General features: G+C 58.0%; 50 protein-coding genes and 4 pseudogenes (1 of these 54 only partly in view). 32 read left to right on the top strand and 22 right to left on the bottom strand.

Features of this window, described 5'->3' with window-relative positions:
- The 7 genes and pseudogenes from HBR94_RS04005 to istB all read left to right on the top strand — a co-directional run.
- Positions 1–167, top strand: the 3' end of a protein-coding gene (locus HBR94_RS04005; RefSeq protein WP_170044198.1) for a LysR family transcriptional regulator. The gene continues 754 nt to the left of window position 1, outside the view; only the last 167 of its 921 coding nucleotides appear in the window; its start codon lies beyond the left edge, outside the window; it ends in the stop codon at positions 165–167.
- A 917-nt stretch (positions 168–1,084) separates the two neighbouring features.
- Positions 1,085–1,795 (top strand): DUF1120 domain-containing protein, encoded by a 711-nt coding sequence (locus tag HBR94_RS04000; protein ID WP_170044197.1) that lies wholly within the window; start codon positions 1,085–1,087, stop codon positions 1,793–1,795.
- 103 nt (positions 1,796–1,898) lie between these two features.
- Positions 1,899–2,600, top strand: coding sequence for a fimbria/pilus chaperone family protein (locus HBR94_RS03995; protein ID WP_262383349.1), 702 nt, complete (start codon positions 1,899–1,901; stop codon positions 2,598–2,600).
- A gap of 9 nt (positions 2,601–2,609) precedes the next feature.
- Entirely contained in the window at positions 2,610–5,036 is a 2,427-nt protein-coding gene (locus HBR94_RS03990; RefSeq protein WP_178112780.1) for a fimbria/pilus outer membrane usher protein, read from the top strand.
- Between the two features lie 12 nt (positions 5,037–5,048).
- Positions 5,049–5,645 carry a hypothetical protein gene (locus tag HBR94_RS03985; RefSeq protein WP_170044195.1) on the top strand — a complete coding sequence of 199 codons (597 nt, stop codon included), beginning with the start codon at positions 5,049–5,051 and terminating at the stop codon, positions 5,643–5,645.
- 126 nt (positions 5,646–5,771) lie between these two features.
- Positions 5,772–6,212 (top strand): annotated as a pseudogene (locus HBR94_RS03980) (IS21 family transposase); the annotation flags it as partial.
- 32 nt (positions 6,213–6,244) lie between these two features.
- Positions 6,245–7,000: an IS21-like element helper ATPase IstB gene (gene istB, locus HBR94_RS03975; protein ID WP_222931997.1), complete on the top strand. Its 756-nt coding sequence runs from the start codon at positions 6,245–6,247 to the stop codon at positions 6,998–7,000.
- A gap of 152 nt (positions 7,001–7,152) precedes the next feature.
- Here istB and HBR94_RS03970 read toward each other — a convergent pair whose 3' ends face one another.
- Positions 7,153–9,237 carry an autotransporter domain-containing protein gene (locus HBR94_RS03970; RefSeq protein ID WP_170044194.1) on the bottom strand — a complete coding sequence of 695 codons (2,085 nt, stop codon included), beginning with the start codon at positions 9,235–9,237 and terminating at the stop codon, positions 7,153–7,155.
- A 394-nt stretch (positions 9,238–9,631) separates the two neighbouring features.
- On the opposite strand from HBR94_RS03970, the pseudogene HBR94_RS03965 reads away from it, so the two are divergent.
- Positions 9,632–10,497: pseudogene (locus tag HBR94_RS03965) on the top strand (IS3 family transposase); the annotation flags it as partial.
- Between the two features lie 7 nt (positions 10,498–10,504).
- Here HBR94_RS03965 and HBR94_RS03960 read toward each other — a convergent pair.
- Positions 10,505–11,881 (bottom strand): IS30 family transposase, encoded by a 1,377-nt coding sequence (locus HBR94_RS03960; RefSeq protein WP_170044298.1) that lies wholly within the window; start codon positions 11,879–11,881, stop codon positions 10,505–10,507.
- Between the two features lie 61 nt (positions 11,882–11,942).
- Between HBR94_RS03960 and HBR94_RS03955 the strand changes: the two are divergent.
- Together HBR94_RS03955 and HBR94_RS03950 are read left to right on the top strand one after the other, a co-directional pair.
- Positions 11,943–12,233 (top strand): annotated as a pseudogene (locus tag HBR94_RS03955) (IS3 family transposase); the annotation flags it as partial.
- Between the two features lie 163 nt (positions 12,234–12,396).
- A complete protein-coding gene (locus HBR94_RS03950) occupies positions 12,397–14,550 on the top strand; it encodes a WG repeat-containing protein (RefSeq protein ID WP_170044193.1) in 2,154 nt (717 codons plus the stop codon).
- 268 nt (positions 14,551–14,818) lie between these two features.
- On the opposite strand, the pseudogene HBR94_RS03945 reads toward HBR94_RS03950, so the two are convergent.
- Together HBR94_RS03945 and HBR94_RS03940 are read right to left on the bottom strand one after the other, a co-directional pair.
- Positions 14,819–15,325, bottom strand: a pseudogene (locus HBR94_RS03945) (IS5 family transposase); the annotation flags it as partial.
- 232 nt (positions 15,326–15,557) lie between these two features.
- The gene (locus HBR94_RS03940; RefSeq protein WP_057440882.1) at positions 15,558–16,475 is read right to left on the bottom strand and encodes a LysR family transcriptional regulator; all 918 of its coding nucleotides are present in this window, start codon (positions 16,473–16,475) and stop codon (positions 15,558–15,560) included.
- A gap of 126 nt (positions 16,476–16,601) precedes the next feature.
- On the opposite strand from HBR94_RS03940, the gene HBR94_RS03935 reads away from it, so the two are divergent.
- The 6 genes from HBR94_RS03935 to HBR94_RS03910 all read left to right on the top strand — a co-directional run bounded on the left by HBR94_RS03935 (position 16,602) and on the right by HBR94_RS03910 (position 22,359).
- On the top strand, positions 16,602–17,360 hold the full coding sequence (locus HBR94_RS03935) for a 5-oxoprolinase subunit PxpA (RefSeq protein WP_170044192.1): 759 nt from the start codon (positions 16,602–16,604) through the stop codon (positions 17,358–17,360).
- Positions 17,361–17,455: 95 nt separating this feature from the next.
- Positions 17,456–17,701 carry an acetyl-CoA carboxylase gene (locus HBR94_RS03930; protein ID WP_057440886.1) on the top strand — a complete coding sequence of 82 codons (246 nt, stop codon included), beginning with the start codon at positions 17,456–17,458 and terminating at the stop codon, positions 17,699–17,701.
- Between the two features lie 10 nt (positions 17,702–17,711).
- Positions 17,712–19,085, top strand: coding sequence for an acetyl-CoA carboxylase biotin carboxylase subunit (locus HBR94_RS03925; protein WP_170044191.1), 1,374 nt, complete (start codon positions 17,712–17,714; stop codon positions 19,083–19,085).
- Entirely contained in the window at positions 19,082–19,954 is an 873-nt protein-coding gene (locus tag HBR94_RS03920; RefSeq protein ID WP_170044190.1) for an allophanate hydrolase subunit 1, read from the top strand. The genes HBR94_RS03925 and HBR94_RS03920 overlap by 4 nt, the downstream gene beginning before the upstream one ends.
- Positions 19,951–20,925 (top strand): biotin-dependent carboxyltransferase family protein, encoded by a 975-nt coding sequence (locus tag HBR94_RS03915; protein ID WP_057440889.1) that lies wholly within the window; start codon positions 19,951–19,953, stop codon positions 20,923–20,925. Before HBR94_RS03920 ends, HBR94_RS03915 begins: the two co-directional genes overlap by 4 nt.
- A gap of 111 nt (positions 20,926–21,036) precedes the next feature.
- Positions 21,037–22,359 (top strand): allantoin permease, encoded by a 1,323-nt coding sequence (locus HBR94_RS03910; RefSeq protein ID WP_170044189.1) that lies wholly within the window; start codon positions 21,037–21,039, stop codon positions 22,357–22,359.
- A 287-nt stretch (positions 22,360–22,646) separates the two neighbouring features.
- On the opposite strand, the gene HBR94_RS03905 is transcribed toward HBR94_RS03910, so the two are convergent.
- Positions 22,647–22,874 carry a helix-turn-helix transcriptional regulator gene (locus HBR94_RS03905; RefSeq protein WP_081044215.1) on the bottom strand — a complete coding sequence of 76 codons (228 nt, stop codon included), beginning with the start codon at positions 22,872–22,874 and terminating at the stop codon, positions 22,647–22,649.
- A gap of 10 nt (positions 22,875–22,884) precedes the next feature.
- Positions 22,885–23,445: a DUF2975 domain-containing protein gene (locus HBR94_RS03900; RefSeq protein WP_120733385.1), complete on the bottom strand. Its 561-nt coding sequence runs from the start codon at positions 23,443–23,445 to the stop codon at positions 22,885–22,887.
- Between the two features lie 150 nt (positions 23,446–23,595).
- Between HBR94_RS03900 and HBR94_RS03895 the strand changes: the two genes are divergently transcribed.
- From HBR94_RS03895 to HBR94_RS28520, 3 genes are all read left to right on the top strand, one after another.
- A complete protein-coding gene (locus HBR94_RS03895; protein WP_170044188.1) occupies positions 23,596–23,934 on the top strand; it encodes a hypothetical protein in 339 nt (112 codons plus the stop codon).
- Positions 23,935–24,188: 254 nt separating this feature from the next.
- Positions 24,189–24,686: a hypothetical protein gene (locus HBR94_RS28525; protein WP_262383347.1), complete on the top strand. Its 498-nt coding sequence runs from the start codon at positions 24,189–24,191 to the stop codon at positions 24,684–24,686.
- 57 nt (positions 24,687–24,743) lie between these two features.
- Positions 24,744–25,700: a hypothetical protein gene (locus HBR94_RS28520; protein WP_262383346.1), complete on the top strand. Its 957-nt coding sequence runs from the start codon at positions 24,744–24,746 to the stop codon at positions 25,698–25,700.
- 76 nt (positions 25,701–25,776) lie between these two features.
- Here the strand turns inward: HBR94_RS28520 and HBR94_RS03885 are convergent, their stop codons facing one another.
- Positions 25,777–26,295 carry a GNAT family N-acetyltransferase gene (locus HBR94_RS03885; protein ID WP_057440897.1) on the bottom strand — a complete coding sequence of 173 codons (519 nt, stop codon included), beginning with the start codon at positions 26,293–26,295 and terminating at the stop codon, positions 25,777–25,779.
- A gap of 311 nt (positions 26,296–26,606) precedes the next feature.
- Here HBR94_RS03885 and HBR94_RS03880 point away from each other — a divergent pair, with 311 nt between their 5' ends.
- From HBR94_RS03880 to HBR94_RS03855, 6 genes are all read left to right on the top strand, one after another.
- Positions 26,607–29,180: a heavy metal translocating P-type ATPase gene (locus HBR94_RS03880; RefSeq protein ID WP_170044187.1), complete on the top strand. Its 2,574-nt coding sequence runs from the start codon at positions 26,607–26,609 to the stop codon at positions 29,178–29,180.
- 165 nt (positions 29,181–29,345) lie between these two features.
- Positions 29,346–29,846: a Cu(I)-responsive transcriptional regulator gene (cueR, locus tag HBR94_RS03875; protein ID WP_170044186.1), complete on the top strand. Its 501-nt coding sequence runs from the start codon at positions 29,346–29,348 to the stop codon at positions 29,844–29,846.
- A 50-nt stretch (positions 29,847–29,896) separates the two neighbouring features.
- Positions 29,897–30,112 (top strand): heavy-metal-associated domain-containing protein, encoded by a 216-nt coding sequence (locus HBR94_RS03870; RefSeq protein ID WP_057959277.1) that lies wholly within the window; start codon positions 29,897–29,899, stop codon positions 30,110–30,112.
- A gap of 361 nt (positions 30,113–30,473) precedes the next feature.
- On the top strand, positions 30,474–32,192 hold the full coding sequence (locus tag HBR94_RS03865) for a hydrogenase maturation protein (protein WP_170044185.1): 1,719 nt from the start codon (positions 30,474–30,476) through the stop codon (positions 32,190–32,192).
- Positions 32,193–32,294: 102 nt separating this feature from the next.
- Entirely contained in the window at positions 32,295–34,712 is a 2,418-nt protein-coding gene (locus HBR94_RS03860) for a DUF3772 domain-containing protein (protein WP_057959279.1), read from the top strand.
- A gap of 89 nt (positions 34,713–34,801) precedes the next feature.
- Positions 34,802–35,770 carry a DUF2931 family protein gene (locus HBR94_RS03855; protein WP_222931996.1) on the top strand — a complete coding sequence of 323 codons (969 nt, stop codon included), beginning with the start codon at positions 34,802–34,804 and terminating at the stop codon, positions 35,768–35,770.
- 36 nt (positions 35,771–35,806) lie between these two features.
- Here HBR94_RS03855 and HBR94_RS03850 read toward each other — a convergent pair whose 3' ends face one another.
- The 4 genes from HBR94_RS03850 to HBR94_RS03835 all read right to left on the bottom strand — a co-directional run bounded on the left by HBR94_RS03850 (position 35,807) and on the right by HBR94_RS03835 (position 40,425).
- Positions 35,807–37,033, bottom strand: a complete 1,227-nt coding sequence (locus HBR94_RS03850) for an MFS transporter (protein WP_170044183.1) — start codon at positions 37,031–37,033, stop codon at positions 35,807–35,809.
- 163 nt (positions 37,034–37,196) lie between these two features.
- Positions 37,197–38,369: an MFS transporter gene (locus tag HBR94_RS03845; RefSeq protein ID WP_169960628.1), complete on the bottom strand. Its 1,173-nt coding sequence runs from the start codon at positions 38,367–38,369 to the stop codon at positions 37,197–37,199.
- Positions 38,370–38,478: 109 nt separating this feature from the next.
- Positions 38,479–39,402, bottom strand: coding sequence for a LysR family transcriptional regulator (locus tag HBR94_RS03840; RefSeq protein ID WP_170044182.1), 924 nt, complete (start codon positions 39,400–39,402; stop codon positions 38,479–38,481).
- Positions 39,403–39,489: 87 nt separating this feature from the next.
- Positions 39,490–40,425, bottom strand: a complete 936-nt coding sequence (locus tag HBR94_RS03835) for a LysR substrate-binding domain-containing protein (protein ID WP_262383345.1) — start codon at positions 40,423–40,425, stop codon at positions 39,490–39,492.
- Between the two features lie 104 nt (positions 40,426–40,529).
- On the opposite strand from HBR94_RS03835, the gene HBR94_RS03830 reads away from it, so the two are divergent.
- The 3 genes from HBR94_RS03830 to HBR94_RS03820 all read left to right on the top strand — a co-directional run bounded on the left by HBR94_RS03830 (position 40,530) and on the right by HBR94_RS03820 (position 43,991).
- A complete protein-coding gene (locus HBR94_RS03830) occupies positions 40,530–41,759 on the top strand; it encodes a CaiB/BaiF CoA-transferase family protein (RefSeq protein WP_120733371.1) in 1,230 nt (409 codons plus the stop codon).
- A complete protein-coding gene (gene scpB, locus HBR94_RS03825) occupies positions 41,756–42,550 on the top strand; it encodes a methylmalonyl-CoA decarboxylase (protein ID WP_170044181.1) in 795 nt (264 codons plus the stop codon). Before HBR94_RS03830 ends, scpB begins: the two co-directional genes overlap by 4 nt.
- 88 nt (positions 42,551–42,638) lie before the next feature.
- Positions 42,639–43,991 carry an SLC13 family permease gene (locus HBR94_RS03820; protein ID WP_057440912.1) on the top strand — a complete coding sequence of 451 codons (1,353 nt, stop codon included), beginning with the start codon at positions 42,639–42,641 and terminating at the stop codon, positions 43,989–43,991.
- Positions 43,992–43,994: 3 nt separating this feature from the next.
- Here the strand turns inward: HBR94_RS03820 and HBR94_RS03815 are convergent, their stop codons facing one another.
- On the bottom strand, positions 43,995–44,615 hold the full coding sequence (locus HBR94_RS03815) for an NAD(P)H-dependent oxidoreductase (RefSeq protein ID WP_170044180.1): 621 nt from the start codon (positions 44,613–44,615) through the stop codon (positions 43,995–43,997).
- Positions 44,612–45,058, bottom strand: a complete 447-nt coding sequence (locus tag HBR94_RS03810; RefSeq protein WP_128592953.1) for a GNAT family N-acetyltransferase — start codon at positions 45,056–45,058, stop codon at positions 44,612–44,614. Before HBR94_RS03810 ends, HBR94_RS03815 begins: the two co-directional genes overlap by 4 nt.
- Positions 45,059–45,145: 87 nt before the next feature.
- On the opposite strand from HBR94_RS03810, the gene HBR94_RS03805 reads away from it, so the two are divergent.
- Positions 45,146–46,549 carry a PLP-dependent aminotransferase family protein gene (locus tag HBR94_RS03805; RefSeq protein ID WP_170044179.1) on the top strand — a complete coding sequence of 468 codons (1,404 nt, stop codon included), beginning with the start codon at positions 45,146–45,148 and terminating at the stop codon, positions 46,547–46,549.
- A 112-nt stretch (positions 46,550–46,661) separates the two neighbouring features.
- On the top strand, positions 46,662–47,156 hold the full coding sequence (locus HBR94_RS03800) for a DUF2165 domain-containing protein (RefSeq protein WP_057959289.1): 495 nt from the start codon (positions 46,662–46,664) through the stop codon (positions 47,154–47,156).
- A gap of 148 nt (positions 47,157–47,304) precedes the next feature.
- Here the strand turns inward: HBR94_RS03800 and HBR94_RS03795 are convergent, their stop codons facing one another.
- Positions 47,305–47,829 (bottom strand): ClbS/DfsB family four-helix bundle protein, encoded by a 525-nt coding sequence (locus tag HBR94_RS03795; protein ID WP_057440921.1) that lies wholly within the window; start codon positions 47,827–47,829, stop codon positions 47,305–47,307.
- Positions 47,826–48,797, bottom strand: a complete 972-nt coding sequence (locus HBR94_RS03790) for a LysR substrate-binding domain-containing protein (RefSeq protein ID WP_170044178.1) — start codon at positions 48,795–48,797, stop codon at positions 47,826–47,828. The genes HBR94_RS03795 and HBR94_RS03790 overlap by 4 nt, the downstream gene beginning before the upstream one ends.
- Before the next feature lie 249 nt (positions 48,798–49,046).
- Between HBR94_RS03790 and ycaC the strand changes: the two genes are divergently transcribed.
- Positions 49,047–49,673 carry an isochorismate family cysteine hydrolase YcaC gene (gene ycaC, locus HBR94_RS03785; RefSeq protein ID WP_032861405.1) on the top strand — a complete coding sequence of 209 codons (627 nt, stop codon included), beginning with the start codon at positions 49,047–49,049 and terminating at the stop codon, positions 49,671–49,673.
- A 41-nt stretch (positions 49,674–49,714) separates the two neighbouring features.
- On the opposite strand, the gene HBR94_RS28515 is transcribed toward ycaC, so the two are convergent.
- From HBR94_RS28515 to tatA, 6 genes are all read right to left on the bottom strand, one after another.
- On the bottom strand, positions 49,715–49,837 hold the full coding sequence (locus HBR94_RS28515) for a hypothetical protein (protein ID WP_258558627.1): 123 nt from the start codon (positions 49,835–49,837) through the stop codon (positions 49,715–49,717).
- Positions 49,821–50,591 carry a hypothetical protein gene (locus HBR94_RS03780; protein WP_170044177.1) on the bottom strand — a complete coding sequence of 257 codons (771 nt, stop codon included), beginning with the start codon at positions 50,589–50,591 and terminating at the stop codon, positions 49,821–49,823. Before HBR94_RS03780 ends, HBR94_RS28515 begins: the two co-directional genes overlap by 17 nt.
- A gap of 76 nt (positions 50,592–50,667) precedes the next feature.
- Positions 50,668–51,180, bottom strand: coding sequence for a MarR family transcriptional regulator (locus HBR94_RS03775; RefSeq protein ID WP_115128394.1), 513 nt, complete (start codon positions 51,178–51,180; stop codon positions 50,668–50,670).
- Between the two features lie 73 nt (positions 51,181–51,253).
- Positions 51,254–51,991 (bottom strand): twin-arginine translocase subunit TatC, encoded by a 738-nt coding sequence (gene tatC / locus HBR94_RS03770; RefSeq protein WP_115128393.1) that lies wholly within the window; start codon positions 51,989–51,991, stop codon positions 51,254–51,256.
- Positions 51,988–52,281, bottom strand: a complete 294-nt coding sequence (gene tatB, locus HBR94_RS03765; protein WP_057440939.1) for a Sec-independent protein translocase protein TatB — start codon at positions 52,279–52,281, stop codon at positions 51,988–51,990. The genes tatC and tatB overlap by 4 nt, the downstream gene beginning before the upstream one ends.
- The gene (gene tatA, locus HBR94_RS03760; protein ID WP_115128392.1) at positions 52,281–52,496 is read right to left on the bottom strand and encodes a twin-arginine translocase TatA/TatE family subunit; all 216 of its coding nucleotides are present in this window, start codon (positions 52,494–52,496) and stop codon (positions 52,281–52,283) included. The genes tatB and tatA overlap by 1 nt, the downstream gene beginning before the upstream one ends.
- 161 nt (positions 52,497–52,657) lie before the next feature.
- Between tatA and gspK the strand changes: the two genes are divergently transcribed.
- Positions 52,658–53,623, top strand: a complete 966-nt coding sequence (gspK, locus tag HBR94_RS03755) for a type II secretion system minor pseudopilin GspK (protein ID WP_057440944.1) — start codon at positions 52,658–52,660, stop codon at positions 53,621–53,623.
- A 459-nt stretch (positions 53,624–54,082) separates the two neighbouring features.
- Here gspK and HBR94_RS03750 read toward each other — a convergent pair whose 3' ends face one another.
- Positions 54,083–56,113: a PhoX family phosphatase gene (locus tag HBR94_RS03750; RefSeq protein WP_170044176.1), complete on the bottom strand. Its 2,031-nt coding sequence runs from the start codon at positions 56,111–56,113 to the stop codon at positions 54,083–54,085.
- Between the last annotated feature and the right edge of the window lie 101 nt (positions 56,114–56,214).

The following is a 56,214-nucleotide window of genomic DNA, read 5'->3' as shown; positions in this document are numbered from 1 at the left end:
TCGAATCCGGGGCGCTGCTTTCCGTGCTGGACGACCAGGCAGGCGATGGCGTACCGATCCATGCAATCTGGATCAAGACCCGGTACATCCAGCCGAAATTGCGTGTGGTTATTGACGAACTTCTTCGTTTGGCACAGGCACCTGGCAGCAGGTTTCGGGCGGGTTGAGGTTGTGGGTATCGTAAAGCGATGAAGCGCTTCGCGCAGCAGCCAGAAACCGATTGGCAGTCCACGCTCTCAAGATCGAAGCGGCCATACCAGCAAGGGGGGCTGAATGTTCGTGTCTTGTAACCCTGGATAGCCTTCGTCAAGTGCAACAATAAAAACGTTCATGTTTGTATGTTGTTCGTGGGATGGCTTGGGATTTGGCTTCGGTATGTAATCGAGAGTCTGTCTGTGCATGTTCGCGGCTATCTGGGAATTGAGAGAGGGCTTATGGGGGGGATTATAAGTTCGCACGACTTGTTATGTGCGTTCGCTGTCAATGAGTTCTCTGAGAAACTTATGCTTGTGGACAATATAGTCGCTCATGGCATTGGGAAATATGACGTAATCCAGATTGGATGCACAGCTGCAGGTGCGCCGACTTTTTGACTCGGTCTGAACTCGTATGGTGCCGGTCACATTGAATAGGTTGTCTCGCCTAGCGCTTCCCGGAAGCGCTTTTCACTATAGCTGTGCGCGTGACAGCTGCATTGTAAATAAAGAAATTTTTACATGGTGCCTTGTTGTTTTTACCTTCACCAAAAAGTGTCTTACCGGTTTTTTGGGGGGGGGTATTTTTGTTGATGGTTAGCAACGTTGGTGTCGATACGAGTGTTCGAGACTTATTGTTCTGGCTGAATATTTATCGGTTTTAACAAAAAGCTATTGGTGTTTATGTATTGTTCGTGGTATGGCATGCGGTGGTTTAAGTTGCAGGTGTAATCGTATGCCTGACTTTGCCTGCCCATGGTGCATTGGGGGGATTGAGACAGGTCTTATTGCTGGCAGGGGTGGGTTGGTCTATAAATTCTACAACTTATTTTCTGCTTCCCGCAGTTGATGGGTTAACTGAATATCCAACAGATGTAGTAGAGGTAGTTATGCTAAAGACAAAAGCACAGCGTGTTTTGTGCGGTTTGACAGTTTTATCTGCGGTCTCATTTTCCGGTCTGGTGTCGGCTTCTACAGTCAATATTGCTGTTAGAGGAACCATCAGTCCGGTTGCCTGTTTGCCTGTACTCACCGGTGGGGGCATTATTGACTACGGCACCATCCACCCTACTACCTTGCACGCAACCGATTTCACAGTATTGCCCGAGCTGTCGGTAGATCTGGCCATCACTTGTGACGCGCCTGCGAAAGTCGCCTTGCGGTCATCCAACCAACGCCTCGGCACCATGGCAGGTGTTACAGAAAGTGGTAACGGCGTAGCAATGATGCCAGTAACCGTCTTTGGCGCCGCTGATGTGGGTGGTGTTGGCCTTGGTCTGTCGGGTGAGAAAAAAGTCGGTGGCGTTGCCTTTACGATAGATGAAGCCAGCGTTCTTTTGGATGGTGCTGCCGGTCATGTCATCGGGAAGACATACGGCGACCCAGTCTGGATTGACACCCCAAGGCACGCTGATCTTTTTGACAAGCAATGGACTCGTATGGTGAGTTTTGCCGATACCGGCGACACTACTCCAGCGGAGTTCACGGTCGCAACGGCAACCGTGAAAGCACAGGCATATCTCAATAAAAAATCCGAGTTGGATCTTACGGGCCCAGTTGCATTGAACGGGCTGGTTCGCCTGGAATTGGTTTATCTTTAATTATGGCGATTGCTGTTTAATTTGAAAGCCAAACTATGCACTTGAGTATTGAGTGAGCATCTTGATGCTCAAGTGTTAAGCTTTTCAGTTCTAGATGTGGCATATGATGAGATACCTAAATTTTGCGTTAGCGCCGCTGGTGCTAGCGTGCACCCTTGCGAATGTTCATGCGGCGGGCATGCAGCCTCAAGCTTCTGTTGTAGTTATTGAAGAAGCCGACGGGGAGGGTTCTGTAGATATCAAGAATACCGACCCACATACGTCGATTCTATTGACAGCTATTGAAAACATACCGGAGGATACTGACGACTTGCTGGCGATTCTACCTCCCATGGCGAGAGTTGATGCCGGGAAAACACAAAGAATACGGTTTGTTTTAACAAGTAAAACGCCCCTCACAACAGAGCGCCTTAAGCGTGTCACATTTGAAGGAGTACCGCCAAAGTCGGCGGACGACTCAAAAGTCAGAGTGACTTTTATTCAGAATCTGCCCCTGATTATCCGCCCGGCAGGGCTGGAGAAAGATCTGACTCCATGGAAAAATCTGAAGTGGACGCTGGGTCAGAACGGACTTGAGGTCAAGAACCCTTCGCCGTATGTCGTGCGCTTGGGGCAGGGCGTTCAAACTATTCCAGATAACACCAGTTGGCTGCTGCCTAAAGCGTATATTTTGCCAGGCGAAAGTATAAAGGTAGCGCTTAAAGATAAAAGCAACAGCGGCGAGCGAAAATACGTGCGTATCTCTCCTGCTACAACCTGGGGATTTACCGTAGATAGCTATGACGCCCCTGTAACTGCCCAATAGGTGTGTAAATTGTCAGCTGTTCATAGTCCGTTTACTTTGGCTTTTATTTTGGCAACTTTAACCGGTAGTTTGCTTTCTGCTGCCAAAATACAAGCAGCGGAAACGGAGTTAAGTTCAAACGGGATTGAGTTTGATCCGGAGCCACTAAGAATGCGTGGGTTAGATCCTGCATTGGCTGAGTTTTTTCGCCATGCGCCTCGTTTTATGCCGGGTGAATCCAATGTGGAGTTGTCTGTAAATGGCGTCAAACGCGGCCAGGTGAAAGTGCGCTTCGATGCCAGCGGTGATTTGTGCGCCGATCAGGGTTTTCTGAAAGCGGCTGGGCTGCTTGTCGAGGCTGGTAAGCGCGATGAAAGTTCCTGCTTCGATCTGACAGATGCCTGGGCACAAACCGAAGTGCTACTGCACCCCGCTGAACAACGGGTCGACCTGGTCGTTCCGGCAGAAGCTGTTGATAAATCGATTTCATCTTCCACTGACTGGAAGCATGGTGGCGTTGCCGGCATGCTTAATTATGACGCGCAATATCTGGACTCTTCAGGCGCTTCTGCAGGCGTCACGTTTATGCAGGTCAGCAGCGAAGGCGGGCTGAATGTCGACGATTGGATTCTGCGCAGCCGACAAACATTCTCGCGTTTCAATGGTGTCGATACGCTAAGGCATCAAGCTGCGTATGCCCAACGTAGCTTTACAGGTACCAAGCAGGTTTTTCAGGCTGGCCAGATCAATCTTTCAAACTCGATGTTCAGCACCGGCCAGGTCATGGGGCTACAGGTGTTCCCGGAAGCAGCATTGCAAAGCGACCTTGGCGGCCCGGCTTTGGTCGAGGGTGTTGCCGACAGCCAGTCGGTAGTTGAAGTGCGTCAAGCCGGGGTGCTTGTATACAGCACTACAGTACCGGCTGGACCGTTCAAGCTCAGTGGCTTGTCGCTACTCAATACGCGTATGGATCTAGAGGTCACACTGACTGCCAGCAATGGTGAAAAACGCCAATTTATCGTACCTGCATCGGCATTGCTTCGACGGGGGCACACCGTGGCTCCTGGATTGTCATTTGGATTGGGAAAACTGGAGCAGGAAGGCAGCAGCCTCGAACCTTTGGTTGCGACCGTGGCGAAAGGATGGGTGCTGAATCCCCGTAATGTCTTGCAGGCGGGTGTACTGAAATCATCTACCTACCAGGCCGGTGGCGTTGCATTGGACTCTCAGATATGGGATCGCAGCATACTTTCCCTGCAAGGAATCGTTGCGCAGGATTTAACTCATGACAGTAAGGGGGGGACAGTCAACGCGGCCCTGAGCTATCGAATGAGCGAACGATTGGGTTTCAGTATAAATGCCAGCCAGCAAAGTGCCGGTTTCCGGGAGCTTAGCGATAGCTTGCAGCGCGATAGCGTGTATGCCGGATTGAGCCGTAGCAGCACACAACTCGGTGCCGGTGTGGATTGGTCGACACAGGATTTCGGTAACTTCTCGCTCTCCCGGTCTCAATCGCGTGAGGCCGATGGTTATGACACCGTCTATGTTCGTGGATCATGGAGCAAGCAGTTTGGGCGAGTATATCTAAGCGCAAGTCTTGAGCAGGACAGTGGTACTTCAATCAGCCCGGAAGATAAACGTTTTTATTTAACGCTTAACTTTCCTCTGGGCAACGACGCAAACGTCAATAGTTATTTCAATCATGGTACCAGTAACAGTCGCGCGGGTGTCCGTTACAGTGATCGCTCAGGCCGAGACCGTGGCTGGAGTCTGTCTAGCGATCGGGACTTTCATAACGATATCGTCTCCAATAGCGGTAGTCTTGATATGCTGACACCTATTAGCCAACTGAGCGGCAGCCTGACTCAGGACTCCAATAACTACACCAGTTGGTCTGCGCGCAGCAGCGGCTCATTAGTTGCCCATGATGGTGGCCTATCTTTTGCGCCATACCGGGTTGGCGATACCTTTGGTGTGGCCAGGGTTGGTGAAGAGGCTGGTGTCAAACTGGAAACGCCATCTGGCCCTACTTGGACAGATAAAAATGGATACGCAGTATTGCCGTCGCTGAATGGCTTCAGGCGGTCTATTGTGCAAGTGGACACTCGAAGCCTGTCGCGCAATGTCGATATCGGAAACGCCTGGTATGAGGCGGAGCCAGCTCGCGGCTCTGTCAACTACGTCGAATTCGATGTATTGCGTACTCGCCGTGTATTGGTCGATCTCCAGGACTCTAAGGGCCAGCCTATGCAAAAAGGGGCCGCAGTATTCGATCGTGACGGTAATTTCATCACCGTTGTGGGTGAGAAGGGGCGAGTTTTCATTCCAGACGCCAGCACCGCCTTGAGCTTCGATGTTCAGGACTCCAGCAAGAAATTTTGCTCATTTACGCTCAAGCTCGCAGAGAAAGCAGACAGTGATGAGATCTATGAAACTACAAGTGCACACTGTCGCTAGAAGGACACACAAATGAAAACTCTAGTCGTTGTGCTTGCAACAGTATTGGGCGCTCATCAAGTGGCGCAGGCTCAGTCCGTTCTTCCCGGAGGAACAAAGGATTTTCCTACACTGCCAGTGGATTCACGTTGTAATTTGTCAGTTGGGAGCAGCGTTGTCGACTATGGCAGCAGGTCTCGTGCGCAGTTGCAACGCTCGGTGTTGACCCCCGGCGATCTGGCTTTCGAGAAACGCACGATCACACTCAATGTCACTTGCCCCTACACGCAGCCTATACGCTTGACCCTTAGAGGCGAGCGAAGCAAGAACGGTACCACGCGTTTTGGAGACCATGGAGGTGTGGCCATTCGTTTATTTGATGCGCAAATGGACGGCCAGAGTGTTCTTCTTACTAAATCAAAAACAGAAGGCGTTTCACGTGCAGGGGTTGCAGATTCCTTGATGCTTCAGCCCGGCGATACTTTTTCCGGATTCACCGAAGGTTCTTGGGCGGAAGGCAAGGCCTTTACTGTAAATCTGGAAATCGAACCGGCGCTACCCGAGGAGGAGACCCGTGTTTCCGCAATGCGGACGAGTAAAGCTACAATTACAATGGACCTGGTGAACTAGACCTGTTCCTTTACTCCCCCAACCCCGATCTCGACGGGCTCAGAATCACCAGCCGGAGTGGCTCACAATCACTGGAATGGGTGGTTCACAACCGGTGAATGAGTGGTCACTGTCACTGGACTACACATAATCATCGCCGATGAAACGATGATTGCCAGTCACTTGCGCCTCTTTGATCGAGGTCAGGTCAGTTTTGACTGGCAGCTTTACATCCCGCTCATCGAACGCAAGCCGGGAGCGCTTCGCAGTGGCGCTCTGTTTGCGTATCTGCCGAAGCCGTTGCTGCTTCTCAAGCGCGGCCTGAGACGTCACAGCAATGGTGACTGAGTCATGACGCAGGTACTGGCTGCTGTTCCCATCGCCGGGCTCGATGCCGTGTTGGTGGCGGTGGTACTTGAATCAGGCAGCTTGAGCGCCGACCACATCCTGAATGTTCTGGCTCGACTGACATCGACAGCAGCCCCTCCGTCCGCTGAAACTAGCCTTCAACTCAAGATAGCACCTGTCGCCAATACGGCACGCTACGACCGGCTCCTTACCACCGATGAGGAGACTCGCAATGCGTGATCTTATGGCGAAACTCAAAGAACTGCGTCTGCATGGCCAGCGCCTGGGAAGGACTGGCTTCGCAAGGAGAATCCTCAACGACCTCGTCGAAATGGCTGCTTGAGCATCTTTTCCAACAAGAACATGCGGATCGGGCGGTGCGTTCAGTGAACCACCAGATGAACATGGCCAAACTCCCCATGCATCGTGATTTGGCCGGCTTCGATTTCAGCGCTTCTAGCGCAGACGCCCGTCTGGTCAAGGATCTGTCCAACCAGTTCACAAATACCGCGCAGAATGTCGTGTTCATCGGCGGGCCTGGAACAGGCAAAACACACCTGGCCACCGCCTTGGCCGTGTCCGGGATCACGACGCATAACAAGCGGGTGCGCTTCTACTCCACGGTGGGTCTGGTCAATTTTTTGGAACGTGAAAAATACGACTGCAAGACGGGCCGAATCGCTCAAGGGCTACTTTGGACAGACCAGGTGATACTTGATGAGCTGGTGTATTTACCCTTCAGCCAGAGCGGTGGTGCCCTGCTATTTCACCTGTTGTCCAAGCAGTACGAGCACATCAGCGCGGTCATCACCACCAACCTTAGTCTCTCGGAATGGTCGAGTGTGTTTGGCTACGCCAAGACGACCACTGCATTGCTGGATCGGCTGACGCACCACTGCCGCATCGTCGAAATGGGCAACGAGTCCTACCGCTTGCAACAAAGCAGCCTGGCCGCCCTGACAAAGATTAAATCACGTGAACGAAAGCGCAAGGACGATGATGGTACAGAGGACGATGAGACATTCTGATCTTAACCGGAAAAACCCTGCCGCATGCCTGCATGCGGCGGGGCTTAATGCATCTGTCACCGGGACACAATTGCTGATGTAAAAGTCAGCAATCCGCCCTGGGTCAGTTTTCAATCAGCACCAACAGACGTTATTACTTACTGAACCATTGACTAGAAGCGCACGCCATAGCTGATCCCGATGCTGGTTTCCGCACTGTTACCGAAAGCACTTTGACCAGTGCGCAGGGACCCGGAGAGGGTTTGGTTGCCCCCTAAATCATGTGCGTATCCAAGCGTCGCAAAGCCTCGTGTCTCGTGTCGCTTCATCACGCTACCCATATCAAAAGTTTCGACACCTGGAAGATCGGACGTCCCACTTAACACTGCGCGGTCCGCATCAAAGTCACGCTCAATACCCGCTCCCAGGAACAACGTGCCTTGCCTGGAAATGTGACGTTCACCAATCACTTCCAGCGTGGCAGTTGTGCGTTTCATGGAAAGCTTGTCGTAATTGGCATTAAAATCCGATCCAGTCTCGCTGTAGGCACTACGGCTGGTACGGTAGTGAGCCAGCGTACCGTTTGGCGTGACAAGCCAGTCCTTGATCTGGAAACCATAGCCAAGGCTGACGTGTGCAAAAACTGTCTCCAAAGATGCATTGCCGGTGGCCAGCATGACATTATCCAGATCTCGGCCCCGAGCGATTTTACCGCTCGCTCGGCCTTTGCCGAGTGCGGCTTCGGCCTGCATTCCAGTACCTACCAAGCCGCTTTCACTGTACTCGGCCCAAACGCTAGCCGCCGTGTTTGTTCCCAAGTCAAAGCCACTGTTGTTCAAGTTTGTGGCACTGATGTTGAGCGTCCCACCAACGGTCGTTTTGCCATCAAGGCCATAGCCAAGAGTGACTTGCCCGCCGCCGCTGTTACGCGATCCGATATCGTCCGACGTTGCGCCCGCATTCGTCACAACACCGTCGATGCTAAGGCACTTTTGACCTTCTTCTGCCAGGCAGCTAGCCCTCATCAACTGATCGGCCACAGATTGCTGCTGGGCCACCGCAACTTCGCTGTCATTAGTCAGCGCAGGGAACGAGATCAGGAGGTTATCAAAGTCCTGCATTTTGGTGCGCCAGATGAAGGCACGAAATAAGCCATCATCGGTATAGGAGTTCCCAACGATGATGCTGCCATCGGCCGAGACACCAGTTGCTGTACTGGATCCGGAGTTGTCAGCTTTAAGCGTGCCAAGATCAAGCATGCCTTTGCCGTCATCAATCCAACGAAACGCGCGATTGGCTCCAGAATCATTTTCGGCAGTTCCGACAATGGTGCCACCATCGGCGGATACGGCTGCCGCGTCACTTGTGCCCAAGTTGTCGGCCCTCAGGGATCCGAGATCGAGCATGCCGGTGCCATCGTCAACCCAGCGGAACGCACGAGATAGTCCAGAGTCAACTTCGGCACTGCCTACGATAACCCCACCATCGGCCGAAACGGCGGTGGCCGCACTATAGCCTAAGTTGTCTGCTCTCAGGGACCCCAGGTCGAGCATGTCTGCCCCGTCATCCATCCAGCGAAAGGCACGGCGATTACCATCATCTGTATCAGAGTATCCTACGATTACGCTGCCGTCCGCGGAGACAGTCTCGGCAAAGCTTTGCCCTGAATTATCTGCTTTCAACGTCCCGAGATCGAGCAGGCCGGTGCCGTCATCGACCCATCGAAATGCGCGCAGGTTATAAAGGCCACCGTCGTCTTGGGCATATCCTACAATGGTGCTACCGTCAGCGGACACAGCAGTTGCGTAACTTTGCCCTGAATTATCTGCTTTGAGCGTTCCGAGATCGAGCATGCCGTTACCGTCATCAATCCAACGGAATGCACGATAATCCATACCCCAATCGGAATCAGCACTGCCTACAATCGTACTACCGTCCGAGGATATTGCTGTGGCATGGCTATATCCCGTGTTGTCGGTTCTCAAGGTACCGAGATCAAGCATGCCAGTGCCGTCGTCAATCCAGCGGAATGCACGGCTGGTGCCATCATCAGTATCAGAGCTTCCTACAATGGTGCTGCCATCGGCGGACGCGTGCCGAGCAACGCTGCTTCCCGAGTTGTCAGCTTTCAAGGTGCCAAGATCCAGCATTCCGCGGCCATCGCTGGTCCAGCGAAAGGCGTGAGCCTCACCCTCATCGTTTCCAGCTTGCCCCACGATAGTAGAGCCATCTTCGGATATAGCATAAGCGCCGCTCACAGATAATTCGCCAGTGGCGAGGGAGCCGATGTCACACATTCCGCCTGGATAGGGAGTAGTGCCAGGTGGACAGAATGGACGCTCTACATTCGCATACGCATTACCATAAAAGGTAAAGCTTGCACTAACAGTTGCTATTACTAAAGTAGTCGGCTTAAGTATTGAGAGATATCGCATATGCGCAGCGCCAAGAGTTAGAATTAATCAACGACAGTAGTCATAGCTCTGAAGCTGTTCTATGAGAAATGTCTCAAATCTTTTGAGCGTGCAGTTTTGGGCTTTCTTGAGGGCATATCGCAGGCAGTGCTATGGGGACGTGACGCAGGTCGATCTGAATCGCCCCGGGTTTCGTAGACACCTCTTTGCCTTAAACTGAGGCCAATTAGGAGGTGCCATGAGCAACCCGCGTTACCCCGAAGAATTCAAAATCCAAGCGGTCAATCAAGTGACCGAAAAGAAGCTGCCTGTCGCTGATGTAGCGGCTCGTCTCGGCGTGTCGACGCATAGCCTCTATGCCTGGATAAAGCGCTACAGCAAACCTCAACAAGAACGGCAGCAAGACGATGATCAGCACGCTGAACTGCGTCGTCTGCGAGCGGAACTCAAGCGGGTCACTGAAGAGCGAGACATCTTAAAAAAGGCCGCCGCGTACTTTGCCAAGGAGTGCGGTTGAAGTACGCCTTTATCAAGCAGCGAGCGGGCGACTATTCCATTCGACGGCTTTGCCTGACGCTGAAAGTCCATCCCAGCGGTTATTACGCCTGGCTGTCTGAGCCGCAATCTGTACGCGCCAAAGACGACCAGCGACTGCTGGGTTTGATCAAGCATTCCTGGCTGGAGAGCGGCGGCGTTTATGGCTATCGCAAAGTCCATGACGATCTGCGCGAAGTCGGTGAGGATTGTGGTCGGCATCGTGTGGCGAGGCTGATGCGTCTTGAAGGTCTGCGCTCTCAGACAGGGTATCGACGCCGCCCTGGCAAATACGGCGGTAAGCCAGCCGTCGCCTCACCCAATTTACTGAAGCGCCAGTTTGATGTCGTAGAACCCAACAAAGTTTGGGTCACCGACATCACTTACATTCGTACGTATGAAGGCTGGCTGTATTTGGCAGTGGTGCTGGATCTGTTTTCTCGTCAGGTCGTTGGCTGGTCAATGAAGTCGCAGATGACCAGTGATTTGGCCATTGATGCTTTATTGATGGCGGTTTGGAGGCGAAAACCGAAACAGGGGGTGATGGTTCACTCCGACCAAGGCAGCCAGGGCGGATTCAACCGGTCGTCGCAACACTGGATTGTTGTACAGACTTTAGATACTCATTCAGTGCTTCGGCAGGTGTTTTCCATCCGAGTGTTTTTCGAGGTCTAGTGTTAAGTACGTGAGCTACCGCCTGTATTTCTTGGGCACTCCAACGAGAGAGGTCAGTGCCTTTCGGGAAGTATTGCCGTAGAAGGCCGTTCGTATTTTCGTTTGTGCCGCGCTGCCATGGACTATGTGGGTCAGCAAAGAAAACCTTTACTCCGGATTCGATGGTAAATCGAGCGTGATCCGACAGCTCCTTTCCACGATCCCAGGTCAAAGATCGCCACAGCTCGATGGGAAGATCAGTCACCGTCTTCTTCAATGCATTGGCCATACTAACAGCCCCATAGCCAGCCAGCGCCGGGCCGTTCTTCGTGCGGGGAATTAGCCCATAACCTTTCTCGCGAGGCAGGTGGACGAGCATGGTAAATCGAGTTGAGCGCTCGACCAGAGTTCCAATCGCAGAGCGGTTCAGACCGATGATCAGGTCGCCCTCCCAATGCCCGGGTACAGCCCGATCTTCTACCTCAGCAGGGCGACTGGAGATCATGACGTCCTCGCTGACGTGTGCCCACACTTTGGCCTGCGCTCTGGCTCTCGGCACGCGCAATGCTCGTCCTGAGCGCAGGCAGCTCACCAGTTCGCGCTTGAGAGCTCCTCGCCCCTGAATGTAGAGCGCCTGATATATGGCTTCATGAGAGATACGCATGGACTCATCATCCGGAAAATCGATCTGGAGCCGGTTGGCAATCTGTTCAGGCGACCAGCCATTGACCCATTTACGGTCACTGCGATGCGGTTTATTTCGACCTTTGAAGGGCGCTTGCCGAGGCCCAGAAATCTCACGACCATCGGCGTCTTGAACCTTGCCCTCAAGGCGGTCGCGCACGTACTGGTGCAGTCGCGGGTTAGTGACCAGTTTCGCTGGTTTCGGCCTCTTGGCCACCAGTTCTGCCTTCCATTGCGCTACTGACGCTCGATATTCAAGCCGACCGCAACGGGTAGCAGCATTTCGTGTCAGCTCCCGTGAAATTGTCGATGGGCTTCGTCCAAGGCGACGGGCAATCTCACGAGCGCCAACACTTTGCGCTCGAAGCAGCCCAATCTCTTCTCGCTCTGCAAACGATAAGTATCGTCCTGATATGTGATTCGACATGAATAATGGCATCCCGCCTCGATGACGGAACCAGCGTGTACCTACCGCTGTTGATACGCCAACGGCATGTGCTGCCTTTTCGCTTGTGATGCCTGTTGCTATCTGCACCCAAAATAGCCGCTCGATCTCATTACGAAGTGAGGGTGCACCTGGAGAACGCATAGCTCCCCGGCCCGTCAATTTTTGCATCCATCCTGCGGGTCGTCCCATAAACACCTCGATCAAGGTGTTGCGACGACCGGTTGAATCCGCCCAGTACAGCAGCTCTGATTGGCGCAGTTTTTTGAAAGCGAACAATTTGGTTGCCAGTATGAGTCGCCGAGGCAACTGTCATGACAACGCCGTGGCCGAGAGCTTTTTCCAGCTTCTGAAACGGGAACGAATCAAGCGGAAAATCTACACCTCGCGGCAAGATGCTCGTAGTGATGTGTTTGTTTACATCGAGATGTTCTACAACGCAAAACGCCGCCATAGTTTCAACAATCAGCTGTCACCGGTAGAGTTTGAAAAGCGTTACGCAATGAGTTTGCAAGGTGTCTAAAGAATCCGGGGCGATTCACTGTCTCTTGTTTCAGCGTTGCACTTACTCTATTATTTCAGGATGCGAAAAAACGTGACAACTCACTCACACCATTTAAAACTTAAGTTGGCCGCAGCTACAGTGACGCGGTCGTATTAGAACTTTAGGACGCAGAGAGCCGCCCATGATCACCAATACCTTTAGATCCCCCATAAAATCCACGTATTTATGGCTGCCGCTAGGTGCACTCTGCTCTATTGTTTTGTTAATCATTTATCTTAAGGTTCAAGACACGAAGGCTCAACATGAGGCCCGGCAGGTCGCCAACCTAGCGATGAAGGAAAAACTGGAGAGTGAACTCGGGAATAAAACCCTAACGGAGATAAAAGAGCTGCTCAATGAGGAGATTGAATCACTGGATGACCGGTCCAACCGCACCCACCTCCGAACATCAGCGGCCACCTCGGATGACAGCGACCCCGAAGAGTTCGAATTCGAGCCCTTCAGCCCAACCAGCGCAGCAGATATGCAGGCCAAATTTGACCTGTATTTAAACTCGCTGATGTTTGGACAGAAAATTGTCGGTGGTTCTTCTTATGTGCAAACTGGCTTTCGCGAGACTCACCTAAACGCCTTAGTCCCTGACTATGTTAAGTACCAGTATCCTCCCGTACAAATCAAGACCACATTGGTTCACTTTAAAGATGGCACCTCGTTAAGCCCAACAACCAATAACAGTGACGATGTCACTTTCGTCAAAGATAATAAGCGTATTGTCGCCGTTGACGTGTCGGCCACTTATACGTTACCCGGCTCCGTCAAGCAACTGACCTTTGAAGTGAGATCCAACGCCCGCAAGGAGGGCATTTCGCTGCAAGCGGTAACAGATGGTGAGGTGAGCCTAACTATGCCGCTCAATGAATACGACAAAATATTGAACGTGCAAGCGTTTAATGCTCAGGGTAAATCCCTGATGTTGAAAGATCACTCGTCATACACCTCGAATGAGTACTACATTGAAAAATACCATGCCTTCCTGCTGACAGCCGTTAAACATATAGACAGCGGCAACTTTAACAATGTAAAACAATTGCTAAGTTACTTGGTTGATCACCGCCCCTCAAAAGAAGATATCGCCAAAGAACACCCACCTGAAACCCTCGCCATGTGGCAATTCAGCGGAACGCCCACCTCAGTCGTTGTTTTTCTTAAGCCCACGTCATATCAGCGCACGTACAGCTTCACAGTCACGGAGGCAGAAAAAAAATACTACAACGGGTTGACTACTGCTGCCGACGACCACGGTGTTTACGGCCTGATTGATGAACAAGGAAATTGGTTGATCAAGCCAACCTATCATCGCCTAGCTCATAAGGTTGATGATTACTACGGACTCACGAATGCCAAGGGCGATGACCAGATCTTTTTATTGGATCGCGTAGCAAAAACAATGACCCCGCAGCCTTTCTACATCATGGATTCCACCCTATATCAAAATCGCTACGTAGTGATCAACAAAGAATCGGCAAACAACAATGTACAAGGACTGGTCGACACGACTACCCATAAAGTCATCCTGCCGTTGAAATACGACAGCATTGACATTGAAAGCCCGTTCATAACCACGAGCCAGCACCGCGGACAAAACGGTCGCAACGCACGGCAGCGTGAAGTTTATCTACAAAGTAATGGAGAAATGATTATTGGTGGCGAGTTTGATGAGCTGGCGATTAACAACTCAATCATTATCACTCGCAGCGAAATTCGCACAAAAAAACAGCTAAAAGTCAGATCGGTGCAATCTAAAGATGGAGGCGGTAATTACATCTATAATAACTATGACATTTACAATGCTGAAGGTAAACGGCTCAACTTTGAGCCCTATAGCGATATTAGTGATCACTTTGGTCTAGATGATTTGCTGCTCGTAACCGATATAAAAAACAACACCTTTTACATTGATCGTGAGGCCCGAAAATCCAATATTGATTTAACTGATTTTCAACAGGTTAAGCCATTTTCCAACGGTTTCGCGGCCGTCCAGGGTAACAATGATAAGTTTGGCTATATCGACACTCAGGGAAAGCTGGTCATTCCGTTTTTGTACGACAAGGCAGGATTTTTTTCAGGAGGAACAGCGTTGACTGAAGAGGCTGGCATTTACCGACTGATTTCGCCTAACAACACGTCCATCGCCATACTTTACGGTGACCTGAAAATATCTTCAGCCGGGAAAGATGGCGAAACGGCTCGTTATACCTTTATGACCTCCGATGCAAGAGAGGTTGATGATGTCTATACCGTGTACGATCAACGCGGAGGGGTGATTCCAGACTGAATCGCGCCGGCCGAAATGGATGAAGTGCAAGTACCCAATATCTACCCCGCTGGGATTTGCTGGTCTTTTTACTTTATCATCCGGCCACTGGCACTGTCGCAAAACTCTAAGTTTTGCGACACCTAAGGATGGCCTGAAGTAGGCCGCTATTTTTCGACTGCTGAGCCATAGGTGCTTTCAAAAAACGGCAGCCGTTCAAAACCGATCAAGTCTGCCGCCTATTCCATCCATTTTTTCCGCTGAACGCTCCTCGCAGCAGCTTCCCTCATTACGGACGCACCTCTCCTTCGCTGGAGAGCAAATATCGACTCGCCATCCAAAGGTTCGACAGGGCGAACAGCGTCACCATCTGGGCAGTGTTTTTCACCAAACCTCGGAAACGCTCTTTCGTATAACCAAACTGACGCTTGATCACTCGAAATGGATGCTCAACCTTGGAGCGAACCTGGGCCTTGGCTTTCTCGATCTTGCGCATCGCTTTGTACAGCGCGCTGCGTTTACCGTGTTTTTTGTAGGTACTGCGCCGGGATGCAATCTGCCAGATGACGTGGCGTCCCGCATGCTCTTCGCGCTTCTCGACACCGGTATAGCCTGCATCGGCGCAGACCACGCTCTCAGCACCGTGTAGCAGTTTGTCGACTTGGGTTATGTCGGCGACGTTGGCAGCGGTGACCACCACGCTGCGCACCACCCCTGACTCATCGTCGACACCAATGTGAGCTTTGACACTGAAGTAATACTGGTTACCTTTCTTGGTTTGATGCATCTCAGGGTCGCTTTGCGTAGAGCCCACCTTGCGTGGCTCCCAGGTCATCCTTGATTAAAATCGCAAGTTTTTCAGTGCCGATGAGCCCCGTTTTTGCTTGGTTATATTCGCGTAACGGAGCCAAAATTTCTTGGTAGTCGACCTCTTGAGGCGCTTCATTTATCTCTATCCTTAAGTCCACAGCGTTCTCCCTTGAGTACCTAGTGATCAAACGGATGCCCAACGATAGGGTCGCAAGTTTTCAGCGTCGGGCGAAATGCTGTTGGGGCGTTAAAAATGTGTGGTGGAAATAATTTCGAAATGCGTGCATCGCCGAGCTGAATTCGCGTTCGCGATGCCACGCCAGGCCGACGCTCATGGGGGTCACCTGATCGGAGATGGTCAGGGTTTCAATGCGCTTTCCTTCCAGCGACCAGGGGCGGTGCACCAGGTCTGAGAGGATCGCAACGCCGTTACCATTGGCTACCATGCTGCGCACCGCCTCGACGGAACTGGTGCGCACTTTGACGTCCGGCTGAAAGTTTGCGAGTTCCCAGTAACGCATTGCACTTTGTTCGGCTTCGTCGACGGTCAGGAGAATGTAGGGCTCTTGCGCCACATCGGCGAGGCTCACGGCCGAGCGCTCGCAAAGGGCATGGCCGCTGGGCAGCCATAGCCGGCGCTCGGAGTTGAAGAGCGTCTCCGAGACGATGTCCGGGTGGGTCAGGTTCGCGGTGAGCACCACTGCCATGTCGAATCGACCTTCCAACAGACCCTGCTCGATGGCCGTGCGTTCTTGTTCGTGCACTTCGATGGCCACGTCCGGATGCCAATGCTCAAGCCGTTGCAGGTGGTGCGGCAAGAAGTAACCGATCACCGTGTAGCTTGCCGCCAAGCGCAATACACCACTGGCGCGGATGTCCGGCAACGGGCTGTTCAACGCATCATCGACGCTGCGCAAAATCACGTAGGCCCGATTCAAAAAGTGCCGCCCGGCGTCGGTCAGGCTCATGCCCTGGGCCGAGCGCTGGAACAACAGTGTACCGAGGATGCCTTCCAGCTCCTTGATCGCCGTGGTCACGGCCGATTGGGAAATATTTAACTGAATCGCCGCTTGAGAAATTTGCCCGATCTCGGCGGTGGCGACGAAATAGCGAATCTGGCGCAGGGTCAGTGACATAGGCTCTCCTGGTGAGCGCGTATCTGTTTTTCAGAAGACAGCCTATCTGATAATAGATCTTCCCAAGGGGGAGAGGAGGAATCTAACGTGGCCTGCAAGAAGTCACAAGCGTTGGGAGCAAGCGTCATGCAGGCAGTAGATTTCAACTCGGACATGGGCGAAGGGTTTGGCCCTTGGACCATCGGCGATGGCGTTGACAATGAGCTGATGGGCTTTATCAGTTCAGCCAACATCGCCACCGGTTTTCATGCTGGCGACCCCAGTACCATGCGACGTACCGTCGAGCATGCCAAGCGTTTGGGGGTGGCTATCGGCGCGCATCCGGGGTTTCGCGACCTGGTTGGTTTTGGCCGTCGGCACATCAATGCGCCGGCCCAGGAACTGGTCGATGACATGCTCTATCAGTTAGGCGCCTTGCGTGAGCTAGCTAGGGTTCAGGGCGTAGCCTTGCAACACATCAAGCCCCACGGCGCGCTCTACATGCACCTGGCCCGGGACGAAGAGGCTGCGCTTTTGCTGGTGGAGAACCTCCAGCGTCTGGAGCCGGAGTTGCTGCTGTATTGCATGCCCGGTTCCGTGATCTGGCGGATTGCCACGGACCTTGGCCAACCGGTGATTCGCGAGTTCTACGCCGACCGCGAATACGACCTCAGCGGCTCCATCGTCTTCACCCGCAACGTGCGGGCTTACGACCCGATCCAGGTCTCCGAGCGAGTGCTGCGTGCTTGCCAACTAGGCGTGGTGCGCACCGTCGAGGGCGAGGACCTAGCGATTGAATTCGATTCCATCTGTTTGCACAGCGATACGCCGGGCGCCCTGGCGTTGGTCGAAGCAACCCGTCGTGCCCTCGATGACGCGTGTATAGAGGTCCGATCACCGCGCTGAGACCGAATAAAAATACTTGGCACACACACGTCTGGGTTTGCCCACCCAGGTACTTTTTTGCCTGCCTTTCTACAACTAATCCAAGAGGAACAGACATGGCCGAACATAGTGTAATCACCCCGTTGCCGGGGTCCTTCTACCGCAAAGCGACTCCGGAATCGGCGAACTACGTCGAAGTGGGCGCTCAGGTCAGCGCCGATACGGTGATTGGCCTGATCGAGGTCATGAAGCAGTTCTCCGAACTGACCGCCGGGACGGCCGGTCGTCTCAGCGCATTCCTGGTAGAAGACGGTGATCCGGTGGAGCCGGGTCAAGTCATCGCAACACTCGACGTCGAGTGAGGGCGCGATCATGACCCGAGGTATTCATAAATTACTGATCGCCAACCGTGGCGAGATCGCGGTGCGGATTATTCGTGCCGCCAAGGCGCTCGGGATTCCCACCGTGGCGGCGTGCAGCGAGGCGGACGTCGACTCCCAGGCGGCGCGCATGGCCGATGAAGTGCACATTCTCGGCCCGGCCCGTGCTGACAAAAGTTACCTGAACGTAGAAGCCTTGCTCGGTGCCTTGAAATCCACGGGCGCCAACGCAGTGCATCCCGGTTATGGTTTTCTGTCGGAGAACGCCGATTTCGCCGAAGCAGTCGTGTCTGCCGGTGCCATTTTCGTCGGCCCGAGCGCGGAGACGATCCGGCGCATGGGTGATAAAGCCGAGGCTCGGCGCACGGCGCAAGCCGCTGGCGTACCGGTGGTGCCGGGTTCGCCGGGTGAACTGTTCGACGTTGAATCGGCGCTCAAGGCTGCCGAATCCGTTGGTTTCCCGCTGCTGATCAAAGCTTCGGCCGGTGGCGGCGGGCGCGGTATTCGGCTGGCGGAAAATACCGAGCAATTGAGTGAAGAGTTCCCCCGTTCCCAGCGCGAAGCCCAAGCGGCGTTTGGCAATGGAGCGGTGTACCTGGAGCGGTTTATTAGTAGGGCCCGGCATATTGAAGTGCAGGTACTGGGCGACGGTCATCACGCCGTGCATTTGTTCGAGCGCGAATGCTCGTTGCAACGGCGCCGGCAGAAAATCTTTGAGGAGGCGCCGTCGCCAGCCCTCAGCCAGCAGCAACGAGAGACCCTCTGCGAAAGCGCCGTGCGTCTGACCGAATCTTTGGGCTACAAGGGCGCCGGTACTCTGGAGTACCTGTATGACGACGCCACCGGGGAGTTCTTCTTTATCGAGATGAACACGCGGATTCAAGTGGAGCACCCGGTCAGTGAACTGATCACCGGCATCGACTTGGTCCAGGCCATGTTACGCATCGCGGGGGGCGAGCCGCTCGGCTTCAAGCAGAGCGACATCCGACTCAACGGCGCCGCCTTGCAAATGCGCCTGAACGCCGAAGACCCGGCGCGGGATTTCTTCCCAAGTCCAGGCCTGGTCGAGGAACTGATCTGGCCGAACGGCGAGGGCATTCGCGTCGATACGCATCTGTATCCAGGCTATCGCGTGCCGCCGTACTACGACTCGCTGCTGGCCAAACTGATTGTTCACGGCGCGGATCGCGCTGAAGCCCTAGGCCGAGCGCGAGTCGCGGTGGCAAACACCACGCTTACCGGCATGGCCAACACCTTGGCGTTGCACGGCGAATTGCTGGAACAACCCTGGTTGCACAACGCCGACTTTCACACGGGCACGCTGGAAACCTGGTTGGCCGAGCGCGGCAATGGAGGCGAATCATGAGTACTCCCGTCCGCTACAGCTTTGGCGCTGATGAACATTTGTTTGCCGAAGTCAGTGACAGCATGTCCCTGGACGCCTTCTTCAAAGGCCTGGCCATCACCCGCGCCGTGGAACGGTTGGCTCTGGATGGTGTGCTCGATATCTGCCTGGCTAACGCATCATTCCAGATTCGTTTTGACCCGGATCGCATCGCCCCTCACTCCTTGCTCGAAGCGGTACAAATCGCCGAGGCCGGGGCCGTCGCGGAGCGCACGTTGCAGACGCGGATCATCGAGATCCCCGTGCTCTATAACGATCCCTGGACCCACGAAACCCTGATGCGTTTTCGCGACCGCCATCAAGACCCGAGCGCCACGGACCTGGAATACGCCGCACGCATCAACGGCCTGGCCGACGTCGATGCATTCATCGCGGCCCACAGTGGCGCACCGTGGTTTGTCTCGATGGTGGGCTTCGTTGCCGGGTTGCCGTTCATGTTCCAGATGGTTGAGCGTGAGCGCCAGTTGCAAGTGCCTAAATACCTGCGCCCGCGCACCGATACGCCAAAATTGACCCTTGGCCACGGCGGTTGCTTTGGATGCATTTATTCGGTGCGCGGCGCCGGCGGCTATCAGATGTTTGGCGTTACGCCCGCGCCGATCTACGACCCGCAACAGAACCTTGCGTACCTGAAAGAACACATGGTGTTTTTCCGTCCAGGCGACATTGTGCAGTTCAAACCGATGGACCGCGAAGCCTACGACCACGCGGTCGCCGAAGTGGAAGCTGGTTGCTTCGAGCTGCGGATTCGACCGGTCGAGTTTTCGCTGGACGCGTTCCTTGCCGATCCTGTCGGCTATCCCAAGTCGCTGCAGGAGGTATTGGCATGATCAAGGTCCTCAAACCCGGCCTCGCCACTTCTGTGCAGGACCTGGGTCGCGAAGGGTATTACCACTTGGGTATTCCGCCGTCCGGCGCGCTTGATCAATACGCCTTGAGCGTGGCCAATCAATTGGTCGGCAACCCCGCAGGAGCGGCGGCCCTGGAGTGCACCTTGCTGGGCCCTGAGTTGGAGTTTCAGCAGGATGCACTGGTGGCGGTCAGTGGCGCGCACATGACGCCACGGGTCGATGGCGTGGAAATGCACCACGACACCGCGTTCACAGTGAAGGCCGGGCAAGTGCTGCGCTTTGACTTTCCCAAGGCCGGTGCCCGCACTTATGTGGCGGTGGCCGGCGGCATTGATGTGCCGGTGGTGCTCGGCAGTCGATCCACCTATGCGCTCGGTGCGCTCGGCGGTTTTCAGGGGCGACGCCTGATCGCGGGGGACGAATTGCCGGTCGGTATCGCCAGTGGCAAGGGGCTCGCCGGGGCCAGTTTGCCCATGGCGTTACGGCAAGCATTGGGGGGCGAAATCACCCTGCGGGTAGTGCCCGGTTTGTACTACCACCGTTTGACCGAATCGGCGGCGCAGAGCTTTTTCGCCGAACCGTGGACGGTCGGTTCGGAAGCGGACCGCATCGGCTATCGCTTCAAGGGTGGCAGCGCGCTGAGCTTTCAGCCCCGCGAGCAGCCATTCGGCGCCGGTTCCGATCCGTCGAACATCGTCGATAGTTGCTATCCGATCGGCTCGATCCAGGTGCCCGCCGGGCTTGAACCCATTGTGTTGCACCGTGATGCGGTGTCCGGTGGCGGCTACGCGATGATTGGCACAGTGATTAGCGCCGACCTCGATTTGATCGGCCAGATGCAACCCAACCAGAAAGCCCGCTTTGTCGCGGTGACCCTCGAAGAGGCGCTGGAAGCGCGACGATCTTATAAGAAAAAACTCAGCTGCCTGAGCAAGCTGTTCCCTTCCTGATCCTGCCCGCCGCATAGCGCGGGCCATGCCAAACGGTATGCCAACGCCGTACTTCGGTGCGGTGACGGCTGCCCGCGCTTCAACCTTTGACTGGTTTTGGAGTTCACGCATATGGCTGCTTTATCGCAATCGAATCAAACCGGGCAAGATCCGGCCCATCAGCCCGTCCCGACCGAAGCACGCATGGGGCGACTATCCCTGACTATGGCTTGGTGGGCGGTGTGCAGTGCGATGTTTTACATCGTCGTGGGTGCGTCATTGGCGTTGTCGTTCGGAACGCGCAATGCGCTGATCGGCATGGTCCTGTCGGTGATCAGCTATGGACTGATCAACAGCGTGCTCAGCCGCTTTGCGATTCGCAGCGGTCTGTCGGTGGCGTTGTTTTCACGACTACTGTTCGGCAGCACTGGGGCGTGTCTGGCGACGCTGATTTTCTTCTCGACCGCAATCTATTACGCAGTGTTTGAAGGTTCGGTGATCGCCGTGGCGCTCAACCACCTCTATCCGCAATTGGCCTATCCGCTTGCCGCACTGGTAGTGGTGTTCTACAGCGTGCCGCTGATACTGGGTAGCGTGCAGCACTGGCTGGACAAGCTTAACGGCGTGTTGCTCCCGGTGTACCTCGCAGGTTTGCTGGTGGCGGTGGGGCTATCGATCAGCCGGTATGGCTACCAGCCTCAATGGCTGGATTTCGGCCCGGCAACGCCGAGTGCATTCGGCTGGTGGGATTGCTTTGTCGCTTACATGGGCGTCTGGGTGCTGATGCTGTTCACCTTTGACTACGCACGTTTTGGCAAGCCTGAAGACGCCGAATACCACGGTCGCTGGAACTTTGGCATGCCATTCTACGCGGTGACGTTTCTGCTCAACGGCGCGGCGGGGATCTATCTGGTGAGTAGCATTCCCCATGAAGGTGCGCTGAGCGAAGTGTCAGTAGTGATGGCGATTCTGCAGTTGATGGGCCTGTGGGGGTTGCTGTTCGTCTGGGCTACGCAAACCCGGATCAACACCGCCAATTACTACTTGGCGACGCTGAATATGCAGGCGTTCTTCGGGCGTTCTGGCGCGCGCGGTTCATACCTGATGTGGGCAATAGTGGTCGGTGTGATCGTCTACGGGTTGATGCTGGCGGATGTGTTTGCCTACCTCCTCAAAGCGTTGGCGTATCAGGGGATTTTCGTGGTGGCCTGGGTCGGCGTGGCGTTGGCCAAGATCCTCTGCGAGCACAGTGATGTGAAGGCGCTTGAGCGGGTGGCAGCCTTCAATCCGGTGGGTTTGACCGCATGGTTTGGGGCTACAGCACTGGGACTGGCGTTGATGTTTGCAGGCGGTGAGCTGAGCCGCTTTTCCGCCCCCTCTACCGTGATCGTTGCGTTTGCATTGCAGGCAGGCTTGTCCCGCCTAAGCCATTCACGGTGGAGGTACGCAGAATAGGATTTTACGTCGGACTCACCGGCACCCACGGAGCAGGGCGGGCGCCGGTAGGCTGATCCGACTTCATTCCACTTGGGTTTTCCTTGACCCTTCCCCATGCCGCAGCACTCGACGCGGCCTGGGCTGCTGTTTCCAATAATAAACAGTAGCTGTTTTGAGCCGGCCGTATCCAAAATAGCCTGCAAACTCCAAATCACAACTATTCAGAAAATGAATGCTGGAAGTTGGCGTGTTTTGAGCGCGTACCAGACTCTAACTCGCAGTTGATCTCCCGTGGTGGGCATTTGCTAGACGACAACAGAAACATGTGGCTCCGGTTGGTACACTAGGAGATCTCCAGGCTGACAACTTAAATGGGCACAGATCGCCTCAAGTGTAGCTAGACGTACTCCTTTGACCTTGCCTTGCTTTAATAGGGATAGATTTTGTTCGGTGATACCAATTGCGGCGGCAAGGTCTTTTGACTTAACTTTGCGTTTTGCTAGCATTACATCTAACTCAATAATGATCGTCATTATGCTGGCCTTACACAAAGGTTTGATTTTCGGAACTTACTTCACTCGCTTGTGCCAAAATTCGCGCGATCACCGCGATACATCCGGCGAGAAAGAGAGCGATAAAGTCCGCTGGTGTAAAGCTGATGGTAAGTAAGCGTTGGCCGGGTGGAGCATGTAAGGTGACCAGAATACTCAATATTGGTGTGCATAAGAAACTTGAAACCACCCAAAGAATGACCCCCCTTCCAACTTTCCCTAAGTGAACGGCAGCATTATTGGAGAAATACTCGCTCCGGGCATACCCCTGGAACAGGCGGCGGAGGTGATTCAGGCCGCTGGCCAAGGCGATCAAAGGCACGCTGGAGATGACGATCGCGCCGAGTATTTGCCACCAGGCGAGCACTTCGATTTTTACCGCGAGTTGGGTCAACATCACTCCGCTCAGGGAAAATCCAAGCCCTAATCCATCGTCTGACCCCAATATCGGAAATACCCACAGTGCGGCATTGAGGATGAGCATGCAGGCTATGAGCGTCAGTGTTAGAGCAGCCATACGCTGGCTAAATGAAGCAAGGCGGTTAATGGGCATTTTTTTAAGCCTTTTTGATGGGTGGAACTCGATTTTTGCACAAGAAATTACTGTATTACAATAATTATTTATTGAATAGTGTCTTTTGTGGTGTGTTGCCGCCCCTAGTACCTGCCTGGTTGTAGTGGAGGGATAGGGTCTGAGCGCCCAATGCCCCACCGTGTCTACAAACGGGTCAACGCCGTGCTTACTGACAAAGTCGAGAAACAGGTCAACGAACCGCTCGAAGCCAAAAGCGAGATTTTACGGTTGCGAGCCCAAATGCGGCGCTTGGGAGAACAGCGCGACGTATCAAAAATACAGCGCGGCGCTTCGTCAGGGAGCTTAAGTGAAATGCCGCTTTATGAACGAGCACCGACATCAATATTTGGTCACCACACGGTTCTGGCCCTGACTCTGTTCAGGAACTCGCGATGGCACTCTCAGAAATGGCAACTCGCCACGCCTGACGAGTTTGAACTAGAGCGGCGATTGTGGATCATCTGCTGAACATCTCGCCCTGAGTCCAACCTTCAGAAGGCTGGAAGCAGGGCGCTTTCAGATGCAGCCGTCCGGTAGGCCAAGATTACACCCTTGCAACATTGACGGCCGGTCTCTGGTGGTGACGACTTCACGCGGGCGTTGTTGGCACGTGCATGAGTACTTCCTCGGTCGTTCATTGTAGCAACCCGATATGTCACATCAGTGAGAAGTGCCGAGTAAATTCAGCGCAAATCACTGTTGCAACACTTCGAGGCTCTATCATGCTGACCCGTTGTTTTATCCCCTTTCTATTTCTTTTGGTTTCTTGTATTGCCGGACAAACCCACGGCAGGGATCTGGCTGAAGGACTGACCGAACAGGACCCGTCTGTGGCGTTGCAGAACCACGACCTGCGCTATGGGCTGTGGTCCGGCATTGGACTTATGAAAAATGCAATCGGGCAAAGCTGCAATGCGGTTCTGCTGGATACTCGCGACCGGCAGAATAAAACCGTTGGCCCCGCCTATGTATTGACGAGTGGGCATTGTGTTTACTTCAGCTACGGCACGGCTTCTATCAACCAAACCGTAGAGGCGAGCATCACCTTCAACTATTTCCACGATACTCCCGCGCAACACCGGAAATTTCGCATTAAAACGGCGCATTGGAGCAGTATGGTCGGCACTGATCTGGCGGTTCTGGAGCTTGATGCGCCATTGGCCGCCCTCATTGCAGAGGGGGTCATGCCACTCAAGCTCGCGGCTCATCAGCACACTTGAGAGCGGGAGGTCATCAATGTCGGATCCCCGACCGGGTTTCGCCAAAAAGGCTTACGCATGAGTGCGTGCAAGGAAACGGCAACAAATAGCTTTGTCGAGCATCCCGGTGTATTTCCTGGCGCCATGAAAAACCGTTGCCAAGACCTTCAGTACGGAAGCTCCGGGAGCCCGATGCTCGATCGGGGTACCAACGAAATTACTGGCATTGTCAGCAAGGTCGCTGCTGTCATCAAAAAGGACATCCTCAGCAACTGTCTGAATACCTCCGCGTGTGAAGCGGCCAAGTTTAACTATAGCTATCCAGCGAACGACCTTCATCATTGTTTTGTCGATGGCCAGTTCTTGAATAACACGCGGGACTGCCAACTGAAATCCGTCGAACTCGTCCTTGAAGAGCCTTGGAAACTCAACCCCTACGTGCATTTGCAGCAGGGTGTGAACGGGCTCAGTATTTGGCCCACGTGGAACATCAGATTCTCGGTCAACGATCCCTACTATCGATTCAAGGCCGTGCGCGAGGTCAGGGAGTGTCGATCTCCCAGCGACTATCACAACGCCGTAGCGTCAACGGATGGTTACATCAACCAGGCGATCGGGCCGGCGCTGGGGGCCCATGTGTTGTGCATCATTGGGATACAAAACCGCAGCGAGCCCCTGACGCCAGCCTTGCTCCACAATGTTTTCACACACTCCGTATTTTTGACCGCCCCAACGCCGACACCGCAGATCAGCCTGAGCTACAACGTCAACTGGGACGACCAAACCACAGACTTCACCCATCACTACTTCTACGTGGATGCTTCAGAACGGGCTTTGTGCCAAGATATCGACGACGTCCGCTATGCATTGGCCAACGGCAGCAACCCTTACCAGGTGTCACAGCTCCCCATCACATTGTGCAGCTATGCCCGCAACCTTGCTGGTCAGCCGTCCGCCGTCCGTACGGATGTAATCGAAATATCAAGGTATCTCCCTCACCAGCAAACGGTGAAGCCATCACCGTCACTACGCTAAGAGCTCATCGGTGACGATAAAAACGTCCCCGCTTGTTCACAAGGAGTGTCAGCGGGACGTTTACAGCGTAAACGCCTTAAGCCACTGGCCATGCCATGGCACACCGACTGCCCGGCGCGAATCCGTGCTGGTACTCCTCGCTCAATATGGCCGCTAGCCTCTGATCCAGGTCTGCGGTGGCTTTGATCTGGAATCCCAGGCGGGCATAAAAGGGGGCGTTCCATGGCACGCTCGTGAATGTCGTGAGCGTTACGAAACTCAGTCTGTTGGCGCGGGCATAGTCCTTTGCGGCCTCAACCAGACGCCGCCCCCAACCTTGTCCCTGCACCGCGTGCATCACGGATAACTCATAGATGTGTAAGTCATTGCCGTGGCGCGCAGCGCTGAGAAAACCTTGCGGCCGGTTTTCGGCGTCCAGGGCGACCCAGCAGGTCGAGAGCGCGATACGTTGGCGATGTTGCTCAACGGACATCGGGGGTGATTCAACCAGCCAACTCAACCCATCAATCATGCGGAAGGCTTGAGCTGCGGAAATTTCGATGGCAGGCAGGCGTTGTGCATCTTCCGGTACAGCAACGCGAATAATCGCCGGCATGGGTTGCCCTTGGTGAGGTGAGACTGAACTGGAAAAACCAGCTTTCGAGGGGTGAAGATATCATGCACTCAGAGCCTCAGGCTCAGTGGTTTTGATGGCAGTCGAACTCATCAGAGGCCGGTCTAGAGCGGTTGCCGGTATCGCTCAAGGTCCGCGCGCAGGCTCTTACGATCTGCGTGCGGTAACGTCATCCGCAGTCCAGCTGTCACACCAAACGCCAACCTGGCGAAACAGATGACGCAAAAGCCTTGACCTTTCCATCATGGGAAGCTTCAGGCTTGCTTCATCAGTAACATTCAAGGGGTATTGCAATGGCTACGGTTTCCCATCAGCAGGGGTCCAACCCATCCAGTTCGCGGGAGGTGCGCCTGAGTCTGCCGGTCGAGGGCATGACGTGCGCATCCTGCGTCGGTCGGGTCGAGCGCGCGCTGAAAGCGGTGCCTGGCGTGCACACGGCCGCCGTCAATCTTGCCACCGAGCATGCCAGCATCACCTTCACCGGGGCGCCCGATCCCCAGGCGGCGGTGCGTGCCATTGAGAGCGCAGGCTACAGCGTGCGTGAAGAGACGACTCATCTTGCGATAGAAGGCATGACCTGTGCGTCATGTGTGGGCCGGGTCGAAAAGGCCCTGGCTAAAATCCCCGGCGTGCTCGAAGCCACGGTTAACCTGGCCACCGAGCGTGCCCGGGTGCGCCACTTGGGCGGCGCAGTCTCCACGGCAGACCTTGAAGCAGCAGTGGAGCAGGCCGGCTACAAGGCCCGCCGCTTGTCCGCCGAGTCGCCGAGCGAGGGCGACCAGGATGCCGCGCGGCGCGACAGCGAAGCTCGGGAGTTGCAGCGCTCCATGTTGATTGCAGCGCTCCTCACTTTGCCGGTCTTCATCCTTGAGATGGGTTCGCACCTTATCCCTGCCATGCACCATTGGGTGATGGGGGTCATGGGGCAGCAGACGAACTGGTATGTACAGTTCACGCTGGCCACCCTCGTGTTGTTCGGCCCAGGGCTGCGGTTTTTCCGCAAAGGCGTACCGGCGTTGCTGCGAGGGGCGCCAGACATGAACTCGCTAGTCTCTGTGGGCACCGCGGCGGCTTACGGTTATTCGCTGGTCGCGACGTTTATTCCCGAGGTTCTGCCGCAGGGCACCGCCAACGTCTATTTCGAAGCCGCAGCGGTGATTGTGACCCTGATCCTGCTGGGCCGCACGTTGGAGGCGCGCGCCAAGGGGCGAACCTCACAGGCGATCAAGCGGCTGGTCGGTCTTCAGGCGAAGACCGCGCGCGTGGAGCGCAATGGCGAAATATTGGAAGTTGCCCTTGATCAGGTGACGGCCGGCGACATTGTCTTCGTCCGTCCGGGGGAGAAGGTCCCGGTCGACGGCGAGGTGATTGAAGGCACCTCGTACGTTGACGAGAGCATGATCAGCGGCGAACCGGTACCTGTGTCCAAAAGCGTAGGCGCCGAAGTCGTTGGCGGCACGATCAACAAGACCGGTGCGTTCAGTTTCCGGGTGACCAAAGTGGGGGCCAACACCGTCCTCGCGCAGATTATTCGCCTGGTGGAAGAGGCGCAGGGCTCCAAGCTGCCGATCCAGGCACTGGTGGACAAGGTCACGATGTGGTTTGTCCCGGCGGTGATGGCTGCGGCCACGGTGACCTTCCTGGTCTGGCTGATTTTTGGCCCGACGCCGGCGCTGACGTTCGCGTTGGTCAACGCGGTAGCGGTGCTTATTATTGCCTGCCCCTGTGCCATGGGGCTGGCCACGCCGACCTCGATCATGGTCGGCACGGGCCGCGCAGCCGAGCTCGGGGTGCTTTTCCGCAAGGGCGAGGCATTGCAGGCGCTACGCGATGTGTCGATTATCGCCCTCGACAAGACTGGCACGCTGACCAAGGGCCGGCCTGAGTTGACCGACCTGGTTCCCGCCGAGGGCTTTGACTACGACGAAGTATTGGCACTTGTCGCGGCGGTGGAGACACGCTCCGAACATCCGATTGCCGAAGCGATTGTCAGCGCGGCAAAGAGCAAGGGCATCACGCTTGCACCGATTGAGGCCTTCGACGCCGTACCGGGCTTTGGCGTGACGGCGAAGGTCGCCGCGCGCACGGTCTCTGTGGGGGCTGACCGGTTCATGACGCAACTGGGCCTTGATGTGACGGGCTTCCAGTCGACTGCCCAGCGTCTCGGCGAGCAAGGCAAAAGCCCGCTCTATGCGGCGATTGATGGCCGCCTGGCGGCGGTTATCGCGGTTGCCGATCCCATCAAGGAGAGCACGCCCGAAGCGATCAGGGCCCTGCACGCGCTGGGGCTCAGGGTGGCGATGATCACCGGTGACAATGCAGCCACGGCAGCGGCAATCGCCAGGCAACTGGGCATCGATGAGGTGGCGGCCGAGGTGCTGCCCGACGGTAAGGTCGCGGCGCTGAAAAAGTTTCGCAGCAAGGGGGCGCGAGTTGCCTTTGTGGGTGACGGGATCAACGACGCACCGGCACTCGCCGAAGCAGACGTCGGGCTTGCCATCGGCACCGGCACCGATGTGGCCATCGAAGCCGCTGACGTGGTGCTGATGTCGGGCGACTTGCGCGGCGTGCCGAACGCCATCGCCCTCAGCCAGGCGACGATCCGCAACATCAAGCAGAACCTGTTCTGGGCCTTCGCCTACAACGCGTTGTTGATACCGGTTGCGGCGGGCGTTCTGTACCCGCTGAACGGCACGCTGCTGTCGCCGATCTTCGCCGCGGCGGCGATGGCGCTCTCCAGTATCTTCGTGCTTGGCAACGCACTGCGGCTCAAGCGCTTCCGAGCACCGATGACAGTAGAGAGCAGCGCCGAGGCGCCAGTGGGTGGGGCGGCATTGGCCAAGCCACGCCTAGCGAATGAGCACTGATATCAGGCTTGGGTTTGAACACGATTGAGGAGGCTGTAATGGCCAGTGAACCTCATCCGAGCGTGATTGTTTGAGGACACGGCCAAGCGTACTCATGCGCCGTGTGCAGGTGAGTTTCCGATTTTGCGGTGAGTAGTTGATAGGTTCCCTCAGGAGGAGAGAATGATGAATATCGGTCAAGCAGCCAAGTTCTCCGGCGTTTCGGCTAAGTCGATTCGCTACTACGAACAGATTGGTTTGGTACCCAAGGTCAGCCGGTCTGATGCCGGCTATCGAAACTACGGTACACAGGATGTGCAAAACCTGCGTTTCATTCGCCGCGCGCGTGACCTTGGCTTTTCGGTCAGGCAGATCTCCGAGTTGCTGGTTTTGTGGGGCGACCCTGATCGCGGCTGTATCGACGTCAAGGCCATGGCCCTGTCCCATGTGGCCGGGTTGAAGGCGAAGATTGCTGACCTGCAGGCCATGGCGCAAACCCTTGAGCAGTTGGCCGAGCAATGCCATGGCAACGATCGTCCGGATTGCCCGATCATTGCCGGTTTGGCGCAGCGCACAGCCGCCGTGGCGATGGAACTGCGCCCCAGGGCTCCTCAGAATCCCCCCCGGTTTGGGGGGGATACGGCCGCCTCATCCCAGCATCGCGCCGCGATGCAGATGCATTTTTAAGCGCTGGCAAGGCTCACATTCACTCTTCAGAGCAACTTCAGGAGTTCCACATGCTGCGTTTTTTCATACCAAACATGACCTGTGGCGGCTGCGCCAGGTCCGTTACCCGGGTACTGCTGGGCGTAGACCCGCAGGCCCAGATCAAAACTGATCCGCCCACACGTGTGGTCGTGATTGACAGCACTCTGGATGCGCACACGCTGCTCACGGTGCTGAGTGACGCCGGGTATCCGGGTGAGCATCTGCCGCAAGCGATATCCAGCTGATCGTTGCCGGCGTAGTCCCGCAGGGCTGGCGCGAGATCAGATTTTTATCAATAAAAAGCCGGGAGATTGTCTCCCGGCTTTTGTATTTCCCACGTTTAGAAAGCCATCACAAGGTGTCAGGAGACTACGCCTGCAGCCCAAGCAACCAGTACATCAGCAAGATCAGGCGGGTAGCTGCTGAGCGGGTCAAGCTGGGTGCATTGGCTAACATGCACGCCACTCAAATCAAGCCGATGTGCTGACACAAGATTGACCTCGATCATCTGCCTCCCCCGATACTCCCTCTACTCTGGCACCTCCATATAAGGCCAAGGATGGCTCAAGGAGCCTGCGGCCATGCATTCTCAAGGAAGAGTCAGTCATGCAGTCATTGAAGATCATGTTGTTGTCATCGGCGTTCAACGGGTTGACCCAGCGGGCCTGGCTGGACTTACGCCAGTTGGGGCACGCGCCCAGTGTGGTGCTGTTCACCGATGAAGCCTCGGTATGTCGGCAGATCGAGGCATCGGCGGCGGACCTGGTGATTTGTCCGTTTCTCAAGGACCGCGTACCGCAACAACTCTGGAGCAATCCTGAGCGCCCGGTGGTGATCATTCATCCGGGCATCGTCGGCGACCGTGGCGCCAGCGCGCTGGACTGGGCCATCACCCAGCAAGTCAGGCGCTGGGGCGTCACGGCCTTGCAGGCGGTGGAGGAAATGGACGCCGGTCCGATCTGGTCGACCTGCGAGTTCGACATGCCCGCCGACGTGCGCAAATCCGAGTTGTACAACGGCCTGGTGAGTGACGCGGCGATCTCTTGCATCCGCGATGTGGTGGAGAAATTCGCCAGGGGGTTCGTGCCCACGCCCCTCGATTACATGCAGCCCGACGTCGCTGGGCGTTTGCAGCCGAATATGAAGCAGGCTGACCGCACCTTCAGTTGGTACGATTGCGCACGGTTTATCAAGCGCAGTATCGACGCCGCTGACGGCCAGCCCGGGGTGTTGGCCAGCCTCGCCGGCGGGCAGTATTACCTGTATGACGCGCACCTGGATGCGCGCCGCGGCACGCCGGGCGAGATCCTTGCGGTACAGGACGACGCGGTATTGGTTGCGGCCGGCGATCACAGCCTGTGGCTCGGCTCGCTCAAGCGCAAGGCCTTGCCCGGCGAGGAAACCTTCAAGTTACCGGCCCGCCATGTGTTAGCCGGGCAACTGGCTGATGTGCCGGTGCTGGACGGCTCGCTCGCCAACCAAGGCTTCGACGAGATGGCGTATCAGCCGATTCGTTACCGAGAAACCGGTCATGTGGGCGAGCTGACCTTCGAGTTCTACAACGGTGCCATGAGCACTGAACAGTGCCAGCGGCTGGTCGCAGCGTTGCGCTGGGCCAAGGCTCGTGACACCCAGGTGCTGCTGGTCAGGGGAGGGCGCGGGAGCTTTTCCAATGGTGTGCACCTCAACGTGATTCAGGCGGCCGAAGTGCCGGGGTTGGAAGCCTGGGCCAATATCCAGGCCATCGACGATGTCTGCCGCGAGCTGCTGACGGCCCGGCAACTGGTGGTCAGTGGCCTGACGGGCAGCGCCGGAGCCGGCGGTGTGATGCTGGCGCTGGCGGCCGACATCGTCTTCGCCCGGGCGGGTGTGGTCCTTAATCCGCATTACAAGACCATGGGCTTGTATGGCTCCGAATACTGGACCTACAGCCTGCCTCGGGCGGTCGGCAGTGAAGTCGCCCACAAGCTTGTCGAAGAATGCCTGCCGATCAGCGCCCTCCAGGCCCGGCACTGGGGAATGGTCCAGGACATCGGCCCACGCTGCCCACGGGCGTTTGGCACGTGGCTGCTGCAACAGGCCCGCGACGCGTTGACCGATGAAAGATACGCTCTGCATCGTGCGCGCAAATCGAACATGAACCTTGCGCAGATTGAGCGCTGCCGCGAAAACGAGCTGGCACAGATGCGGTTGGATATGGTGGAAAACCGCCAGCAGTTTGCCGAGAAGTGCCGCAACTTCGTGTTCAAGCGCAAAACCTGCCAGACCCCGCAGCGCTTGCAGGCGCCGTGGGCATTGGCGCCCAGGGCCACACTGGTTGACTGAGAGGAAAACGCCGCATCTACTCTTTTACCGCCAGGGCGGAATTTCCTTTTTGCCGTGGCGGTCCATAATGCCAATGGAAAAAAGACAGAAAAGGGTGAATTGATGCGGCGAATTTATAGGGGCGTCATCTGCCAGGCCTTGCTGGCCATGGTTATGGCTATCAGCCTGCCGGGATGGGCAGATGCGGCCGCCACGCCGGCGCCAGTAGAGGTCGTCGACAGCCTGGTGCTGTTGCCCGAAGACGCCAACCTCAAGCAGCTTGGCCAGCAGCTTGAGCTGATTCGCCAGAGTGTCCCCATCAGTACCAGTGACGAAAAGCTGGCGGAATTTCGACAGGGCGCACTGCAGGTGCAACAACTGGCCGGGGCATTGCTCACGGTGCGCGCCACCGAGATGGAGCGTATTGACGATCAGCTCAAGGTATTGGGCGCGGCCCAGCCGGGAGAGGCGCAGAGCCTCACCGAGCAGCGGGATGCCCTGACCCGAAAAAAGAACAGCCTGCTTGAGGATGAGCAGCACGCCAAGCAACTGAGCCAGACGAGCCGCGAACTCGCCGCGCAGATCGTCAACCTGCGGCGCAATCTGTTCAATTCCCAGGTCACCTCCCGTACCGATTCGCCCTTCAGTCCCACATTCTGGTCGACCCTGATCCGCCCCACCGCTGAAGACCTGCAGCGCCTGGACAACCTCAAGGCCGAAGGCATCGTTGCCCTCAAGAGTGCCATCAGCCCGGAGCACCGCTGGGCGTTCTTCAGCACGCTGTTGGTGGCGGTACTGATCTGGAGTTTCGGCCGGCGACTGCTCGAGCATCTGCTTACCTGGGCGATGATCCGTTGGCTGCCGGAGGGGCGCCTGCGGCGCAGCACGTTGGCGGTGGCGGTAGGCTTATCGTCGATCCTGACGATCATGGGGGCCGTCTCGCTGATGCGCTGGGGCCTGGAAAGCAATGCGGTCCTGAGTGAAAACCTGGGCCGGCTGTCCGATCACCTGGTCACCCTGGCCACCTTCTGTGCGTTTATTGCCGGCCTTGGACGCGCCTTGCTGATGCTGCCACGCCCGTCCTGGCGGTTGCCGGCCATTGCCGATGAAATCGCCAGTGCCCTGGGGCCTTTCCCGGCGATTCTGGCGGTGGCGCTGATGCTGGTGGCGACCGAGGAGCGGATCAACAATGTTACGGGGGCCAGCCTGGCGCTGACCGTGGCGCTCAATGGCCTGACCGCCCTGACCACCGCGCTGATCTTCATCGCCGCGTTGCTGCGCGTGCGCCACGTGCGCAAAAAACTTGAGTTGCAGCGCCCAGGCGGGCTCGCCGGTATGTTGCCCTTTGTCGCGTCGATGTGGGTGGCGGTGATTGTCCTCGCGTTGTTCACCGGGTATCTGTCCCTGGCCTACTTCCTTACCGTCAAACTGTTGTGGGTCAGCGTCGTGGCAGCCACGGCTTACCTGTTGATCGCCTTTTTTGGTGACGTCTGCGAAACCCTGCTTTCGCCCAGGCAGCCCAGCGGCCTGGCATTGGCCAACGCCCTGGGGCTGTCGCCACGGCACCAGGCCCAGGCGTGCACGGTGCTGGCGGGCGTCGGCCGTACCTTGCTGCTGCTCACCGCCGTGATGGCGGCCTTCCTTCCAGCGGGCTCCAGCCCCAGTGAGTTGCTCCAGGGCTTCAGCCAACTGGGCGAATCCAGCAAGACCCTGGGTAACCTGCAGATCGTTCCCCAGGACATCCTCATTGCGCTGCTGATGTTTGTCGTCGGCTTGTTCGCCGTGCGCACCTTGAAGCGCTGGCTGAGTGAGCGGTTGCTGCCTGAAACCAACATGGATGCCGGCATGCGCGCGTCCCTGGTGACCCTGGTGGGTTACCTCGGTTTTGTGTTGTTGAGCCTGCTGGTGATGTCCACCCTGCGGATCAACCTGACCAGCCTGACCTGGGTGGTCAGTGCCTTGTCGGTGGGCATCGGCTTCGGTTTGCAGGCGATTGTGCAGAACTTCATCTCCGGGCTGATCCTGCTCACCGAACGGCCGGTGAAGGTCGGCGATTGGGTCAGCCTGGGGGGCGTGGAGGGCGATATTCGCCGGATCAACGTCAGGGCGACCGAGATCCAGATGTCCGACCGCTCGACGGTGATTGTGCCGAACTCGCAGTTCATCTCGCAAAACGTGCGCAACGTCACCATGGGCAACGCGCTCGGTGTGGTGAGCATCACCCTTACCTTGCCGCTGGATACCGATGTACTGAAGGTTCGCGAACTGCTGATGCAGTCGTTTACCGAGCACGAGGCGATTCTCGACACTCCCGCACCTTCGGTCACGTTCAAGGACCTGGCCAGGGATGGCTTGATCATTGGGGTCAGCGGCTACGTCAATAGCCCGCGCTCGGTGTCCGGCACCCGCAGCGACTTGCTGTTCATCCTGCTTGCGCGCCTGCAGGACATGGGGATTACATTGTCTTCGCCCCAGAGCATGGTGCTGATTCCGGGAGAGGCAGGTGCAGTGGCTGGTGATGTTCCTGTGAGGCAATCATGAAGTGGCAGTGCGTGACACTAAAAAGCCCGATAACCGTGATCGCTGCGGTCTTGTTCTGTTTTTCCATGGCGGCGTGCAAGAGTAAAGACATGCCTGAAACCTATAGCTGGACGGGAACTGTCTCTGCACCACAGGAATACCCCATGGAGGTTTACCGTGGCGCCCTGGTCGCTGAGGGCTTTACCTACGGTTTTGATGCGATCTGGGGCACACAGAACACCGGTTGGGGGAGTCCGGGCGGAACCATGACCACGGCGCTGGAAAAAAAGGCAGTGCCCTATCAACTGGAATTCACGTGGTACTCGCTGGTGGAGAGAACGTTCTATAGCGGCCAATGGAACTTGGACCCACTGAAGATAAAGAGCCTCCTGGATGAGGGCTTTATTGATCAAGACACCCATAAAAAAGACACCTACAGCACGTTTATCGTGGGGTTGGCGCCACAGGGCAGGGTGGTGCTCTGGATGAGCGGGGCGGGAAACCAGAAGGAAGTGGGAGTCTTTCAGGCGCAGGCCACAAACCTTACCAAGGAGAGCGCCTACAGCAATGCCCAGTACATGTTCAAAGACGGCTATGCAGACCGCATGCTCAATGATCCATCCTATAAGACCTTCAGTGCCGATATCCGGCAAAAAATAGCCACGCAGGGCTATCCCCCGGCAAACATCTACGACACCTACCGGGAGAAATACAGCTGGAGGCCTGTCGTTGTGCTGCAGCAAGGCGAATGGCTAGATTTCGGATTCAGCGCCTACAACGGCGAGCAGGAGAATCTTTTCGGAAAGGCCCTACTCGACAATCACTATGTAAAACGGGCCATTCCAACGTTCTGCGGGTTCTATTGGCGCAATGGCAACAGCCGGTATGGCGTCTGGATTGACGCATTCGATGAAAAAGAAATCTTCGATGTTTTCCAGAAACTGGGCAAACAAAAAGACATAGACCTGCTGGTGAAGGTTGACGCGCAAAACACCCGGGTTTCCCTGGCATTAAGGGCGGGCGCGCAAGAGTTTCCCATCGGCAAAGCCAAAGTCAGGCTGTCCCGTAAAATCGAGTAGGCTCCCCCGCCTGAGGGGAGAGCCAGGTTTCACTGCTCAGCAGGGCTGGGCCGCAAGGCTGTTGCTGACATTGCGTCCCAGCACCAGCACCGTCACAAAACCCAAGCCTACCAGCACCGTGGCGAGGCTCAGGAGCACCGAGCTGCCCAACTGGTCGACGATCCGCCCACCGAAGAATGAACCCAGGGCAATAATCACCTGGAACAGGGCGACGAAGAGCGGCATGCCGCGTTCGACATCCTTGGGCGCCACGACAAACATCCAGATACTGGCACAGGCCGGGAAGGCGCCGAAGGCAAAACCCCAGAGCCCAATCAACATGGCTGCTCCGGTCATGCCGGTGGCAAAGTGGGGGAACAGGGCGGTGCTGGTGCCTATCATCAGCGCCACCAGCAACAGGGTGTGACGTACGCTGCGGTTGGCGGCAAAGCCGGCAAAAATATTACCCGCGACCCCAGCCACGCCGAAGAGCAACAGCAATGAGCCAATCGTCGGGCCGTCGAAGCCGGCACTGTGCTTGAAGAACGGCGCCACATAGGTGTACGCGGCAAAGTGCGCCAGGCCGATCAGCAATACTGCGATCAATCCGATTCGCGCTTGGGGGTTGATAAACAAGGCGGGCAGGTCGCGGATGTGGATGGCTTTCTCCGGGTTGAGTCGTGGCAGCAGAAATATCTGCGCCAGGAGGACCGGGACGCCCATCAGCGCGGTGACCAGGAAGGTCATGCGCCAGCCCATCAGGCCGCTAAGCCAGGTGCCTACGGGCACGCCCAGCACGGTGGCGAGGGTCACGCCGACCATGATGATCGAAGTCGCCTGGGCGACGCCCACACCCTTGGGCGCCAGCCGGCCGCTGAGGGCAATGGCGGTCGCCCAGAAGCCGCCGATGCTGATGCCCAGCAGTACGCGGCCCAACAGCAGCAGGCCAAAGTCGCTGGCAAAAGCCACCACCGAGTTGGCGATGATCATGATCAGCGTCAGGCCGATCAATAAATAGCGACGGTCCATGGTGCCAATGCTGACCGACAGCAAAGGCGCGGCGAGGGCGGCCATGATGCCGGGCAGGGTCACCATCAGCCCGGCGTGACCGGCAGTGATACCCAAGTCACTGGCGACATCATTGAGCACACCCACCGGCAGAAACTCACTGGTTACCAGGGCGAAGGCACCTACGGCCACGGAGAGAATCGCCAGCCACTGCTGTTTGACACTCTGTTGATTATGTTCGGGAAGGCTGCGAGGGGCCTGGCTGGCGCTTGGCATGGTGTTGAAATCCGGGGGGAATGCAGCCTGAAGCCAGGCCGGGGGAGAATGTGGAGGCGATTATAGGAACCAGCATTGGCAATTAAACAGGCCGGTCGGTTTGATAGTCATCATCAATGCAATCAATGCAGCGTCTACAAGACCGTTGAGTGGCAGGGACTGTTCAATCGTCCACGGCTGCTTTGGGCTTCATCTGCAGCCCAAGCACGCCCATGGCTACTAATGCCGCGCCGGCACCCGCAATGGGTATATAGGCCAGCCCGAACTGGCTGATCACCCAGCCTGCCCCGATGCCACCCAGCGCAGTGCCCAGGTTGAACGCGGCAATATTGAGCCCTGAAGCCACTGCACTGGATTGGGGAATATGCTGGTGTGCCAGGCGCAGCAAGCGCAGGGTCGACAGGGTCACAATGGCAAAGAACACCACCCCCAACAGCCCCACCAGCATCAAGGTGGCGATGATCGAGTCGCCCCACACATACAAACCCAAGAGGTTGAACATCAATGCGCTCAATCCGCCGAGCAGGCATCGGTCGGCGTCGAATGCATCCGCGAGGTAACCGCCCAGCACGTTGCCAAGGATGGAGCAGACACCGAACACCAGCATCGCAAAACTCAGCACTTGTGGTTGAACGCGGGTGATCTCCAGCAGGAACGGCGACACAAAGGTAAAAAATGAGAAAGTCGCCACGCTCACCAGCATTGCGATGCTGGCAGCCATCAACAGTTCGCGCTGCAGCAGGGCGGCGAGGCTTTGTTTCAGGCCGTGGTCTTTGTGCAGTGCGTCGGCGGGTGGTTGGCGCATCAGCAGTATCAGGCCCAGGGCGCTGATCAAGCCCAGGCCTCCAATCGCCAGGAATACCATGCGCCATGACCAGTAGCTGCCGAAAAAGGTACCGATCGGCACGCCAAAGGCGATCGACAGGGTCAGGCCAATCCACACCAGTGATAGCGCACGCCCGGCCCGTAGCGGGTCAACCAGCTTGACTGCGGCGTTGGAGGCCACGGCCATGAATACACCGTGCGCCAGGCCGATAACGAAGCGTACGCCATGTAGGGTCACGATATCTGCTGCCAGGCTGATGACTACGCTGCCGGTGGCCAGCACGGCGAGGGTCAGGAGCAATACGGTTTTGTCGCGCCAAGTGGCCAGCATGGCGGTGATGACCGGGGCGCCGATGGCCGCACCCAGGGCGTAGGCTGCAATGGCCGAGCCCACTTGCGAGATGGACTCGCTCAGGTCGATGGAGATTGCCGATACCAGGCCGGCGACGACGAATTCGGACAAGCCGAATGTGAAGGTACACAGTGAAAAAATGTAGATGACGGCAGGCATAAGAACTCAGTGACGGGAGGAGGGCGAGCGAGGCTTTAGGTGATGATGGGGCGCCGCTCGCCCGCTGGGAAATACTATAAAAGTCTCTGCCTGATACCTTTGACGACGACTAACCCCTGGTCGATGGCACCGAGGCAGGATTGAAATCGAGCATGGCGATAAAACTGTCCAGCAACGGTGATGGGTTGTCGGTGTTCCAACTCATATACAGGCCGATTGTCGGGTTGGGGGTCGCGCTCACGGGGCCGATCCGCCGAAACACGACCTTGTCGCGCATGATTGAGTGGGCAATCGATTCAGGCACCAACGCGACCCCGAAGCCACAGGCCACCAGGCCGATCAAGGTATGGATCTGCGCGGCCTCCTGTACCACCCTGGGGTAAAAGCCGGCGGCTTCACACAGGGCGATAAGTTGGCTGTGATAGCCAGTGCCCAGGGCTTGGGGGGTGAACACGAAGTCTTCGCCAGCAAAGTGCCGCAAATCGATCTGGTCAGCACCCGCCTTGGGGTGATGGGCGGGCAGCGCCATCACGATCTCTTCATCCAGCAATAGGCGCGACTCGACGTTTTGCGCCGAAATCGGCAATTTGCGCATGAAGGCAATGTCCGCTTCTCCCGCCACAATCGCCTTGGCCTGGCTGGAGGATGGCATCTCCTTGATGATCAATTGCACCTTGGGGAAGTGTTCGCGGAACCGGCGCAGGCTATTGAGCAGCGACTCGTAGTAGGTGATCGACACGGCGGTCACTGTCAGCTTGCCCGCGATCCCTTCGGACACTTGGCGAGCGTGTTCGATGCCCAGCTCCAGTTCCTTGAGGGTGCTATAGGCGGCGTGCAGGAACGCGTCACCGGCCGGGGTCAGTTTTACCCCGCGTTTGCTGCGGTTGAACAGACTGAACCCCAACTTGCCCTCCAGGCGGTTGATGGCCTGGCTCAGCGGCGGTTGGGCCATGTGCAGGCGGATCGCCGCCTTATGAAAGTGCAGCTCTTCAGCCACGGCAATGAACTGGCGCAGCAGGCGGGTTTCGATCATGTCTTCTGTTCCTTCATTTGAACCGATCAGTGGGCCAGGCGCGGCAATGGTAACGTTTATTGGCCCGCGTCGAGCCCCAGCCTTTTGTCACTGGCCGTCCGCCCACCCCGGCTGGCGCCCGAACGCCTCGAACAGCTCAAGGATGGTCGCCTTGACCTTCTGCACCGCATTGCTCTCGACCACCGTGTCATGCCAGCACAGTGAAAGATCGCGCTTGAACAGTCGATGATCGATCCTGGCCAGCTTGAGCCGCTGTTGCACCAACTCGGCGTGGGCCGCTGCCCACGGCAGGATCGTGACACCCAACTGCGCCTTGACGGCTGAGAACAACAGGTCGGTGGAGTTGGCTTCAAACTCAACCTCGCATTTGAGGCCGGCCTCCTGCAGGGCAAACTCGACCCGATTGCGGATGGTATTCGGCGCACACGGCAGCACCAGCGGCATTTTTGCCAATGCCTCAATCGACACCGGGTCTTCGGCCAATTCAAATTCCGGCCAGGCCACCAAATACAGTGTTTCAGTTAACAGCCGCTGGAACGCCATGCCTCGGGTTTCGACCACATCAACGTTCACCGCCAGTGCCACCCGCCCCACGGTGATCAGGCGCCCCAGTTCGGCGCTGGGGGCGTCAATCAACTCCAGCTTGATGCCGGGATATCGCTGGCCAATCGCGCGCGCCAAGGGAATGGCCAGCATGCGTGCGGTACTCGAGGGCATGCCGACCGAGACTTTGCCCTGGGGGAAGTCGGCGTCCTGGCGCAGCATTTCCCGGGTGCCATCGGCTTGGCGCAGCAGCTCGATGGCGTGCCGGTAAAGGGTCTGCCCGGCCGCCGTGGCGACTACGCCGTGCACGCTGCGTTCGAGCAGCGGCATGCCCATATCCAGTTCCAGATTGCGCATCTGCTGACTGATTGCGGGCTGCGCAATATGCAGCGCTTCACTGGCGCGGGTAATGTTGCCGCACTCGATGACTTTGACGAAGTAGCGCAATTGGCGCAGGTCCATGGGTACCTCTTTAGCCATATGATTTTCCGATGAGATCAGAGGAATATCATATTTTTAGTTTATGAGATACGGCGCCTAGACTCGGACCACAACCCACTAAGCGTTCTTCACTGGAGAACCCTATGCAAGCTTTGCAAGGCGTGAAAATCGTCGACCTGAGTCGCGCACTGTCGGGGCCGTTCTGCACCATGGTGCTGGCAGATCTGGGTGCCGATGTGATCAAGATCGAGTCCGGCCCCGATGGCGACATGAGCCGTACCTGGGGGCCCTTTGACCGGGGCGTGAGCACCTACTATCTATCGTGCAACCGCAACAAGCGCGGCATGTGCATTGACCTGCGCAACCCCAAGGGGCTGGCCACCCTCCAGCAACTGATTGATGACGCCGATGTGGTCATCGAGAACTTCAAGCCCGGCACGCTGCACAGCATGGGCCTCGGTTATGAGGTGCTCAGCGCCCGCAATCCACGACTGGTGTTGGGCAGCATCAACGCCTTTGGCGCCGATGGGCCGATGAGCAGTTGGCCGGGCTTCGACCAGATCGCCCAGGGCTACTCGGGGCTGATGAGCCTGACCGGTTTCGGCGATGGCGACCCGACGCGCACCGGCACCGCCATTGGCGACCTGACGTCGGGCATGTGGCTGGTGACAGCCGTGCTGGGCGCGCTGCTGGAGCGCGAGCGCAGCGGGCGTGGCCAGCATGTCAGCACCTCGCTGCTGGCCAGCCTGGTCGGCTTGTTGAGTGTGCATGGCCAACGCTACCTCAGCCTCGGGGACGTGCCGCGCCGCACCGGCAACGCCCATTCGGTGATTGCGCCTTATGGCGTGTTCCAGACCCTGGATGGCCCGCTCAATCTGGCGCCGATTACTTCGGCCATGTGGGGGCGCCTGTGCATACTGCTGGATTTGCCCGGGCTACCGGACGATCCGCGGTTCGCCACCAATGAAGCGCGGGTCGAACGTCGTGATGAATTACGCGATATTCTCGAAGACCGCTTGAAAACCCGCAGCAAACGCGAATGGACCGCTCTGTTTGTCGACGCAGGATTACCCGCAGGCCCGATCAATACCCTGGATGAGGTGTTCGCCGACCCACAGGTGCTGCACAGCCGACTGACTGAAACACTTACCCATCCGACTCTCGGCGCCCTGCGCCAGGTGGTGACCCCGGTGTTTGGCAGCACTGCCAGCGGTGCCAGCCGCCCACCGCCACTGCTGGGTGAACACACCGTCGAAATCCTGCGTGAAACCGGCTTCGACAGCGCCTCGATCAACGCACTGCTCGACGCAAAGGTCGTGTTCCAGGACTCCGCCGACAGCCCCTGCACCCAATCCACAGGAACCGCACAATGAATCCCGCTGCTACTGCCACCGTGACCGTCCACCCAGTCGATGAGCGCATCGCGCGACTGGTCTTCAGCAACCCCGCACAACGCAATGCACTCAGCGCACAACTGTTGCAGTCACTCGATGAGAGCCTGCAAACCCTGGCGGCACAACGCATCCCGGTGGTGATCCTGGGCAGCGAAGTCGGCCAGTCGGTATGGAGTGCCGGCCACGACATCCGTGAACTGCAACACGACCGCGACCCGATTGCCTACGGCAAACCGCTCGAGCGCGTATTGCGCAGCATCCGCGCTTATCCCGGGGTGGTGATTGCCCTGGTGTCTGGCTCGGTATGGGGCGGCGCAGTGGACCTGGTGATGAGTTGCGACATGGTCGTGGCAGATCACAGCGCGAGCTTCGCCATGACACCCGTGAACATTGGCTTGCCGTACACCACCAGCGGCTTGCTGCGCTTTTTCAACAATTTGCCGATTCATGTGTTGAAGGAAATGTTCTTCACGGCGCAGAAGCTTGATGCGCAGCGTGCGGAACGCTTTGGCCTGGTCAACCGGCTGGTCGACAGCGATGTATTGGAAGCGACTGCGCTGGAGCTGGCGCAAGGTATTGCCAGCAAGGCGCCCCTGGCGGTTGCGGCGGTCAAGGAACAGCTGCGCATCCTTGAAGACCTGCAACCGATGCCGGTGCAGGCGATGGAACAGATTGCCGAACTGCGCCGACAAGCCTGTGAAAGCGCCGACTTTGGCGAAGGCCTGGCAGCCTTTGCCGAGCGCCGGCCGGCGGTGTTCGGCGGTCGCTAGAACACGCGTGCGGTAGCGCCACATCCCGAAAAAATAATAACAAGGGCGGTACCTGCGGGGCCGTCCGACTGCGGGGAGTCAGATTGCAATGAATAATGAGCTTCTGTCGATTCTGGTGTTGGTGGTCATCTTCGGCATCGCCAGCGTGTTGCCCATCAACATGGGCGCGCTGGCCTTTGCGGCGGCCTTTGTCGTCGGTTCGGTGATATTGGAAATGACCCCGGCGACGATCTTTGCCGGGTTTCCCAGTGACCTGTTCCTGACGCTGGTCGGGGTCACCTATCTGTTCGGCATCGCGCAGAACAACGGCACCATCGACTGGCTGATCGAGCGGGCGGTGTTGATGGTGCGTGGACGCGTCGCCTGGATCCCCTGGGTGATGTTCGTGGTGGCGGCATTGCTGACCGGTTTCGGCGCGCTGAGCCCGGCGGTAGCCGCGATCCTGGCGCCGATTGCGCTGAACTTCGCCGTGCAGTACCGCATCAACCCGGTGTTGATGGGGCTGATGGTGATTCATGGTGCCCAGGGCGGCAGCTTTTCGCCGGTGAGCATTTTCGGTGGCATCACCAATCAGATCGTGGCGTCGTCCGGGCTGCCCTATGCGCCGTTCACGTTGTTCATCACCAGCTTGCTGTTCAACCTGGGGATTGCCATGGTGGTCTTCGTCGTGTTCGGCGGTTTGCGCAGCGCGCGCCTGTCGCTGGCACCGGTCTCGTTCGGCCCCACGTTGCATGCGGCGGGTGCATCCCTGGCGATTCTTGGCCATGGCGGTACGCCGGCTTCCCCGGCCTATCACCGCACCGACCTGACCGGCGCCGGTGCGCCGCTACAGGCTGTCAGTGGCCTGGACGGGGCCAAGCTATCGACACTGATCGGCTTGTTGGCCCTGGCGATCTCGGCGCTGGTGTTCAAGTTCAATATCGGCCTGGTGGCGATGACGGTCGCGGTGGTGTTGGCCATGTTCGCACCCACGGCGCAGAAGGCGGCCATCGACAAGGTCAGTTGGTCGACGGTGCTGCTGATCACCGGGATCATCACCTACATCGGCGTGATGCAGACCATCGGCACCATCGACTATGTCGCCCATGGCATCTCCGGGCTGGGTGAGCCGCTGCTGGTGGCGTTGCTGCTGTGTTTTACCGCCGCGATCATCTCGTCCTTTGCGTCGTCCACGGCGTTGCTGGGGGTGATCATTCCCCTGGCCGTGCCCTTCTTGAGCCAGGGCCATATCAGTGCGGTCGGCGTGGTCGCGGCCATCGCCATTTCCACCACCATCGTCGATACCAGCCCGTTCTCCACCAACGGCGCACTGGTGGTTGCCAATACACCGCCGCAGGAGCGCGAAAAAGTCTTGCGCAGCCTGCTGATCTACAGCGCAGTGATTGCCCTGGTCGGGCCGTGTGTTGCCTGGCTGACCCTGGTGGTGCCGGGCCTGCTGTGACGATCAGGTACCCATCAGTGGGTTGAACAGTGACTCCAGTGACAGACGGGCACGGCTCTCCTGGAGCGCTGCTTGGACCGCTTCCTCACCGAATACCAGGCCCTGGAGGTAGGTGAAGTGCGGGTCGAACAGCCCGAGGGTGCCCAGTACCTGGCGCAGGTAAGGTGTCAGGAAGTCCGGTTGCCGTGCCGACGCGCCCTGATGAAAACCACCGGAACCCACCAGCACATACACCGCACGGTTGCTCAGCAGACCGGTCTTGCCCTCGGGCCCTGAGCTGAATGTGCGGTGAATACGCAGGACGTAGTCGATCCACAGCTTGAATGCAGCGGGCAGCGTGAAATTGTGCATTGGCGTGGCAATCAGCAGGATATCGCAGCCTTCCAACTCGCGGATCAGCGTTTCGGAAACCTCGAAAGCCGGCGCGTCGAACGGCGTGGTCGTCGCCAGGCCCCGGGCGTAATCCATGCCGAGCGGTGGCAGTGGGTGTGTGCCCAGGTCACGTTCGACCAGTTCGAGCGTCGGGTGGCGCTGGCGAAGGGTGTCCACCAGTTCCAGTGCCAACTGGTTCGCATGGGAAACCTGGCCATTGGGGCTGGCGTTGATCAATAGAACACTCTTCATGCCGGACTCTCTGTGTGAAGGCGTTGGGTGAAGTGCATGCCGTGGGCCAGCAGCCCTTGGCGAAAGTAGAAACGTTGGGCCAGCGGCATATGCAGCCCGGTGTCCAGCACAAAATGCGCGCAACCGCGCTGCACGGCTTCTTCGCGCACGGCGTCCAGCAGCCGTGCGCCGAGGCCACCGCGCTGCAGGTCGGGGTGTACCACCAGGTCATCGACGTAAATGAAGCGCCCGTAGAGCAGGTTCTCCAACTCGCGGTAACCGGCCAGACCCACCACCTGCCCAGCTTCCCATGCAGCCAGTAGACGGTAGCCTTGCCCGACCTGGCGCAGCAGTTGCGCGACATAGTGGGCCGGGTTGGCGACATGGGGTCGCAGCACGTGCATCAGGTTGAAACTGGCCGCGAAGGCCTGCTGGTCCTCCAGATGCCCAAGGGTATAAGCCATGTCGGTCGTCCGTTGTAGAGAGGTAGCTGACCTTAAAGCCCCGATGACTTAAGCTACAGGGCCGAAAAGTGCATAAATGACTAGGCCATGATTCCTCCCTTTACGCTGGACCGTAGCCAGAGCGCGCCGATGTATCGCCAGCTTTACCAGCGATTTCGCGAATCCATTGCCGATGGCCGCCTGCGCCCGGGGGATCGCGTGCCTGCCGTACGCGCGTTGGCGGCGCAGTTGAACCTGGCGCGTGGCACGGTAGAAGCGGCTTACCAGTTGTTGATAGGGGAGGGTTACCTGGTTGCGCGGGGCGCCGCCGGGACGATTGTCACGCCGCAACTGGCTGCCGTTGCCTCGCCCGTACTCCAGGCCCCGGTTGCTGCGCCGCAGTACTCGTCCAATCATTGCGGGGCGCTGCCGTTGGCACTGCAGATGGGGCTGCCCGCACTGGATGCATTTCCCCGCAAGCTCTGGACCCGGCTGGCCGGTCGTCAACTGCGCCAGGCCGGCCTCGAGGGGCTGGTGTACCCGGACCCGCGTGGCCATGCAGCATTGCGCACAGCCATTGCCAGCTACCTGGGGATTGCCCGAGGGATTGTCTGCCGCCCGGAACAGGTGTTCGTCTGCGCGGGCTATCGCGCGTGCCTGGACCTGATCAGCCACACGCTGATGCGCCCCGGCGATCGCTGCTGGCTGGAAGAGCCGGGCTACTTCATGGCGCGCAACACACTCCGGGAGGCCGGCGTGCAGTTGGTGCCGGTTGCCGTGGATGAGCAGGGGCTTGATGTCGCGCAAGGCATCGCCCGCTGTGCGGATGCACGCTTTGCCGTGGTCACGCCGACCCACCAGAGCCCGCTGGGTGTGTCACTGTCCCTGCCGCGCCGGCTAGCACTGCTGGACTGGGCCAGTCGCCAAGGCAGTTGGATCATCGAGGATGATTACGACAGCGAATACCGCTATCAGGGCCGGCCCTTGCCTGCGCTCAAGAGCCTCGACCAGCAGGGGCGGGTGCTCTATACCGGCACCTTTAGCAAGGTGTTGTTTCCGGGCCTGCGCCTGGCCTATCTGGTGGTGCCGCAGGCGCAAAGCGACGCCTTCGCCCGCCAGGCTGACCGCCTGCACAACCACTGCCCGCAGCTTCTCCAGGCGACGGTCAGCGCCTTCCTCTACGAGGGGCACTTTGCACGGCATTTGAAAAAAATGCGTACGCTCTACGCGCGCCGTCGCCAGTGGCTGGTCGATGCGCTGCAGCAACAGTTCGGCGAACGGCTGTCGATCAACCTCCAGGCCGGAGGCATGCACCTGATTGCGGGCCTGAGTGAAGGGGATGATGTTGAACTCGCTCAGCGCGCCCGGGCCATTGGCCTCGCTGTCGAGCCGCTGTCGCAGTGGTACCTCGAGGCCAGGCCCAGGCACGGCCTGGTACTGGGTTTTACCAACATCGCCAGCGCTGAACAGGCTGCCGCGGTGGCGCTTCGATTGGCTCAAGTCATCACCTAGGTGGTGTGCCGGAAAAAGGCTTTTATCGCTAGGTAAAACCCTACAACTGTGTGTCTCGAAGGCACTCAAAGGACGTGCTAGCGTAGCCCTTTCATTGCCCTGGGAAGCAAACATGACCACCCGCTACGCAAAAATCGTCCTGACCCTGATGCTGGCGGCCTTCGCCGCGCTGGTGGCGTTCAACAACCTTACTGATTACGGCTCCAACTTTGCCTTCGTCAAGCATGTGTTGAGCATGGACACCACCTTTCCCGGTAATACGGCCATGTACCGGGCAATCACTACACCCTGGCTGTGGCATGGCGCCTATGGGCTGATCATCGCCGGCGAAGCCTTGACTGCCGTATTACTGGCCCGTGGGGCGCTGGCAATGTGGCGGGCCAGGCTAGGTACTGGCCGGCAGTTCGATGCCGCCAAACAGGTGGCCATTGTCGGTTTTACTGCGGGCCTGCTGGTGTGGTTTTTCGGCTTCATGGTGATTGGCGGTGAGTGGTTCCTGATGTGGCAATCCCATCAGTGGAACGGCCAGGAAGCGGCATTCAAGTTCTATATGGCGCTGCTCGGGGTGCTGATTTTTCTCAACCAGGCGGAGGCTGATCGCGACTGAAGCGCCTCATACGGTCAGCGAACGAATTTGACGAACATCCGTTCAGGGACGTGTTCGTCAAGGTGCTCGATGCTCCCGCTGGGGACAAACCGGGCCTTTGCGATCAATGCCTGAGAGGCAATGTTGGAGACATGGTGCGACACCGTCCCTATGCAGGCTGAGAACTGGGGCCTTCTGCCTTAAGCCATTTGCGCAAGCGCCCACGTGCATTGTCATAGGGGGAGGCGGTGTTGAACTGGATCATCCGCCCCATCGTCCAGTGCTCGTACCACGGGCATTCATACAGCTCGGCATTCTCGCGGCTCTGGATGCTGGACACGATCCGCTGCTTTGCGCTGTCGAGCCGCTCGAGCAATTGCTCAAAAGGGATGCCTTGGTAGTCGCGGTAGAACTTCTGTGCAAGCTGGCCCAACTGGTTCCACTTGAAGCCGGTTTCCGGGAAGTCGATGACAGTGCCGGCGGCGTCCGCGTCCAGCCACTTGAGCACCAATTCATTCCAGCCCACCAGGTAGGCGACCAGATTGGCGACGCTCATCTGCGTCCCCTTGGCATGCCCCTCCAGGCTGCATTCGTTGACCCGGGGCATGGGTACCCGCCGGATGATGCTGAGCAGTTTTTCATAGCGGGTATTGATGGCATCGAGCAGTTCTTGTTTGTTCTGAGGGACCGTCATGATTTACCTGGGCTATCTGAATGTGCTCGCCGGCCTGATGGTTGAACGTTGTCATATACATGCCCTGTACTCTGCTGCGCCTCAAACGCCCGCGCCAGAAAGTCGATCAAGGTACGCACCGACGGTAACAGCCCGCGCCTTGAAGGGAAGACAGCGCTGATCACGCCTTCGGTGGGCTGCCAGTCGGGGAGCAGGCTGACCAGGCGGCCGTCGTCTATCTCATCCTTGACCACGGCCAGTGGCAGGTTGGCGATGCCCACGCCCAGCAGTACCGCACTTTTCAGGGTCGGCATGTCGTCACTGACCAGCCGTGGGGTGTGGCAGATCTCAGCCCTCATGCCTTCTGGCTCGGTCAGCCCCCAGGTGTATTGCAACAGCGGGCTGCCCCAGTTGATGGTCGGCAGCCCGGATAAATCCGCAGGGAGTAGGGGCAATGGATGCGCCTGCAAAAACGCCGGGCTCGCTACCAACACCTGGGGGCTCCTGGCGAGCAGTTTCATCACCAGGTCGCTGCTTTCCAGGGGCGGGAAGCACAGGTTCAGCGCAATGTCATAGCCCTCGCTGATCACATCGACCTTGCGGTTGAAACTCTTCACGTTGAGTTCAACGCTGGGGCACTGCGCCATGAACTGGCCCAGCATCGGCGCTACCCAGTAATTGAGCAGCGCGGTGGTGCAACTCAGGCGAATCACTCCGCGCGGCTCGGCTTTGTTGAAGGCGATCAGCTCCTCGGCGGACTCTGCCTCGGCGGTCATTGCCACGCAGTGGCGGTAGTAGGCCTGGCCAATATCAGTGACCTGGAACTGACGGGTGGAGCGTTGTATCAGGCGTGCCCCCAGCCGCGCTTCCAGCTGGCTGACCCGGCGGCTCAAGGTCGACTTGGGCATGTTCAGCGCCCGACCGGCCGCTGCGAAACCACCATGCTCAACCACCTTGGCGTAGAGGAAGAGCTCATTCAGGTCGAACATGGGTATCGTTCCATTTTTGAGATGGTGAAGTTTAATTCAACCACTACCGAGCACCTAGTGTGATGACTAAAGTGGGACCCTGGTTTTTTCCTACAACCATCAGCGGGGTACGCGAGGACGGTCAATAGGCGGATTTTGTCAGTGAAAGTGGTTCAGTGACGACGAGCTAGACTCCCAGCGCCATAAACACCGTTGACTCTTTCCGGTGCGGCCCATTTCGGGAAACACCTTTTTACCAGGAGCATCATGATGTCTAAACCCTACGTTCGCCTGGACAAAGACAACGCAGCTGTCCTGCTGGTTGACCATCAGGCTGGCTTGCTGTCACTGGTGCGCGATATCGAGCCCGACAAGTTCAAGAACAACGTACTGGCCCTGGCTGACCTGGCCAAGTACTTCAAGCTGCCGACCATCCTCACCACCAGTTTCGAAACCGGCCCCAACGGCCCGCTGGTGCCCGAGCTCAAGGCGCTGTTCCCGGACGCGCCGTACATTGCCCGCCCTGGCCAGATCAACGCCTGGGACAACGAAGACTTCGTCAAGGCCATCAAGGCTACCGGCAAGAAGCAACTGATCATCGCGGGCGTAGTCACCGAGGTGTGCGTGGCGTTTCCGGCGCTGTCGGCCCTGGCCGAAGGCTATGACGTGTTTGTGGTGACCGATGCCTCTGGCACCTTCAACGAACTGACCCAGCAATCGGCCTGGGCCCGCATGACCGCCAACGGCGCCCAACTGATGACTTGGTTTGGCCTGGCGTGCGAGCTGCACCGCGACTGGCGCAACGATATCGAAGGCCTGGGGACCTTGTTCTCCAACCACATTCCTGACTATCGCAACCTGTTCACCAGCTACAACGCGTTGACCGAGGGCAAGTAAGCCCAGAGGGGGTGGCTGCCCTGTCACGGGCAGCCGCTATTTCAGTCCAGTGCCGCCTGGAACTTGTGCACGACTTCGGTCGGCAGTCGGGCCATCTGGTCCGTGACGGTTTGAAGCTTTTCCTTGAGCGAGATGGGTAGCGCCTGTTCACTTTCGTTGAGCAAGGCTGCGGGTCGCCCGGGTAAAAATCCTGGTGGCGGCCTTACCGCTGGGTGGGTAGCGCTCGAACAAATCCTGCACCCAGTCCGGCCGGGTTTTACTGGCGTCGTTGATCCAGTTGGCCACCGAGTCCTGGGCGTATTTGTCGGTTTCCTCTAGCATGGCAATCAGCAAGGGTTCGGCGATTTGCGGCTGGGCTTTGAGTGGGGCGATGTGTTCGCACCAGACCCCGCGCGGACGCAGGATTTCAACGCAGAAACGGCGGATCAGCGGGTTGTCGTTGCGGGCATGGCTGCGCAACAGTTCCAGCGAAGCCGTCAGGTCCTGGGCCAGTAGAGGGCGCAAGGCAATCCAGGCCCATTCGCGCACGCCAAAGTGGCTGTCGGTGGCGAACCGGAACTGGCTCAGCAACGCCTGTTCCAGCGGCGTGTCGCGTACGCAGAAGGCATTGGCGAAGGCCGCCCAACTGCGCACGGTGTCAGAAGGATGCTCCAGCAGCAACTGCCAGCTCCGTTCGCGCAGGGGCAGGGCGGCGCTTTCCAGCCACTGGCCCAGCGCAAGGCCCAGCCCCGCGACTTTCTTCGAAATGCCCAGTGCCTGGCCGGCCTGGGCCGCGCTCAGCAGTGCCTGGGCCAGGGAAGTTTCCACCTGCGAGGCAAGGGCCTGCGCCAGCGCCACCTGGTCGACTGCCAGGCACTCGCCCAGATTGCGGGTTGTCAGGCGGCCCTGGTCGATCAGGGCTTTGCGTTCTTCACTCATATTGATCCCAGCGCTGTGTTCATGGGTTGCTCCCCGGGCAAGGCCTCTTCCCGTTCGAACAGGTTTTGTAGTGGGCCTAATGCCCATCCGGCAGTGGCGGGGACAGTGCGCGACTGGTGGAAATGCAATAGAGCGACTCGGACAACCCCTGGCGTTGCTCAGGGCTCAGACCCTGGATGATGCCGCTGATCCAGTGCGTGTGTTCGGCGAATACCTCATCGACCACGCGCTTGCCGTCGGCAGTCAGGCTGATGATTAATTTGCGCCGGTCGGCAGGGTCTGTCTTGCGCTTGATAAAGCCGTCGCCCTGCAGGCCGTCGAGCAAGCCGGTCACCGTGCCGGTGGTAATCGACAGGCGCGTCGCCAGCTCCAGGGGCGAGAGCTTCCCGCCAGCGCTCTTGAGGGTGAGCATGATGACAAAGCGGCCTTCCGAGAGGTTGTAGCGAGCGAGCCGGATGGCACACACGCGATTGATCGCGGCCGCCGCCGACAGTAGCTCGAAACACAGTTTTACGCTGTCCCTGGCCTCGGCCGGTACCCCCTCAAGCTCATGCAGCATGATGTGGTGTTTGTTTTCTAAAATATTCATAAGGCGCAGTTTATCTTGGCGCCTTACTAAATCAACATTTTGTTTAATGTCCCCGGACCAGGTGCCGGCGGCATCAGGAGCGCGGCTTGCTCACCGACCGACTGGCCAGCAGCCCCAGCTCAAACAGAATCCACATCGGCACCGCCAGCATGGTCTGCGAAAACACATCCGGCGGGGTCAGCAGCATGCCCACCACAAAGCAGCCGACGATCACATACGGCCGGCTCTTCTGCAGGGTCTGCACATCGGTGATCCCGGCCCAGATCACCAGGAAGGTGGCCACCGGAATTTCAAACGCCAGGCCGAACGCCAGCAACAGCGCGAGGATGAAATCCAGGTACAGGGCGATATCAGTCATCATCGCCACGCCGTCCGGGGTCACGCTGGTAAAGAAGCCGAACATCATCGGGAACACCAGGAAAAACGCGAACGCCATGCCCAGGTAAAACAGCACCACGCTGGCGGCCAGCAACCAGGCGGCGGTGCGGCGTTCCTGGCGATACACCGCCGGTGCGATCATGCCCCAGGCCTGGTGCAGCAACAGCGGCATGCTGATAAACAGGGCAATCATCATGGTCAGCTTGAGCGGCGCCAGGAACGGTGACGTCACCCCGGTGGCGATCATGGTTGCGCCGCTGGGCAAGAAGTCGCGCAACGGTTGCGAGACGAAGCTGTAGAGCTGCTGGGCAAAGGGGAACAGCGCGCAAAACACCAGGAGGATCGCCAGGACGCAGCGCACCAGGCGCGAGCGCAACCGGGTCAGGTGGCCGGTCACCGACAGGCGCGGAGCAGGCAAGGGCAGGTCGCTCATGGGGCAGGTGGTCCTTTGGGCGTGGCGGTTTCTGGCAGCGGGGCGTCCAGGCGGATACCGTCGCGCAGTTGCTGCTCCAGTTGCCGCAAGGGTTGCTGGTCGATGCTCTGCAACAGGTGTTCGTGGTCCAGTTCCTGGGTGACCTGGGCCTTGAGCGTATTCATCGCCCGCTTGGCCCGGCCCAGCCACAGCCCGGCATTGCGCGCGGCGATCGGCAGGCGCTCGGGGCCCAGCACCAGCAGCGCCACCAGGCCCACCAGCAGCAGTTCGCTAAAACCGATATCGAACATCAGAGTTTGCTGTCGGCAGGTCGCTGAGGTTCGGCTTGCACCTCAAGGCTGGTCTTTTCTGCCGCCTGGGCGCCGGGTTCGTTGCCCATGGAGGAGCGAAAGCCCTTGATGGCCTCACCCACATCACTGCCCAGGCCCTTGAGGCGCCGGGTGCCGAACAGCATCACCACGATCAGCAGCACGATGACCAGTTGCCAAATCCCTATACCTCCCATAACGCCACTCCAAGCCATTGATTTGAAAAATGAAGGCGCAGTTTGCCGAGGCTTTATGACGGCGCGGTGACGGTTTTGCGGGAATTGTGTGAGTCTGCCACTTGGTTGAAACATCCACTGTGTTGACTGTCGCCAGGATCTGCATAAAAGGTGGCGTGGCAATGGACAAGAAACGGCAGCAGGGGGCGGCGTTGTTGATGGTGCTGGTGGCCCTGGCGATGCTGGCGGGAGGCATGGCCTGGATGGTCGAGCAGGGGCGCCAGCAGGTCGACAGCGTGCGCCTGGTGCAACAGCGGGTGCAGGCCCGCGCGATCGAACGGGCGGCGCTGGCCTTTACCGAACAGGCCCTGCAAGACCCGCTGTGGCGCGCCAGCCCGTTGTTCTGGCAGGCCATGCGCGGGCAGCCGTTGGCTTATGACTTCAAGGGGGGCAAGGCGAGCATCCAGATTCGCGACCTGCACACCTGCTTCAACGTCAACGCGCTGATCGGCCCCGAAGCCGAACGTGCCCAGCGCCAGTTGGTGCATCTGCTGGGGGCGGACATGGCCGCCGAACGCCTGGCCCAGACCCTGGCCGACTGGCTCGACGCCGACCAGCAGACCCGCCTGCAAGGTGCCGAAAGCAACGAATACTTGCGCCAGTCGCCACCGCGCCTGGCGGCCAATCAACGCATGCGCGATATCAGCGAGCTGAACCTGCTGGCGGTGCCCGACGCACTGCGGGCGTTGCGTTACCCGCAGTTATGCAGCCTGGACGAGACGGCTGGCTGGCGCCTGAATGCCAATGCGTTGAACCTGGAAATGCTGCCGCTGCTGGATGCGTTGTACGAGGGCGAGGTGTCGCGTTCGGTGCTGACTCGCTTGGTCAGCGCGCGGCCGGCGGGGGGCTATCGCGATGCGGGCGAACTGCGCCAGGCCCTGGGGGCGATGGACGACGCGATGTTCGAGCGCTTGAGCGAAGGTCTGCAGCTCAACGGTGACCACTTTCTGCTGCTCCTGGACATAGACCTGGATGGTCAGCGCTTTCGCAGCCAGTACCGTGTCGAGGCCCAGGGGGTCGTGAAGTGGCATGCGCGGGTGCCGGCACAGGGCATGCTGCTGCGCTCGCGGGAGCCTTTGCCGTTATAGCGCGTATGGGAGCGGATTTGTGTGGGAGCGGGCTTGCCCGCGATGACGGTGTATCAGTCGATAAATCTATTGGCTGACCTGCCGCCATCGCAGGCAAGCCAGCTCCCACATTTGATTTGTGGTGGTGCCAACATTCTCTGCCCCGCGCAGATCCCCTGTGGGAGCGGGCTTGCTCGCGAAAGCGGCAGTCCAGTCACTGTTTCTGGCGGCTGATCCACCGCCATCGCAGGCAAGCCCCCACATTTGCTGTGCAGTGTGGCGCAAACCCGAGATCCCACCTGTTGATTTTGAGATCACCACAAAGCAAATGTGGGAGCTGTCGAGCCCCGGCGAGGCTGCGATAGCGGTAGATCAGCCAACATCCATGCTGGCAATGACCTCGTCATCGCAGCCTCGCCGGAGCTCGACAGCTCCCACAAGGATCGTGATGCAGGAGCCGGGCCGGCTCCTGCCGCTGAATCAGATCGCCAATTCACCCCCGTCAGCACGCTGGATCACAACCGTGGAGGCGCGAGGGCGGACTGTGCCGACCGTGACGTCGGTAGCCACACCGGTGGACGGCCAGTTGTCCGGGTGTTGGATGTTGACGAACACCGTCTTGTTATCGGGTGTGAAGGTCACCCCCGTCACTTCAGAACCGTTAGGCCCGACGAAGAAGCGGCGCAGGTCGGCCTGGTTCTGCGCATTGACCGGCACTTGCTTACCCTGGGCATCGACCATATTGGTCGGGATCACCACCAGCATCTGGTCGTTGGTGTAGTCGGTCAGGGTTTTTTCGCCGTTGTCGGTCTGGATCCACATTACGCCACGGCTGTCGAAGGTCATGCCATCCGGGCTGGCGAACTGGTTCAGTGTGGTCAGGCCTGAGCGGTTGATGTCCGGGGCGCCTGCGGCGTTGGCGCCAAACACAAAGATGTCCCAGGTGAAGGACACCTGGTTGTCCGCGTCATGCCAGCGAATGATGTGCCCGTGCTTGTTTTTGACGCGCGGGTTGGCGGCGTTGGCCACGGTGCGGCTGGTGTTGTTGGTGAGCGTCAGGTAGACGTCGCCATTGAGCGGGTTGACCGAGGTCCACTCCGGGCGGTCCATCGGCGTGGCGCCCACGGCGTCGGCCGCGCCACGGGTGTTGAGGATGATCCCCGGCAGGTCGGTGAACTTCGCGCCCAGGGTGCTGCCATCCACGGTCGGGCTGGCCACGTCGAGCAGCAACCAGTTGCCGCTGCCGTCGGCATTGAAGCGCGCCACGTAGAGCTTGCCGCTGTCCATGTACTTGGCGCCGGTGGCCAGGCGGTCGCTGGGGTTGGCGTCTGCCGGGTCCCACAAGGCGGTGGAGACGAATTTGTACAGGTACTCGTTCTGCGAGTCGTCACCGCTGTAGAACACCACTGGCTTGCCGGCGGTGGTAAGGCCCGGCCAGCAACCTTCGTGGCGGAAACGGCCGAGGGCGGTGCGTTTCACGGCGCGGGTCGAAGCGTTGTACGGGTCGATTTCAACGATGTAGCCATAGGTGCTGGCTTCGTTGCGGTAGTCATCAGTGGCGGTGGCGCCGCTTGGGGTCACGTCGAAGCGGCTGAACTCACCGTTGACCTCGCTTGGATCACCGGCAACGCTCTCCCAGCGATAGTTGCCGCTGCCGGTGCCCACGCCGATGCGTACCTGGTCTGCCGGGCGGGCGCCACTTTTATTGACGAAAATCCCTGGCCAGTTTTCTTCGCAGGTGAGGTAGGTGCCCCACGGGGTATAGCCGTTACCACAGTTGTTGTTGGTGCCGCGGGTCTGGGTGCCGGTCGGCGAGAATTTGGTTTTTACGTGCTCGGTGCCTTTCATCGGCCCCGCCAGGTCCATGACCGTAGCCGTGGTGAAGCGGCGGTTCAATGGATCGTTTTCCATCACCTGCCAACGGCCGTTGACCTTGCTGATGCGCATCACACCCGCACCGTGGGCGTTGATTTCCTTGCGCACTTCTTCGACCGGACGAACACCGCCGACCAGGGTCGGGCCCGCCGGGTGCAGGGCTTGCGCATCGATGTATTCGTGGTTGATCGCAAGCAGGCCGTCGGTGGAGCTGCCATTGATTGGAAAGAAGTGCATGCCGTCGTGGTGCATGCCTACCGCGTTGGCCTGGTCGGTCGAGGTGTTGCTGCCGTCGCTTTTCCAGGGGGCAGCGTTGCTGTTCAGCGGTGTACCCCAAGGGGCCAGCACGTGGGCGGTGTAGCCGGCGGCCACGGTGCAGGCATCGGTGAGGGAGCCGGGGATCGAGTTGAAGCCCAGTTTCAGTGCCGGCTTTGGCGGCTGGGTAGGGGTGTCGTTGTCCGAGCCACCGCCGCTGTCAAAACAGCCCGTCAGGCCGGTACCGGCAATCATGGCGATCGCGGCGCCGAGCCCGCCCCGTACCACACTGCGGCGGCTCAGGTAGGCAGTGAGTACCGATTCCATCGGCTCATTGAGGCTCAGGTTGCGATTCTGGTTGTCGCCAGTCTCTCGACTCATTTCATCAGGTCCTTTGTAGATCACGATTTTTGAAAGGAGCCCGAACTCTAAGAGCCGAATGTGATGATTCGCGGTCGGTTTTGTTAAAAATGTATTTAAGT

This window comes from Pseudomonas sp. WS 5412 (assembly GCF_012985615.1).
Lineage (GTDB): Bacteria > Pseudomonadota > Gammaproteobacteria > Pseudomonadales > Pseudomonadaceae > Aquipseudomonas > Aquipseudomonas shahriarae.
The sequence above is the reverse complement of the archived record's forward strand: the minus strand, read 5'-3'. Positions and strand labels throughout refer to the sequence as shown.

What these genes read in the sequence shown, in the direction of transcription:
- HBR94_RS04000 (WP_170044197.1), top strand. Translation starts at nt 1,085, where the DNA reads ATGCTAAAGACAAAAGCACAGCGTGTTTTGTGCGGTTTGACAGTTTTA.
- HBR94_RS03995 (WP_262383349.1), top strand. Translation starts at nt 1,899, where the DNA reads ATGATGAGATACCTAAATTTTGCGTTAGCGCCGCTGGTGCTAGCGTGC.
- HBR94_RS03985 (WP_170044195.1), top strand. Translation starts at nt 5,049, where the DNA reads ATGAAAACTCTAGTCGTTGTGCTTGCAACAGTATTGGGCGCTCATCAA.
- istB (WP_222931997.1), top strand. Translation starts at nt 6,245, where the DNA reads ATGGCCAGCGCCTGGGAAGGACTGGCTTCGCAAGGAGAATCCTCAACG.
- HBR94_RS03960 (WP_170044298.1), bottom strand. Translation starts at nt 11,881, where the DNA reads ATGCAAAAATTGACGGGCCGGGGAGCTATGCGTTCTCCAGGTGCACCC.
- HBR94_RS03950 (WP_170044193.1), top strand. Translation starts at nt 12,397, where the DNA reads ATGATCACCAATACCTTTAGATCCCCCATAAAATCCACGTATTTATGG.
- HBR94_RS03940 (WP_057440882.1), bottom strand. Translation starts at nt 16,475, where the DNA reads ATGTCACTGACCCTGCGCCAGATTCGCTATTTCGTCGCCACCGCCGAG.
- HBR94_RS03935 (WP_170044192.1), top strand. Translation starts at nt 16,602, where the DNA reads ATGCAGGCAGTAGATTTCAACTCGGACATGGGCGAAGGGTTTGGCCCT.
- HBR94_RS03930 (WP_057440886.1), top strand. Translation starts at nt 17,456, where the DNA reads ATGGCCGAACATAGTGTAATCACCCCGTTGCCGGGGTCCTTCTACCGC.
- HBR94_RS03925 (WP_170044191.1), top strand. Translation starts at nt 17,712, where the DNA reads ATGACCCGAGGTATTCATAAATTACTGATCGCCAACCGTGGCGAGATC.
- HBR94_RS03920 (WP_170044190.1), top strand. Translation starts at nt 19,082, where the DNA reads ATGAGTACTCCCGTCCGCTACAGCTTTGGCGCTGATGAACATTTGTTT.
- HBR94_RS03915 (WP_057440889.1), top strand. Translation starts at nt 19,951, where the DNA reads ATGATCAAGGTCCTCAAACCCGGCCTCGCCACTTCTGTGCAGGACCTG.
- HBR94_RS03910 (WP_170044189.1), top strand. Translation starts at nt 21,037, where the DNA reads ATGGCTGCTTTATCGCAATCGAATCAAACCGGGCAAGATCCGGCCCAT.
- HBR94_RS03905 (WP_081044215.1), bottom strand. Translation starts at nt 22,874, where the DNA reads ATGACGATCATTATTGAGTTAGATGTAATGCTAGCAAAACGCAAAGTT.
- HBR94_RS03900 (WP_120733385.1), bottom strand. Translation starts at nt 23,445, where the DNA reads ATGCCCATTAACCGCCTTGCTTCATTTAGCCAGCGTATGGCTGCTCTA.
- HBR94_RS03895 (WP_170044188.1), top strand. Translation starts at nt 23,596, where the DNA reads ATGCCCCACCGTGTCTACAAACGGGTCAACGCCGTGCTTACTGACAAA.
- HBR94_RS28525 (WP_262383347.1), top strand. Translation starts at nt 24,189, where the DNA reads ATGCTGACCCGTTGTTTTATCCCCTTTCTATTTCTTTTGGTTTCTTGT.
- HBR94_RS28520 (WP_262383346.1), top strand. Translation starts at nt 24,744, where the DNA reads ATGAGTGCGTGCAAGGAAACGGCAACAAATAGCTTTGTCGAGCATCCC.
- HBR94_RS03885 (WP_057440897.1), bottom strand. Translation starts at nt 26,295, where the DNA reads ATGCCGGCGATTATTCGCGTTGCTGTACCGGAAGATGCACAACGCCTG.
- HBR94_RS03880 (WP_170044187.1), top strand. Translation starts at nt 26,607, where the DNA reads ATGGCTACGGTTTCCCATCAGCAGGGGTCCAACCCATCCAGTTCGCGG.
- cueR (WP_170044186.1), top strand. Translation starts at nt 29,346, where the DNA reads ATGAATATCGGTCAAGCAGCCAAGTTCTCCGGCGTTTCGGCTAAGTCG.
- HBR94_RS03870 (WP_057959277.1), top strand. Translation starts at nt 29,897, where the DNA reads ATGCTGCGTTTTTTCATACCAAACATGACCTGTGGCGGCTGCGCCAGG.
- HBR94_RS03865 (WP_170044185.1), top strand. Translation starts at nt 30,474, where the DNA reads ATGCAGTCATTGAAGATCATGTTGTTGTCATCGGCGTTCAACGGGTTG.
- HBR94_RS03860 (WP_057959279.1), top strand. Translation starts at nt 32,295, where the DNA reads ATGCGGCGAATTTATAGGGGCGTCATCTGCCAGGCCTTGCTGGCCATG.
- HBR94_RS03855 (WP_222931996.1), top strand. Translation starts at nt 34,802, where the DNA reads ATGCCTGAAACCTATAGCTGGACGGGAACTGTCTCTGCACCACAGGAA.
- HBR94_RS03850 (WP_170044183.1), bottom strand. Translation starts at nt 37,033, where the DNA reads ATGCCAAGCGCCAGCCAGGCCCCTCGCAGCCTTCCCGAACATAATCAA.
- HBR94_RS03845 (WP_169960628.1), bottom strand. Translation starts at nt 38,369, where the DNA reads ATGCCTGCCGTCATCTACATTTTTTCACTGTGTACCTTCACATTCGGC.
- HBR94_RS03840 (WP_170044182.1), bottom strand. Translation starts at nt 39,402, where the DNA reads ATGATCGAAACCCGCCTGCTGCGCCAGTTCATTGCCGTGGCTGAAGAG.
- HBR94_RS03835 (WP_262383345.1), bottom strand. Translation starts at nt 40,425, where the DNA reads ATGGCTAAAGAGGTACCCATGGACCTGCGCCAATTGCGCTACTTCGTC.
- HBR94_RS03830 (WP_120733371.1), top strand. Translation starts at nt 40,530, where the DNA reads ATGCAAGCTTTGCAAGGCGTGAAAATCGTCGACCTGAGTCGCGCACTG.
- scpB (WP_170044181.1), top strand. Translation starts at nt 41,756, where the DNA reads ATGAATCCCGCTGCTACTGCCACCGTGACCGTCCACCCAGTCGATGAG.
- HBR94_RS03820 (WP_057440912.1), top strand. Translation starts at nt 42,639, where the DNA reads ATGAATAATGAGCTTCTGTCGATTCTGGTGTTGGTGGTCATCTTCGGC.
- HBR94_RS03815 (WP_170044180.1), bottom strand. Translation starts at nt 44,615, where the DNA reads ATGAAGAGTGTTCTATTGATCAACGCCAGCCCCAATGGCCAGGTTTCC.
- HBR94_RS03810 (WP_128592953.1), bottom strand. Translation starts at nt 45,058, where the DNA reads ATGGCTTATACCCTTGGGCATCTGGAGGACCAGCAGGCCTTCGCGGCC.
- HBR94_RS03805 (WP_170044179.1), top strand. Translation starts at nt 45,146, where the DNA reads ATGATTCCTCCCTTTACGCTGGACCGTAGCCAGAGCGCGCCGATGTAT.
- HBR94_RS03800 (WP_057959289.1), top strand. Translation starts at nt 46,662, where the DNA reads ATGACCACCCGCTACGCAAAAATCGTCCTGACCCTGATGCTGGCGGCC.
- HBR94_RS03795 (WP_057440921.1), bottom strand. Translation starts at nt 47,829, where the DNA reads ATGACGGTCCCTCAGAACAAACAAGAACTGCTCGATGCCATCAATACC.
- HBR94_RS03790 (WP_170044178.1), bottom strand. Translation starts at nt 48,797, where the DNA reads ATGTTCGACCTGAATGAGCTCTTCCTCTACGCCAAGGTGGTTGAGCAT.
- ycaC (WP_032861405.1), top strand. Translation starts at nt 49,047, where the DNA reads ATGTCTAAACCCTACGTTCGCCTGGACAAAGACAACGCAGCTGTCCTG.
- HBR94_RS03780 (WP_170044177.1), bottom strand. Translation starts at nt 50,591, where the DNA reads ATGAGTGAAGAACGCAAAGCCCTGATCGACCAGGGCCGCCTGACAACC.
- HBR94_RS03775 (WP_115128394.1), bottom strand. Translation starts at nt 51,180, where the DNA reads ATGAATATTTTAGAAAACAAACACCACATCATGCTGCATGAGCTTGAG.
- tatC (WP_115128393.1), bottom strand. Translation starts at nt 51,991, where the DNA reads ATGAGCGACCTGCCCTTGCCTGCTCCGCGCCTGTCGGTGACCGGCCAC.
- tatB (WP_057440939.1), bottom strand. Translation starts at nt 52,281, where the DNA reads ATGTTCGATATCGGTTTTAGCGAACTGCTGCTGGTGGGCCTGGTGGCG.
- tatA (WP_115128392.1), bottom strand. Translation starts at nt 52,496, where the DNA reads ATGGGAGGTATAGGGATTTGGCAACTGGTCATCGTGCTGCTGATCGTG.
- gspK (WP_057440944.1), top strand. Translation starts at nt 52,658, where the DNA reads ATGGACAAGAAACGGCAGCAGGGGGCGGCGTTGTTGATGGTGCTGGTG.
- HBR94_RS03750 (WP_170044176.1), bottom strand. Translation starts at nt 56,113, where the DNA reads ATGAGTCGAGAGACTGGCGACAACCAGAATCGCAACCTGAGCCTCAAT.